This window comes from Paenibacillus sp. FSL K6-1230, from assembly GCF_038002385.1.
In the GTDB taxonomy this organism is placed as follows: domain Bacteria; phylum Bacillota; class Bacilli; order Paenibacillales; family Paenibacillaceae; genus Paenibacillus; species Paenibacillus massiliensis.
Genome location: NZ_JBBOCK010000001.1, coordinates 3,013,919 through 3,071,589, shown reverse-complemented (window position 1 = coordinate 3,071,589; position 57,671 = coordinate 3,013,919). Strand labels below are relative to the sequence as shown.

Genomic DNA, 57,671 nt, shown 5'->3' with positions numbered 1-57,671 from the left:
CCTGCTTGTGCGAGCTTTTTCTTCACCCTTTTCCATAACCTGTCGTGTATTCCTACCTTGCTTTCGATACGTTAACACTTTCAGCTTCCTCTTTGCCTTGGTCAGGGATTGATGGTGTACGCGTTCATATACGCCCTTTCCGTTCTTTCTGAGCGCCAATCCGAGGAACTTGCGAATTCGTTCAGAGCTCGAACAACGGTTGCAGTTGCTGGACGAAGGCTTGTTGGATCAGCTGATATCCACGATGGTCGGGATAGCTAGTTTTCTTGGGGTTGTTGAACTTTTTCCTTAGGTGTTGTTAGCCGCTTGGCATTCCCTCTCACGTACCTCCTCCAAAAGCATAAACAAAGCAGTGGCTCCTTGCCTCTTCAAGGTTATGTTGTCCTTGCGTTCTTCGGTACTATGAGCTCCACGGACTTTGGTACCTTCTTTTCCACCTTGCAGGGGCTTGAGGCCGGAACCAAGAAGAAGCATGATTTCCAAGAATGAAGAGATTGGACCATAGGCAAAATAATGATCGTTAATCAGATAATAATAACCCATTCATAAGGCGGTGAAATGGCATGCAATGGATGAGATTCCTACAGGGAAAAGTAAATAATCGAGGAATTTTAATGTCGGTATTGGCTTTGGGAGTGGGATTTACCGCCCTCGGAATTACACGGCGAGGCAGATTAAGCAACATTGGCTGGCGTCAAATGTTGTCGTCGCCTATTCGAAAAATGTTCTAAGCACATCTCTATAGCGCAAAACAGCCACCGGTATAAAATTATACCGGTGGTCTCATGATGAAGGCATAAACGCTACAAATGAGGAAGGTGAGATTAAATGGCCTACGCTCTTATAAATGGATATCAAATGCAATATAAGGATTGCGGAAAAGGAACAGCAATCATATTCATTCATCCTCCGGTATTGACAAGCTTGAATTTTCAGTATCAGATGACCTTGTCGACGAATTTTCGGATTATCACTTTTGATATTCGGGGCCATGGACAAAGTGAAGCTTCCAGCAAAGAAATTACTTATCCCTTAATCGTCGAGGATATCAGGCAGCTGATGATTCATTTGCAGATTGAAAAAGCATTTTTGTGCGGATACTCAACAGGCGGAGCAGTAGTGCTGGATTTTCTGTTGGCCTGTCCTGAACGAGCACTCGGCGGCATTGTCATTGGCGGAATGTCAGAAGTGAACGATAAAAAGTTAAGAAACAAAATCGCGCGCGGTCGCTTCCTGTCTCGAATCGGCGCGATCGGTGCAATTGCGCTCTCTACTGCCTGGGGTCAAGCGAAATCCAAGCTGTCATTGTTTCGGTCATTGTTTAAAGATGCTAAAAAGGCAAACGCCAAAAACGCCGAACAATATTATCAATACAGTCTGCACTATAACTGTACGGCTCGATTGGGAAATATCCTCCACCCCGTGTTGTTGGTTTACGGGGAGAAGGATACGATGTTCTACCCTTACGCCAAATTGCTAGAAGAACGATTGCCCAAGAGTGAGCTTGTTTTTATCCAAAATACCAGACACCAGATCCCTACTAAAGCTGCGGATGCCTTGAACCAACTGATCAGGCAGTTTATTCATCACTGCGGCTACTAAGATAGCATTTGCAGCAGCCGGTTCTTTCCGCCTATTGCCTTCTTTCGGCTTTTTTCGTCAAAAGATTAAGCAAATAAGCTTTTAAATCGACCATTCGCAAAGATTCCGGCTTTTGATCTGTTCCGCTGATGATCAAGGGAACAAGCGATTCCATTTTACGAATGGAACCGTGGCCACCTCCGCCCTTGTGCGTTGGTGAGCTGCTACTCGCCAATTCATATCCCGGTTTTGCCGTGACAACCAAAAATTCGCCTTGATGTGAACGAAGCGCCCCCGACAACCGTTTCAGAACATCGGGATACTGATCGTAATTCAATGAATGTGTGGCCATGTTTACACTTAAATCCAGTACCTTTTCGTCCTGTTCGACCGTCCATGATTGGTTGTATGGATCGATTAGGTTGCCGCCTGCTTTAAATTTGATCTGTTTGGCTGTTGATCCCTGAATGGCGTAAATCCATTCCTTCTCTTTCCAAGAAATAAAATCGATGCGCGGATCGTTTTTTAATAAGTTCGCTATATCTCTCAAAGAACGATCCTCTTTCAATGAATATACATAGGCCATCGTTTCATTGATGGCGAGAATGATTTCTGTCTCGTTCGATACAGCTTCACCCGGACGTAAAATTCTGGCATCTCCGAGCAAAGAGGGCAGATCAATTACCGGATTTTGTTCAGCAGGGAGAATTTGGGTCATTCCGCTGTCGCCTGCAATGATAAAAACGGCATCATGCAAAGCTTTTTCCGGAGAACCGAATGTTTGCAATACAGATTGAAGCTGCTGATCCAGCTCTTTGACCCCACGAAGTGCCGTAGGGCCTTTCTTATGTAACTCCCGGTCTAAATCCGGTAAATAGACAAACAAAAAATCCGGCAATGTATTGGATCGAATCAAATATTTTACGGTTTCAATAGCGAAATTATTATTACTGCCCATACGATTCGTTAGCCCATCCGGCAAGTTTTTAATACCCTGAAACGGATTAGATAATGAACCCAGGGACAGGAAATCCGGCCCTTTCACATGAATCTCTTTCGGTAAAGAAGTAGGACCTTGAATCCATGCAGGTATCGACAGCTTATGAGCGGACGCCCCCCTGTAGATCAGGCCGTTGATCGATCCAGACTTTAAACCACGCCGGGCTAAGTCCTCATAGATGGTGGGTAAATCCTTGTTCAAATGAATCCCATTCAAATGGATTAGCGCATCAGTCAGTACCGGATTAACTCCATGCTTGAGTACCTCTATCGGTCCGGTTCCGTAAATGATCATTTTCTGATTTTTCGGAGAATACCAAGTCAGACCCGGCACGCGGTGAATGTCCGGATACGCACCGGTAAGCAATGAGCTATCGATCGTAACGGACATTGTGGGAAAAGAACTGACCAGGTTTTTATAATATTGCCCGTGCTCGATCAGGAATTTTAATGTGGGAAGCTCCTGCTTGCTAATTCCTTGATCAATGGCCTGATACATCAAAGAGTCCACCATCAGGAAGATGACTTTCTTCGCATTATCTCCCTTGGCGGAGTTTATCCGCATCAAATTCTGTTCTACGGATTTCGAGCTCTGGCATCCGATGAGCATGATCAATATAAAGAGCAAAGGCAATACCCTAATCCTTTTCTTCTTCATATCCGTTCACCACCTTTATGTAACATTCTGGATTGAAAATCCTAGGGTTATCCAAGGTTTTTTCTTCCATTATGAACACAACCAAGATTTTGATCGGACTTAGAACCGTTAGGTCGATTCTTCCTTGTATGATTCCGAGACGTTAGAAGTAAACTATGCTTCATATGAATGAAATGGTGGGGTGTTAATCTCATGTATTTGTCCCCTCAGCTGTATCACCGGTTTGTACGTCCACAATGGTTCACCAATAAATATATCCATGAGCACATCAAAAGCCGTTTCTCAATAGAAAATAAAAGCGTTCTGGATTTTGGGTGCGGAACCGAAGCGAACTGTTCCATGTGTGATGCGGATCATTATTACGGCGTTGATCCGGATGCCCAAAGAGTACAATTTGCCAAACGATTATATCCGAACCATACCTTTATGGTTTTTGACAAACAGCGTATCCCGATGCCGGATCAAACCGTAGATTTCATCTTCATCGTCGCGGTTCTTCATCATATATCAAACGAAGAAATTTCCGGGTATTTGCACGATTTCAGCAGAGTTATGAAGCCCGAAGGGATAATGATTGTCATCGAGCCATACTTATGTCCGCGGTATAAAATCAGCAACTGGTTCATGAAGCGGTATGATGACGGTGAGTTTATTCGCAGTGAGGATGAATATCTGCAGCTTTTCAAAAGTCAGCAGTACGATTATCGGGTGATCAAAAAGTTCAGGAAGGGTCTTCTCTACAACGAAATCTTTTTTACGGCGGCGCTGAAAGAGAATACTATTCAAGAAAAAACACAAGCCTCCACCTCTGTCGCTTCAGATCAAATCATACAGGCCGCGGAACAATTAGCGGGGAATCAAATGTCTATTGAAGAAGCTCTAAGACCAAGCAAAATTCACTAAATTATCCGAACAGCAGCTTTAACTCTTTCAGCTTCCTCTTTGCCTTGGCCAGGGATTGACGGTGCACGCGTACATATACGCCCTTTCCGTTCTTTCTGAGCGCAAATCCGAGGAAATTGAAGTGCTTCTGCGCCACGACGCTGACCACTTTGCTCTTCTACGTACTCATCTGGAGCTATAGCCGCTTTTCCAAATCATTTTCATTGACTCCACTTTTTAGGTGCTTTTTGATGAGGTCGATGACGCGCTTGTCTTTGACTTGTTTGCGTAAGAGATTCAGGAGCAATTCAGGTTCAGTGTGTCAAAATATTTCGAGAGATCGATTTCTACCGCGTGACCGTATCCCCGTTCCGCATATGCTTTTACTTTTCGGATGGCTTGTTGGATCATAGGATGAGATTCGGGCAGTACTGGACTTTGAGTACTTAGATAAAAAACCGCTGATCTTCTCAGGAAGATCAACGGTTTTTTCTGAGCAATGGGCCTATTGATCGGCTAGGTAACCCAAATGATATTGGTTAAGTTCACTTGAAGCCGTGGGCATCATGAACGTAACATCTGGTAAGCTGCCATCCGCTTTTCTAGGTGCAGATAATTGTGCAGTATCCAGGCTTATAAAATCTTCTGCAGTGATGTTGAGACCACCATCTATGGTCCAGGAATTGTTAGTTACATTCTCTGGTGAGTTATTGTCATTCGTAATTGCCCGTCCCATGAAAGCTAGGTTATGATGTAGCACCTCTCGATAGCCAGGAATATTGGTCGTGTCTATTGGACTTACTCGTTCCAGCATATCAAAGTTGGCTCGGGAATTATTATAGGCTGTATTATTAGTCCAGGTAGCTGATTGCCCCGGCTGGTGATTAGCGTAAAAACCGTTAGCGCCATTATTTACAGCTAAAGAGTATCTAACGGTATGCACAGGCAACGGATCTGGTAGTCCGTCCGTTCTGTAGGCATAGCCACCCACCTTAAAGCCATTCTTATCTCCTATTCCATTCTGATTCCCGCGGTGGTCAAAGGACCAGCAATGGTCATAAATGACGGTGCCCTTCGAGCTGATACTGTCAAAGCCATCGTCACTGTTATTCCATGCACGGGCATTAATAAACGTAACATCCCCGCCATGTGCCCCAAAGCCATCTGTATTCCCAGCCGATACTTGTGTCGGCCCTATATTGTTGTAGGCATCGGAGTTCAGAACGGTTCCTGTACCATTTCCGGTATAATAAAAACCAATGGCTTCATTATCATGTGCAGCCATATTCTCGAAATCGGCTTGTCCGCGAACCCGAAAAGCTTCCGACTGTGCCTGTTCGCCTACCTTGATGCCGATAACATCGAAGCCTTTAAAGGTAATGCCAGTGACCCGGTCTCCGACATGGAACGCCGCCACACGCAAATTAGTCGGAACATACTTGAAATCCAAGACAGGTCGTTCGCCAGGATATGCTTCATAAGTAATTCCGCTCTTCGTCATGTCATGTACGTAATTATAGTTGGAGTCGGTTCTTGAAATGTCAAAATCATCATATACGCCACCGCGAATATATACCCGATCGCCTGAGGAAGCCGCTGATTGTGCTTGCATTATGCTCTTGAAGGGCTCACTGTAGGTTCCAGGATTGCTGTCGCTCCCTGCTGGTGAAACGTAATAAGTGGCTGAAGCCGCCGAAGCCATAACAGGGTCAATCATAAAAAGTGCCACAAAGCTGAAGCAGATTATCCATAAACGTGATACTTTTGTCATCATTCTCTCCTCACATTACTCTTCAAAATTTTTATCCGCTCAGCCTATTTTTCTCCACTGCATCCCTCCTGTTCATGTGTTAATCATCGCGATTTCTGTTTTTATATCGTTGTTCTCGTCAGCTTTTTGAATAAGGGTTTTTATATAAATTGCTGCTGATTTCAGAAGAGGAGAGAAGAGATGCCGCATCAGTTCGGGTACGATCATTGAACAGTGCAAGCAGTATTCGGACGAACTATGCTTGGCCATTGACATAGGCCTCCCCTCTTGTCTGCGTCACATACAGGAGAGTTGAGGCCGCGCTCGCTTTGCTTCGCTTCGTAAACTGGAGTCTGCATTTTGCTGCAAATTATTATGAATACAGCTACAGAATCTCGATATACCCCTCTGTTCCATGCACGCGAATTTGCTGGCCGTCCTTGATTAGCTTGGTAGCATTCTCCACGCCCACGACGGCTGGAAGACCATATTCTCGTGCAATCACCGCACCATGGGTCATCAGTCCACCCACCTCGGTGACCAGACCTTTTATGGATACAAATAGGGGCGTCCACCCCGGGTCCGTAAAGGAGGTAACTAATATATCACCATCCTCCAGCTCAGCATCCTCCATGCGCAGGATCACGCGTGCGCGACCTTCGATCACTCCGGAGGAGACGGCTAGTCCTGCTATGGCATTGGCCGGGAGATGCGCTCGCTCATACTCCCCTACAACGATCTCGCCATCGGATGTGAGCACACGAGGCGGCGTCAGCTTTTCGTATAATGCATAGTCGCCTTTACGCTGATTGATGAGCTGATAGTCAAGTTCATGGGTGCGCACGACTTCATGAAGCTCATCGAAGCTAAGATAGTAGATATCTGCTGCTTCATGGATCACACCAGCTTGAACGAGTCGTTCGGCCTCCTTCAGTAAGGCCTGCTTATATACGAAGTAGCGACTTACGATTCCGTATTTTGGATATTCCCGGTAGCCAATAAAATTCCGAATGAGGTTGATCATCCGTTTGGTTTCTTTGGCCTTCTGTTCACCACCCGGTAATTGCAGCAATCGCTCGAGTAACTCTTGTTCTTTTTCCAAAGCTTCCTGACGTCCTTGCTCAAACCTTCGCTTGCCAGCATTAGGCTCGAAATTCTTGATGTTGCTCAAAATCAAGGGAACAAGTGTAAGTGGCTTCTCACTCCAGCGAGTTCTCGTAATATCGATCTCACCGGCACATCGCATTCCATATTTGCTGAGATAATCATAGATCGCGCTCTGGCTTTCCCTTCCCCCGTCAAGCTTAATCAGCTCATCGAGAAAATTATCTTCTTTTGTATGCTGCAAAAATTCAATCACTTCTGGATAAGGGCGAATCACATCCGCGACATCCAATAGTGCCAGACCCATTTCCGAAGTAATGTTGTTGGGTACAGATTGCGAGAGCAGATCTGCAGCATTTTTTTCACCTAACCACTCGTTCATCTTCTCATTGATCCATGATGTAGCATGGATGGCAGCCATGAATACTGCTGTACTTTGAGGGTCAAACAAGCTCTTCTTTAATTGCTGGATATCCTCCAGAATGAAATCACATACGTCCACTCCCGATTTCCCCTGAATGCGTTGCTGTAGCTCTTCAATTGATGCTTGACTACGCTGAATCAGCTCCGTAACGATTGATGGATTGTTCTCAAAGGGTGCATGCACCTCTGTATGTTTTTCGCTTGGTATGGATTGGTTTGAATCAGCGACCTGATTCGTCGGTGTTGTTGGATCATCGGGTACCAAAGGTATAAAATCTCGCTCTATGAGGGTCGTAAGTGCCCCTTTTATAAGCGGATCAGAACCCAGAGCACTTAATAGCGCCTCTCGACCGGCAGACGTATTCAGTCTAGACGCAATGTCAACAAATAAGCGCCCACCGGCTGTACGCATAGGTGCAGGAGTAATTAACAGAAAAAAGGACAATCCCAATGGCGTCATGGCATCGGTCATCATTTGCTGATGTCCAACCGACACGTATACGTGCTTGTCTTGATCATCCACCTCAGGGATCGGATATAACGTAGTGATTGGCCGGCTCTGCACAATGTAAAAGCTGTTATCTGCTAGGCACCATTCAATATCCTGCGGGCTGCCAAAATAAGCTTCGATCTCTCTGCCTATGCGTGCTAGCTGTACAATCTCTTCATCCGTAAGTGTCTGGGCCTGCTGCTGTACAGGATCGAGCTCACGGGTCTGTGTCCCGCCTTCTGGCCGTGCATAGATGGCGAGCTTCTTGCTCGCGATCCGCTTATCGACGATCCTCTCATCCTGTACCTTATAGCCGTCGGCAGATACGAATCCAGAGACCAAGGCTTCCCCAAGCCCGAAGCTCGCATCAATGGATAGCAGCTTGCGGTTTGAGGTCATCGGATCTGCTGTGAACATGATACCGGAAGCTTGAGGGAGAACCATTCTCTGCACAACCACGGATAAATACACTTGGTCATGGTTAAAGCCGTTTTGCATACGGTAGATCACAGCACGATCGGTAAATAGAGAAGCCCAGCATTGGCTGATATGCTGCAAAATAGCCTCTTTTCCGATAACATTCAAATACGTGTCATGTTGGCCAGCAAAAGAAGCATGCGGCAAGTCCTCAGCCGTTGCGCTAGATCGTACTGCATAAGCGTGCTGATCTCCAAGCTGGGAGAGGTGGTGGGCAACAGCCTCTACCACATCAGAAGGAATTTCTGCTTCCATGATGGTATGACGGATCTTCCGGCTGATGTCGCTAATGCGCTCTTGCTCCGCAACCGTTAGCAGTGCCAATTGCTCCAGTAATGCCTGAAGTGTTGGGTTGCGCTCGATCGCCAATGTATAGCCCAGCGTTGTAACGCAAAAGCCTTCTGGCACTTGTATTCCTTGAATTTTTGACAATTCACCCAAGTGCAGCCCTTTTCCCCCGACGAGCGATAGCTGTGCTGTGTCCATTTCCTTGAATCCAAGAACCATAGCATCCATTCAAAATCTCTCCTAACCCTTAATGTGAGAAAAAAACATTTGACAACCATCCAGCGGCATGGTAAATTAAAAATATAAGATGCGTTAACTTTGACCATGTGACATGTAATATACGTGGATTGATCATAACATTATGCTCGTTTATATGCAATATCAAAGAACCTGAATCGTTACGATTCAGGTTCTTTTTGAGCCTTGAGGATTAGTAGCCTTGTAGGTACATACCTCGCATTGAATTTGCCACCCATTGTGACTGGATGAGGTTTCTTATCGGTGAAATGTTCAATCTCTCCCTCCAGCTTCGCTAATGATATCCCTCTCAATTTGCTTCATTTCATAGAAATATCCTTGTCTGTGCATCAGCTCTGCATACGAACCGGATTCTATTACCCTTCCTTGGTCCAGCACAATAATCTGATCCATGTCCTCCAGTCCAATCAGTCGGTGACAGATCAGAATTATCGTGTCATCCGCAGCCTTCTCATACAGATGCTTCAACACTCGTGCCTCGGTTACATAATCTAGCGAGGACGTAGGCTCATCCAGAAGCCATAGTCTTCCTTTGCGCAGCAGTGCACGTGCCAAAGCCAGTCGCTGCATCTCACCATCCGATAGGTTCTCTCCTTTCTCATACACTAGATCCGTCAGCGCTCTATTCGGTAATTGCACTTTATTTAGCGTATCCAGTAATTCTTCATCCGTATACTCCCCATGATCCAGTAACAGGTTATCCCGAATCGTTCCCCGGAAGAAATGGCTCTTCTGCAGAACAACATTAGACCTCTGCCATATGCCCGCTTCATCCAGTTCCTGAATTGCTGTATTATTCAACCGAATCTTGCCTTCTGTGGGCATGTGAAGCTTGAGCAGAAGCTCCATAATAGTGGATTTACCTGACCCGCTTGGCCCAACGATCGCTGTCTTCGAGCCTGGTGTGATATGAAAGGATACATCTCTAAGTGCTGGTCGCCACTCCCCCTCATGCTGAAATGTAACATGTGATAGTTCGATAGAGACTGCTTGATGTGCAGAAAGGGTACCGCTTGGTTGGGATATCTGCAATTGTGCGGTCTGAACCGTGTCTGTCAGTCTTCTCGCTGCATGCTCACTATCCTGCTTGTAGACAGGCAAGGTAGCCATTGCGGCTGCTTCTTCAAATACCGTGAGAGAAGTCATGACAAGCATGGCAATAAATACGCCAGCCAGCTCTCCCTCCTGAATGAGATAAGCACCTAGTGCGAGCACACTCCATGAGACAAGAAACGTAACCAAAGCGTGCAGGGACTGTCCCATTAGCAAATGACCGGCTGCTCGTTCCTGCTCCGTACCTAATGTAGCGGATGCATGCTGGAGTTTATGCTCACGCTCTGTAAGCTGACCGTATACCTTCAGATCACGGAATCCATATAGCATCTCGGTCACCTCAGTGGATAATGCAGCACGTTGCTGGCGAACACGATCCTGTATGCTTCTCTGCCCCAGCAAGACAATGCCTGGAACGACCACGGCAGTAGTCAGCATACCAAGTACGAACAATCCGGCAATCCAGAACGAAAATGCTGATGTAAAGAGGACAGTGGACAAAAAGACCATGATTACAATGATGGGCGGGTATGCCACACGCAGGAAATAATGCTGCAAGCTTTCCACATCCCCCACAATTCGAGCAAGCAGATCCCCACTCCGTTTTGTATTCAATAGACGGGGAGTTAGTGGAATCAGCCTCGCAAAAAAAGATGTACGCAAGCGGCTAAGTATGGAAAAGGTCGCACGGTGGGAATAGAGGCGTTCACCGTAACGGGTCGCAGCCCGCAGCAAGCCGAGCAATTTGATTACCGATGTCAGTACAATCAACGTATAGAGCGGCGGTGCGAACACCGTCTGGGAAATTAAATAACCGCTTGCCGAGAACAGCGCCACACCTGCGATACCTGCTACAAATCCGCCCAGGATGGACAAGAGGATATCCTTGCGCTCCTGAACCATTGCTTTGGCTAACATAGCTAGATCATTCATGTCCATCCCCTCCTCGTTGTGCACTCACCAGCTCGGCATATGGAGACAGTCGCTCCAGAAGCTCCTCATGACGACCGGAATCCACGATCTTGCCATTATCCATGAACAGAATCTGATCCGCATGTTGAATGGTGTATAGTCGATGCGCAACCGTAATGGTCGTCGCTGATTGAGACAATGTAGCTATAGACTGCTGCAAGATACGTTCCGTGTAGAGGTCTAGTCCTACTGTAGGTTCATCAAACAAGATGATACTAGGCCGCTTCAAAAAAGCCCGTGCCAGGGCCAGCCGCTGCTTCTCACCACCTGACAGTCCTCTGCCCCCTTCACCGACATAGGTATCGTATCCCTGCTGCAAATTATCAACAACAGAAGCAAGGCCAGCCGCTATAGCCGCTGCCTTGATCTCTTCCCTGGACACGCTCGGACCAGCACCGATCGCAATATTATCAGCCAGCGTGCCGGCGAAAATATACGGATGCTGGGTGATGTAGCTTATACCCTTATACCAATCTGACTCGTCGTATTGCTGCAAGGGACTTCCATTGACCAGAATTGCCCCTGCTGTCGGCTTCAGCAATCCTGCAATGAGATGAAGTAGAGTTGTTTTGCCTGAGCCACTCTTTCCAACAATAGCAATATGCTCTCCTGGAGCCAACGACACGGAGCCTGTCGCAAGTTGGAATGAATCCGTACCATAGTCAAATTGAACATGATCCAATTCGATGGAGGGTGACGTGGACAGCTTTGCTTCATCTAACTTCATAATCTGCTTATTGGCCTGTGTCGGTTGCTCTGCGTGGTTGCTCCCCTCTGCCCTGCTGCCTGTTTCCTCCTTAGAATCTACTGCTGCACGTTCATTGCTTGTCTCCACAAGCAGCTCCTCTACTTTACGAATCGCCCCCATGCTGGTCCGCCCACTGTGGAAAGCAGTTCCTGTATTCTTCAGCAGGCTGTAAAATTCGGGAACCAGCAGCAGGATGAAGAAGGCTGTGTGGAAGTTAAGCGCTTTGAACACGAGTAGCTGTATGGCAAGCTCAAGCGCGACAATACCTATACTTAGCATAACAATGGATTCGAGCATGAATGTGTTCGTAAATGCGATTCGCAAGATACCCATTGTCGCGTCACGATAATTCAGGCTACTGCGCTCAATCTCCGCCGTCTGACGATGAGCGCGACCGTATAATTTCAACGTTACCAGCCCTTGAAGGGAATCCAGGAATGTGCCGGAGAATTCGGCCAGCTGCGCGAACTTTTCCTCTGATTTATTTCTCGTCTTCAACCCCACCAGAATCATGAACAGCGGTATAAAAGGAGCCGTGAACAGCATAATGAAGCCGGAATTCGCATGCTGCGTAAAGACAACCACCAAAATCAGAATCGGAATGATGGCAGCCTCCAGCATACGCGGCATGTACTGGCTGAAATAACTATCCCCCTCATCCACTGCATCGAGTGCAAGGCTGACCCTCCCCCCTGTCTGACCATGAAGCGTTGAAGTCATGGAGGCATGCGTGAGACGCTGCAGCACCTTTGCCCGCATATTTGTCTTCGCATGACCAGCCATATATATCCCTACTTTGCCGTTACCGTGTGACAACAGCACACGCAACATCATAACAGTCAGCAATATAGCAAGTAAGATCATAACGGAGGATAATGAAGCACCTTCCACAAAAATCTTCTGGACTGCTTCGGCAAGTAACGCAGATTGAGCAATAATGGCTATGCCAAGCGTGAGGGAAATGATCGCAAGAACAATGAGACGATTCCTTTGCTTCGATAGCTCCTGGGACAAGAGACCGGCTTTCCTGTTCACCCAAGCCCTCCTCCTTTTCACAGATATTTGTAATGAAGCGACCCTATAGCTGTGGCTACGAATAAGTCCGCTTATTTCCTTCCTTTCACATAATCCGCATCAAACAAGAATAGTCTGAATACCAGAATGAGAGATGGAATGAGGAGGCATAGCCCGCCAATAAACACAATAACAAGTGCAATACCCATTGCAGGTGAGGTTGCACCGCTCTGAATGGTAATGTACGGATCGAGAATGTAAGGATACTGCCCAATCCCGTATGCAAAAAAGGCACAGAAAAATTGCAGCATGACACATATAAAAGCTAGTCCATAGCGCCGTCCATTGTACAAGAGCCACATGGCGATCATGAAGAAGGCGACAGAAAGTGCGAGCAGCCACCATAGACCCATCATGTTCTGGAAATGCCGCGCATTGTGCTGACCGATATAAATAAAAGCCGTTAGAGCTACTACAATCGTTGGTGTACTCCAAAAGAGTGCATAGGTCCGGATCAACTGCAGAGCAGCACGATCCTCAGCACGGGAAGCGTAAAAGGCCAGGAATGATGCGCTGATAAACAGCACCGAGACGATTGCCAAGCCAACGATGCTCCATGACAATGGACTGGTAAGAAGAGCCCAATAATCCAGAGCTACGGCCTCGCCTTGCTTGACGATAAAGCCACCTTCCGACAGTGTTAGCGCTACAGACAGCGAAGCCGGGATCAGCAGGCCCGATGCGCCGTATAAAAACAGGTAGACCATATTCTTCTTCGAGCCGTAGTTCTCAAAGGCGTAAAACGAACCCCGGATGGCAAGCAAAATAAGCGCAATACTGCCCGGCACCAGCAGCGCAGAGCCATAATAATAGGCTGTATCAGGAAAGAAGCCTACTATGCCAATATAGAAGAAGACAAAAAACACATTGGTAATCTCCCATACAGGTGATAGATAACGGGAGATGAGGCGATTGATCAGGTGATCCTGCCTCGTTAATCGAGCATAAAAGGCGAAGAAGCCTGCTCCAAAATCAATGGAAGCTACAATTAGATAGCCGTACAAGAATAGCCATAGTACCGTGATACCTATTAATTCGTAGCTCATCATATGGTTTCACCTTTCCCCTCAGATTCCTTGGGCTTCGTTAACGCCCATTTTTCGATCTCCGCTTCGGCCGGGTTATTTCTGAACAAGCGACGAAGTACAACAACACACATCGCACCCAGCAGAATATACAGAAGCAGGAAGAGGAAGAACAGCACTCTCACACTCGGTGATGAAGTAGCTGCTTCATCCACACGCATATATCCGCGAATTATCCATGGCTGACGTCCCAGCTCTGCATAGAACCAGCCCAGCTCCACACCTAGAAATGCGAGCGGTGCTCCCAGCGCAATCAAGCGAAGCAGCCATTTGTTCAATGCATTGCGCTTTTTCCAGATCACAAATAGGAAGTACAGGAGCGAAATAGCCAATAACGCGAACCCGATTCCAGCCATAAGATCAAACAGATAATGTACGAGCAGCGGCGGCCATTCCTCTACCGGGAATTCCTCCAGACCCGTCACCTCGGCATTAAAGTCTCCAAAGGCTAGAAAGCTCAGTATCTTCGGCAGGTGGATGGCCCCTAATATTTCACGCTCTGCATTCAGCCAGCCTAGTAAAATCAAATCTGCCCCACTCTCCGTCTCAAAATGCCACTCGGCTGCTGCAAGCTTCTCTGGCTGGTGCTCTGCCAGAAACTTGGCGGACAGGTCCCCAGCCAAAGTGTTCAGCATACCGAACAGCAGCACCACGGCCATCATGAGGTTCAAGGCTTTCTTATGGTAAGGAGATCCTCCCTTTCGCAGCATCGTAAAGGCCGCAATGCCAGCTAGTAAAGCAGCTCCTGTTAAATAGGCCGAGCTTAGTACGTGGAACACCTTGGAGAACGTTGCTGTATTCAGCATCGCTTGGATCGGATCTACTGCCGTAAATTGTCCAGCTTCCATCGCAAAGCCTGCGGGCTGGTTCATGAAGCCGTTCACTGTCGTGATAAAAACAGCAGACATGCCCGCTCCTATGACGATCGGAATCGTTAGCAGCCAATGAATATAGGGATTTTTGAATCGGTCCCACGTATACAGATAGATTCCGAGGAAGATCGCTTCAAAGAAGAACGCGAACACCTCCAAAAATAACGGAAGTGCAATGACATTCCCCGCCAGCTTCATAAAATTGGGCCAAATTAGTGCGAGCTGCAGCGAGATCGCTGTTCCTGTCACAACGCCCACAGCCACCGAAATGACAAATCCGCGTGACCATCTTTTGGCCATAAGCGTATAATGGTGGTCCTTCTTACGAATGCCAATGAATTCTGCGATGGAGATCATCAGCGGAATCCCGACACCAAGTGTGGCAAAAATAGCATGAAACGCCAGAGTCATCCCTGTATTCAGCTGACTCCACAACACTGTATCCACAGCCATATGTACTACCTCCTTTAACTCTCTTTAATTTTTATAGAATACTTATCTGTCTTGGAAAGATATTTTTTTCACAAGCAAAGCTAACACCTCGACCAGATACATTTGAGTATGTAATCGGCAAAGGTACTAGCAGCAAGACAAAAGATATTTAAAATTATTTTATCTACAATTTTCAGTAATTCAATTCATGACACAACTTCGTACCTAAATGTTCAAGAAAGGACCATTTCTTTCTGACAAGTTGGTGAAAACTGATGAAATCACTCTATGGGGCTATTGCTCTAATCTCCTAATGCATGCTAATGCGTGCTAATAGGCTTCCTGCTGAGTAACGAGAAAAAGAGCAGCTGCATTTGGCAACTGCTCCCTCGGATCTTCATTACTTGTATGACTGTACTAGTAACAATGTACTTGTATCTACATATCTAAGTACGCTAGCCAATGATTGTGCCATTCGCTAAAGGCATATCTGGTTGTAGCAGCACAACATCCCCTTTTTCCGGTACTCCACCTAGCACCAATACTTCAGATTTGAAGCCTGCTATGCGTCGGGGCGGGAAGTTAACCACGCATACCACCTGCTTTCCAATCAGCTCCTCAGCCTTATAGCGTTGGGTAATTTGCGCGCTGGAAGCCTTAACCCCTATCTCCGCTCCAAAATTAATTTGCAGCTTGATCGCAGGTATTTTGGCTTCTGCAAAAAATTCCGCTTGCGTAATCGTCCCGACACGAAGATCAAGCTTTAGGAAATCATCTATTGTGGCCATTGTTCCTTCTCCTATTCAGCTAGATTATATTGCACAACCCTTAGTGGTTGTTCTGTAGCTTATAATTGAGCGATTTGGACCAGAAATACAAGCCCATCCCCAACAAGGTCAGCAAGCCACCTGTCAGCTGCAACCAGGAAATATGCTCCCCTAATAACAAATACGCCAGAATAATGGCTAGAACTGGCTCGCCAATAATACCAACCGAGACTGTAGTCGCCCCGATGGAGTGTAACAATAGATTAAAAAGATACTGTCCGAAAATTGTTGGAATCACAGCAAGCAGTAAGAAATAAGTCCAATCTGGCGCACTGTATGCAATGAGAGAGTAATCATGGATCAGGTTGTAGATGAGCATGACGGTGCCGCCAATCAAGAATACAATAATGCTGTATATATTGGCGTGGATTTTGTGGCTTACCTTCTGCCCAACTAGCAGATACATAGAGACGAACAGTGTACCTATTAACGATAAACCGTCCCCCAGCAATGCTGCTGCCGACACGCCGATGTCCCCCCATGCGATCACGATGGAGCCAAGGAGAGCAACAATCAGGCAAAGAATCGTCAGCCGGCTCACTTGCTCCTTGAACAGAAGGTATGAACCGATCATAACAAACAATGGCTGCAGCGCTAAGATGACCATGGAGCTGGCAACTGAGGTGTGAACCAGGGATTCCATCCAGAATAAAAAGTGCAGCCCCAGAAATAGCCCCGCCAGAGTGACCAGACCCCAGTTCTTCTTGTTCATCTTCAAGGAGCGAAGCGACCTCCTAGGCACAATAGCGAGCATAAGTATGACAGATATGAACAATCTATACATCCCTGCCACAGAAGTAGGCGTATCTGAAAATTTTATCATAATAGAAGAGATCGAGACAGATAGAATACTGATAAACAATAACATATACGGATGAGACGAAAAGCTAGATTTCATGATTTTTGACATACTTCCTCCAAAAGATTGACGATTACCTGTGCACAGATAAGCCGAAGCTGGATATAATAATATCATCATCATCGCCTGTATTGTGCAATTATATCTCTAATTAATATTGAAATATCGTCAACTAAGGAGCGGTACTTTGAAAAAGCCATTACACGAAACCATTCAGTATCCTGATGATACGTTCCCGTACATTATGTACACACATACGTTGCATGAATCGATCCCTCCAGGTAGAGGATTCAACGACCTGCACTGGCACGAGGAATTGCAGATTACATTAGTGACCAGAGGCAAATTAACGATTCAAATCAACGGAATTAATTATGATCTAGAAGCAGGACAAGCAATTTTCATTAATAAAAGTATCCTTCACATCGTTACTCAGCTTACTTCTGATGGCCAGTATGTAAGCTTTAATTTTCCCGAGAGGCTACTCGCTTTCTATTCGGATAGTGCGATGGAGAAAAGCTATGTACTTCCCGTAACGAACTCCTCCCTGTTGTGTCTGGACATCCGAGGTGATGCGAATTGGCAAAGCGAATTTCTACAGATTCTTTGGGATATGAAGAAGGAATTTGAGACGAAGGCAGTCTGGGGATGGCAATATGAAGTTTCTATAAAAACTGTGCAGCTCTGGCTAATTCTCATTTCCAATATAACCTTGGATACTGAGGAGTCCTCCAGACACAACCGATTACAACAGGAAAGGCTACAGCTCATGCTAACCTTCATTCATAAGAACTACGCACATCCTATTACGTTGAAGGAAATTGCTGATGTCGCGCATTTGAGTATTTCGGAGTGCACGCGCAGCTTCAAAAAAAGCATTCACATGACTCCATACGCCTACCTGATTCAGTACCGGATTAAAAGAAGCTGCGAGCTCTTAAATACGACTGAATACACAATTACCGAGATCGCCGAGCGAGTTGGCTTCAATCATGTGAATCATTACATCCAGTCCTTCAAGAAGCATCATCAGACCACACCAAAAGAATATCGTCGTCATAAGCAGTGAACGGCTTTACAAGTTGTTAGTCATTTTAAAGGTTGTTAGCTGCTAAATAAGACTTGCTATCAAAATCAATATATTCAGAGAAGAAGAAAGGACGGTACATGCATGGAGGATATCACTAATGCGGATAAATTGGAGTCAACAAAATCTCTGCAATCGACAATCAACAAGCTAGAGAATGCCTTGTCTCAGATGACACAAAGCGGCGCAAATACAACCCTAGTACAGAAACGACTCCATGCTGTTCAGATCGGCTTGTCTAGTCTAGAACACGCCTGGAATCAAAAACCTCATCATTACACCGATAAAGATTTAGTAGAAGCTCACAGAGTTCTTACTGGATTAACCTCATCTGTTGAAAGTAGCTATGCTAAATCTAAGGCTCGTAGTCCACAAAGAACTCTTTTAGAAAGAAGACTTACAGCGTTGAAGCTAGCTATTCAGGCAATTGAGGATCTCTCCCACCCGTAAGATATGAGTTGAGTCAATACCGTAGCGGAAGTCTGGAACTCGATTCTTCTAGTCCAAGGCTCCCGCTGACTTTGTTATTGGGCTGCTATTGCATTCTTATACCAGTCTATGTTGTGGCATGCTCATAGGCCTCGTCTGATACAGGCTCCAGCCATTCTGGCGTATCTGCGGTAATTGCAATGTGCTCGAACCAGCTATCCTTGGCCGCACCATGCCAATGCTTCACACCATCATGAGTAACGATGACATCACCGGCAATGAGACGCTGAGCAGGCTGTCCTTCCTCCTGATACCAGCCTTCACCACCAGTGACCAGCAGAATCTGAAATCCACCGCGATGTATGTGCCAGTTATTCCGACATCCCGGTTCGAAGGTTACATTGCCAACACCGACATTCACTTTGGGATCAGCAACTAATCCTTTGAGATAGCTTTGACCTACGAAAAATTGCGCAAACGCATCGTTCTTCTCGCCGATCGGGAAAATAACGCCATTCTTCACTTCTTCATGTCGTGCCATGTTCATTCCTCCTCAAAGATTAGTATCTACACTATTAATGATTTAAGCAGACACGGGAAGGTAGTTGATAGTTAGCTACTCCTGAGCGATCATGAATACTACGAGCTAGGTACTAGTCCTGCTTATTTGTTTGTTCTGCTTGTGCTACTGCCTCATTCACACATCGGATCGCATTCAGACTTCTCGGATATCCAATGAAAGGCAAGCATTGTGACACAATCTTGATCAGAAAAGACTTATCATTGCCATTCCTCATATTGGCGGCAGCATGGCTGATCAGCTGGGGCTCACATCCACCTTGTGCCATCAGATAGCAGAAGGTGATCATCTCCCTTTCTTTATAGTCCAGCCCATTCCTGGTATAGTAATCTCCGAAACAGTTGGCTGCGAGCCAATGATTAATGTGCTTGGTCTCGGCCGGGCCGGATCTCCAGAACTCACGCATATGTTCACCGAAAATATCGACTTGGGCTTGAATGCCTGCTTCCAAGCGGTTCTCACAGCTAGTCGTGGATTGGCCTGCTAATGGTAGTGAAATCCCCCTTTGGGTCAACACCTCATTTACCGTGTGTAGAAAAGGAAATACTCTGCCGATGCCTAGGTAGGCTACTGATTGGTATACGATCTCCTTGACCTCTATCGGAGTTACGCCACAGTTGAGTGCTGCAGGCAGCATGGCTCTGAACTCGTCAATGCCCTGGCATCCAAGTAATACGGATAGAATAGCCATCATACGGGTCCGATCATCCAGGTCTTCCTGATTAACGACTTCATCAAATGCAAAATTATCGAAGAATGCTATAAATTCAGGATCGGTCTCCATGAGCTTGGATTCATACCCTGAAAACATTTTTTCGTGATATCTCTTGGCTGCTTCCGTGATCTCCATTGTGGTCACCTCTATATTCACTTGAGTCGTTTAAACAACTCTTGTTCATTATTATAAGTCTTGAAGTTATGTATCCAATGGTTAAAACCTAGCGATGTGTTGAATTATCGACACAATCAAGAAAACTATTAATTAACTGAATGTGACTAGACCAGCAGACGTCGATTGTACGAAATCACAAGCCCCACGAACAGCGATTCAATAAGAAGAAGGCTCCATCAGCATTAGCTGATGAAGCCCTAGAATGATTTGAATTAGTACTCACTTACCTCAAAGGTCAGCACACGGTCATACAGAATGTAATCCTTACGGCTGCTGAACGGTCCTTTGTTATTATCATGCTTATCGATGGCATATGAAGCTTTACCTGATCCGGCCTGCTTTGCTTCGTACCAAGCGATGAAGTTATTAACTTCTTTCATACTCAGGTCGAATTCCTTCTCCAGCCCTGTCGTCATCGTGACTACCATGATAGCACGGTTGCCGGATGGTTGCTCCGTGCCTGGTTCTTCAGTTCCTGGCTGTTCGGTTCCGGGTTGCTCAGTTCCAGGTTGTTCGGTGCCTGGTTGTTCAGTTCCAGGTTGCTCTGTACCTGGTTGTTCGGTGCCTGGTTGTTCGGTGCCTGGTTCACCTGGATTTGTCGGTTCTCCTGTGCCTGGTTCTTCAGGAGAAGCGCCATTTCCCAGAGTGATCTCTGAGATGCTTACCCAATCTCTCATTTCAGTAACATCAATTCTTATAGCATCGTAACTTCCTTTTGTGACTTCAATAGGGTCAAAGATTCTAACTCCTCCCGGAGTAGCTTTAGGACTAATGACAGTCCAATTGCCGTTTTGCAAACCAGAAATAATGTAGGAAACGTTGGAATTATGCCCCTGAGTAGAGATTTGAATAAAATCCATTTCTACTGCTTGTGGGAATGTAAGCTCAAGACTCTCTTGACGTGACGCTGCAGCCCAACGTGTATCTAAATTCTTGTCCAGCACCTTATCTGCTGTATATGTAGTATATGCTTTTGTGGCAGTAGCTATTGTTCCTTCTGGTGGGCTAATCCCCTGCATTCCATCAACATCTGCAGCAAATGTCATTTGCGTGGAAATTAAGAAAAATGCAAATACCATTAAACAAGTCTTAAACAAAGATTTCATTATGTAACTTCCCCCTCGTGATTTATAGATTCAATGTATTTCATATTCCTCGACATGTCTAAACAAATACTTGCTGATTTATAAAACTTTTCTATAATTTTGCATATTTATTTTTTATTGGATTTCATAAAATCGTAAAAATCCCTCACTACATACGTCATGCATGGTGACAATACAACGCCAAAAAATCATCATCAGTGCTTAGAACTCTGGATGCATGCCTCATATAGTTATACATAGTGATTTAATAAGTAAATCATTCAAATGCACCTGTGCGATCAGCCTCCGTATCGTGCTGGGGGCTATTGCAACATACTAATAATTCGTGCTAAATCATCGCAACGACCTTACCCTGCATCTCACCATTTTGCATTTTTTTCAGATACTTGGGTATGGCCTCCATAGTAATGGAAGTAATGGCTGGTGGTTGGATCTGTTGCTCAGAGAGCAATGTTGCGAATGCATCTCCAATATCAGCAAGCGTTGACTGCACGGCATGATCGTTAACGGTATGTGCTGCACCAAGTGCAATTTCATGCAGCGACAAGCCCTTTTCATAGAATCGGAATCGATTGAAATCAGGAAAGCCAGCCGTGACGACGATTTCCCCTCCAAAGCGCAGTGCATCAATATCTTTTGTTGCCGTATCTGAATTAATCGTGCTTATCACATAATCTACACCTTGATCCTGTGTTAGATTTCTAATCTCAGCATATACATCCTGGCTCAAGTAATCGATGGCTTGATCTGCTCCCAGACTTCGTACATAAGGAATGTCGCGTGCTTGGCAAGTTGTGTAAACAGTCAGACCATTAAGCTTAGCAAGTTGTATGGCATAACCTCCTACTCCTCCCGCTCCTCCATGAATCAGGATGGACTTACCGACTTGGGGGCGCAGTTTTTGGACAATGCTTGATACGCAGTAAAACCTGCACCCGGAGCTACGGCAGCCCATGCAAAAGGAATGTTGCTTGGCAGATAGCTTGCAGTATGAGCTGTAGTAACGGCATATTCCGCAAAGCCCCCATGCTCATTCGTAATACTGCGAAGATAATACACGCGGTCACCTACATCAAAATTCGTAACATCTGCACCAACGGAATCCACGATTCCAGCTATATCGAGGCCGAGGACTCGTTTGACATTGCCTGCAAGTCCTCTGTAAGAAGCAGTCTGATAGTCTGATGGATTCAAGCCTGCAGCCACTACTTTCACACGAATCTCATCACGATTGGGTTCTGGCTTCGGCCGATCATGGACAATAGTAAGACTTTCGAAATTACCCTGTTCTTCTAACACTAATGCTTTCAACTGTATCTCTCCCCTTCTGCTATCTATCGATTGACACTTCATGTGCTTGAGCCTACAATACATATGTATTGACGTTACAAATGTAACATCAAATATTTCGCCTGGTCAATCATTCAGGCCACGGACTAAACAGATAAAGGATATATGTCATGTCACAACTATCCAGGACGGAGCTACAACGTTTGGAAGTGCTCCGTTTATCAAACGCGGAATCCAATAAAATCACGAGGATGTGCATAGAATCCGCGCTAATCCTGTTAATGAAAGATTCACATATTAAAGACATCACAATCACGGACATTGTGAAGAAGGCCGGTGTATCCCGTACAGCTTATTATCGTAATTATTCCTCCAAAGAAGATATATTGCGAAGCATGATTGATGATATAGCCAGTAAAGTAATCCTGGCTATGCAGCTACAATTTCCGCTTACGAATACATACGATTATTGGTTCTCCCTATTTACTACCCTGCAGGAGCATTACGATGATCTGCATATTCTTTTGAAAGCGAATTTTGGGGAATCGGTCCGCCATCAAGTCCAACATCTTCTTATACGTACAATTCAGAAAGAAGACGTAACCGAATTGTACAAATTCTATTTTTGGAGCGGCGCGATCTATAGTGTCATTAACCAGTGGATTCTGGCTGGCGGACAGCCCATCCCAGAAGACATGGCGCACATATGCTACGGCATCATAGCTTCGATGAACGAAGGCTGTGTATCGAGCAATGAATCCCTTGAGTAAAAGACCTTGAGCTACTGTCTCCATAGACTGCTTAGCTATGACAACTCATGACTTTCACGCAACCAAGTGCGAGCTTGACCGTATGAATTACAGTGAAACTGTACAGAAGATATTTCCTAGGGGAGTGAGCATGATGAAGAAATACGGATTAAGTCTGCTGTTATTGGTCTTATTGGTTGTACCTGGCTGTGGATTGGTGGAAAAGGTAGGTACAGGCGTCAATTTTGCCGCGGATACAGCTACTTATATGCAGAGCTTGACGGAATTCGCACAGGGCATGGAGACATGGGCTACGGATGCTGCTACAGATCCGCAGGCTAGAGAGGAATTGAAAGACAGGCTTGTTGCGCTCAAGGAACAGACCGTCCAATATGCCGATCTGCAGGTTCCGGAATATGCAGCAGAACTGCATCAGTCAATTATTGGCTACAACAATACGCTACAGCAAGGTCTCGATAAAGCTATTACTAATCTGGAGGAAGGAAAAGCGGCTTTTGAAGCTACCGGAATTCCCGAGACGATCAATCAGATTAACGAGCTGTTGAATCAAATCAACCAACTCATTCCGAACTAATTAGGCATGTAAAAAGCGCTCAAGGTGTTGTAAGACATTCCTTGAGCGCTTTTCTTTTACATATATAGCTACTCCCAAAGTGTGCGCCATCTCTGCAATAATCGGACTTTTAGACTATAATCGCTGGAGACGATAGGTGTACACTTTTTAATTCATTTCATGTATAGCTTAGACTGATGATTCATGTGTCATGAAGTATGAGCTTCTATCATGTCCGGAGCGTTTTACACGGTACATAGCTTCATCGGCCTTCTTCAACAATGTGTTAATATCCTGCCCATCCTTGGGGTATACACTGACTCCAGCCGAGAACGAGATTGGAATTCTTGTTCCTTCGTATAGAAACTGATTATCATACAGCGGGGAGAGCCGATGATCGACCATCTGACGAATATCACTATCATCAGCGCACGAGAAGGCGATTACAAACTCGTCCCCTCCGAATCGTCCAATCAGGTCCTCTGGTCGAGCATGTGCTTTGAACATACTGGCAATATGCTCTAAATAAAGGTCTCCCACAAGATGGCCATACGTATCGTTAATGGGTTTGAAGTGATCCAGGTCAACCAGCACCACTGCAAATGGCCTATCTTCGGCCAGCTTCGCCTGCAACTGCTCCTGAATAGCCGCACGATTATACAGTTCTGTCAAGGAATCATGATGAGCAAAATGCTTGTATCTTCCCTCTGATTCTAATAATCTGCGTTCCGTATCCTTCAAGGAGGTGACATCGGTCAGGTGCATCACGAACAGTTCCTCATTGGCTTCCTGAAGCACATCAAGCCCCATAATCAGATCGAGATCTCTCTGGTTCGGATTGTGTATGCGCACCTCCCATTGAGTAGAGTCCTCCCGCTCCTGTTGAAATGAGCGCAACAATTCAGCAAGGCTCAGCCCGTCTTTGCTATCAAAATGTCTTGGAATCTCCTCCTCGGCTATACCCTCGAACCACTGCTTGGCCCGCGGGTTCATCTCCCTTACTGCTCCCTTTCCATCCAGCAGCAAAATAGCCGTAGGCGCGGATTTGAATAGAATATGAAATAGTTTGCGGTAATCCGGCATAATGTTGTGCTTACCAATAAAATGGCGAAGCGCAACAGCCCAGAGTAAGTAACCAATGAAATAGAGTATCATAGCGTTGCGGGATGTTAACAGCTTGGATTGCAAAAGTGCTGTCACTACGATGAACCAGCCAAAGAGGCCAAACAGGCTAAGCAGCATCGAGCCGAGTATTTTTTTGAGTCGGATCTCCTGTGTACGATAGCAGCTAACCGCCAAAATAACGACGGATAGCAGAATGTACCCTGCAACAAAAATGAGGGTTAACAACAAAAACAACGGGTCCAGAGGACTGCGTCCATCCGTTACAGATGCATCATACAGCACGTGATGGTCCTTCGTCGCCAGAAATACCGCCCATAATGTAAAAGGGGCTGCATATATGAGAGGCAGCCACCGTTTCAGTGAGGATGTGATCGGTTCTCCCATTAGCACACAAAGGTGAACGAGGAAGCAAATCACAAACAGCAGCATGGGGGAATTCCCGTATAACACGATCTGCATTTGATAGTGCGGAAGTAAGGAAGTTTTTACATATTCTCCGATGAAATAAAAAAGAAATGCCAGCATGAGAAAGGCGGCAATCCGGTTCAGTAGACTTTTTGTGTTCCGGTGAATCAAGGTAATAGCCATGTACAGAAAAAAATAAGTCGGCAACAGGATAGTTAAAAAATCCATGAATAGCTCGTTCATAACCATCATCCTGTCACAATTTCATCGTGAAATTCATAGCTATTTCCGCACCAGAACCAGGCATGTGATGTCATCCATTGCGTTGCTCGTGTAGCGATAGTCTGTGCCAAGTCTGATCCTCCTACTGATCTGTACATATCATGATAGAATCCATTTGTCGTGCTGGAGCTGTCCCGAATAGTTTAATAATAGTACTCTTAATGTAACACATCTGTATAGTCTAGCAGTACATCTAATTTTGAGTATCTGGACACAATATTGCCCAGTGCTGTAATTGGAACATTGTTCCCATCTTTAAGCGATCCGATCGAAATGGCCCGGTTTCAGTGGTGTGCTGTTCTATCCACAGGGTTTTAGTCTGGAAGCCTACAAGGCGGTTCTGGAAAATCCGATGGTAGCAACTAGCTACCGCAATACGCTTATATACGTAATAGCAGGTACAGCCATTAACTTGATCATGACGACGCTTGGTGCCTATGCTCTCTTCCGCCGCAACGTTTATTTCAGCAACCCCATCATGCTCATTATCGTGATCGCCATGGTATTTCATGGGGGGCTTATTCCCTCTTTCCTGCTGATCAACAATCTCGGGTTGTTAAATACGCCATGGGCACTTCTCTTGCCTGGGGCACAGATTGGTGCTCTAAAGGAATAATGAATGGTAGCCTGTCATTCTTGTTGATTAACAAAAGAAGAAGCCGCTATTTCAGCGACTTCTAACTTCATTCTAATCCATATCACAATGTACCTCCGGGATCAAAAATCATAAGATTCTAGAGGTGCATATTTCTTTGAAGCAACATCCAAGAAGAGCATCAGCGTGAGTTATACGCCCCGAATACCCTTAATGATCGTATCGAACGGCTCAATGCTATAGCTTAACGTTCCATTCTCTGTAGGAATGGAGGTCTCTTGCGGCTGATCGCTATTATTAATGACTACGAGCATTCCGCTATCTGGATAATATGCACATTCCGTATTTACATTATCGGGGATATAGAGATTGTCCTGATCCTCATTACTTGCATAACGAATAAGATTGAATAGCAATCTTGTATTAACGAAGCTGAATTCGAAGGAAGACAGGTAGATCCCCTTCCCTTTCCCGAAGCTATGAACTGACAGCGCAATCTGTCCGTCTTGCTCCAGCACCACTTGGGCGTCTCCATTGGTCAAATGAACATTGCCTTTTGGAGTAACGTAAGCCCCTTCCGGGATCAAGCCTGCAGCATTTACGGTCTCGTAAGCCCATTTTCCATGACTAACCCGTGAACCTCTGTCTTCATCCACGCCCAGTACATGCGCCATTCGGAAAAAGCTATCGAATCCCTCCACAGCAGAAGGCTGATGAATGCCGATAAATGTACCGCCCTCATGCACCCACTGTGTCAGTAGCTCAACGACTTGCGAATCTTGCCAGTGCTGTCCTCCGCTCCAGGCCGAGCCTGCAAAGCCAGCATTAATGATGACATCGACCTCCTGAAGGACACCTGCACGGATATCATCAAAGTGGATGAAGCGCACTTCTACTGGTAATCCAGCCAGTGCTTCATTAACATGGATCAGATCGTGCATATAAGTCTCATGGAAGTGGCCAGACAACGTCCACGCTCTCAGATTCCCCCAGCTGTGGAGAACGGCAACTTTCGTCTGGATTTGATAAGGCTTGCCATACTCATGAAGCTGCTTGATTTCTCTGAATTCATCGGCAATCTTCTCAATGTAATCGCAGAAATCCGGATACGGTTCAACCAGATGCAGATAACCGCCGAGTCCAATCCGATCTATCGGCTCTCTCAGCAATGCGCGCCGGATGTTGATCCAGTATTGCTTGGCATCCAGTGTCGGGTTCCCGCCCTCGGCAAAGGTCGGTGCTCCACCCAGGCCCACAGGGAACAAGTAGGGGTGCAGCCGGATTTCGTGCGTGTCTACTTTCACCCCAGAGCACAGTCTTGCTTCATAGCCTGAGAATACGCATTTAATCAGTCCATCGAATCCGAATTCCTCAAAGCGCTCGTTATACGGCTCGATTCCTACCCAGCTATCATCATAAAAGACATATGCGAGCTTGCCATGCTTATGGACGATATCGATCAGTTGCTTACCAAAATCAATGACAAAATCATTAATAAAGGCCATCCAGTCCAGCTTGCGTTGGCCCGCAGGAATGTGACTGACACGATAATGTCCACCATTTACAAAGTCTTCAGCTGTCATGCTGTAGCCATACTTGTCCTCGAAGAGCTGAAGTGCACGGACACTTACGGTAAAATCATAGGAGCCCCAGTCCGTGAATAGATGTCGATTTCTCTCGTCACTTCCCCAGATCCATACAAAATTATAGAACATGGAGGTGAACCGGACTACATTGGTCTCCTTGTGAGATAGGCACCAGTTCTCCATCCAATCCAGCAAGTAGGTCTGAGTCTGCTCATACATCGGATCAATCTGCATCAGATGCTCTTTTTGCCAATTGTTCGTTGTATGGTTGTACATCGAGATTTCTTCCCAGATACGGTATGCCAGGAAGCTGACGGTATACTTGTGCCACGGTGTGATGCCCGATATGACCACATTACCGCTCTCCCTGTCATAATGCCACAGCTCGCGCGCCACCTCTGTATTGGTCGTACGGTCATACACCTGCCAGTATTTGAGTGCGTCGTCGGTGTCATTGACCTGGAATTGCTCGGCAAAGAAATCCTCCATAAGGTAGATGGACAGATAGTTCTGTACCGCAACCTTCGGCTGGGTAATCAGAAAGCTCTGCTGTAGCTTGTCGCGATTGCGAGCAGCCCACTCATTATGATCACGAATGATGCAGATGGTGGAATAAATGTCGTAGCCAGCATTAATAATCTCATCCGATAGCTGTGTACCGTCACTATCACGAATGACGTCTGCACCCCATTTCTCAGCAAGCTGGAGCGTCAATGCTTCGTAGCCAGATTCACCCGGCAGGGTAAAGCCGCCTTTGCGTGTCGCTGTCATCCTATTTCTCCCCTTTCGCCTGAATCATATCGCACAGAAATGCCAGTGACAGTCCTTGACCCCAGCCCTGAATCCAATCCTTGGAGATACTGCGGTAGCCTTCTCGATTATTCATTACAGCCGTGCCACCGGAGACACCCAGTACACGTCCATCCTCGCTGATCTGTCCCAATATGCCTTGAAGCGCCTTTTGCACGTATTTGGCATGCAGGGGATTCCCGTTATTGATCATGGCAGCTGCAATACCACTGGAAGCCGAGGTCTCTTCATAAGCCTCCTCATCGTCCAGTACAGTCCGCCATAAGCCATTCTCCGTCTGAAGGGTCTTGAGCGCCGCCAATTGATCCCGGAGCGCACATTCCACATCCATGCATTGCGGGTAGAGGTACCAATCCTTCAGCAGCTTCTTGACCTGGGACATGGTATACGCTCCCCATGCATTAGCTCTTCCCCAGTACATACCTGACATATGGTCCCGGTTGACATGATTGTACCCATGGTACCAAAGGCCCGTTGTGGGGTTCTGAAGGTATTTGATATGCCAATAATATTGATTTAACGCATCCTCAATCATGTCCTTGTCACCCAGCTTGCTTCCTACGCGTAGCAAGAAAAACGCTGCCATGAACAGGGTGTCTGCCCAAGCCTGCTCTGGAAAATCATTGTTCGCAGACACGGTATGCTGTAGCACCCGATCTGCAAAACGCAAGGCATCGTTCTGGATGTAATTAATCTTCTTCATTACGATATCCCAATAGATCTGCTCGCCAGTCTCCTCGTATAGCGTCAGGAGCATATGTCCCATCGCACAGGTATTTACCGTCCAATCGGGCAGACCGTTCTCAATATATTCATCCGCAAATTGCTTCAATCGCTCCAGATATGACTCATTGCCAGTGATTTGATAGGCTCTCGATACCCCATAATAGGCTACTCCACAGGGCCAGTCCCATGTCAGATCCATAGACAACGTCTTATCCACAACCTGATCAATGACCTTCAGAATGTGCCCCTTATCATATTCGATACTCAGTCCCATACCTGATCTCTCCTCACAGCATCATTATAAAGCGCTTTCTTCCATAAGTGTAACTCGTTAAAATAAGCTAATCTAAGCAGATTCGTCTAAAAACTGCGCATTTTCAATCATTTATGATCTATATAGATTTGAATGCTACCTGCCAGCTGCTATATAATCTAAAGCATACATGGCAAGTAAGGAGAAATCGTAATGGGAAGAACAAAAACCGTTATTGAATATCGTCACTACAGCATGCCAATTGATTTTCCCGTATTACTTCTAAGCGGTGAACGCTGGAGAATATCCGATCGCAAAAGCGAGCACCTTCACTTTCACAATCATCTGGAGATCGGTGTATGTCATTCAGATAGTGGATTTATGGATATCGGGGATACCTCTGTGTCCTTCAAGGCAGGCGACGTAACCTGTATGCCACGGTACTTGCCACATACAACCTACAGCTCACCTCATGAGGCCAGCCGTTGGTCATATCTATTCTTCTCACCAGAGGAGCTATTCAAGTCTGTATTTGACAACGCTTCCTCCGCTTCTGTTCCTGCCCTACCTAATGTAAGGCACGACAGCTTGATTTTAAGTAAGGATCGTTACCCGTTAATATATACTTTGGTTACTTCGGCGGTGGAGGTATTGGAGGAGAAAAGTATTCATTATGAGCAGACAGCCTATGGTCTATTGCTGGCTCTCTATACCGAGCTAATCCGATTATATTCGCAGGGGAATAAGCTGGGGAATGAAGCAGACTCTGACCCGGACTTTCAGCATTCCAAGGGGGCAATGGTTCTGTCGCCTGTGCTGGAGTATATTTCGAATTATTATATGACCCCCATTACTATCGAGACATTGGCAAGCCTGTGCCATTTGAGCACTACTCATTTTAGAAGAAAATTCTCTGAAATTATGGGCGCGTCCCCTCTTGATTTTGTCAACAGTACACGTATCGAAGAAGCCTGTAAGCTCCTCAAGAGCACAGAGCGGTCTATCCTCTCGATCTCGGAGCAGGTAGGCTTCCGATCCATATCCAGCTTCAATCGCTGCTTCTATAAGCTATTAGGCGAATCACCCAAGGCCTGGCGTAAAAAAGCTGCGCATTCCGAGCTTCAGTCCGCCAAAGCCTCGATCCTTGAATTTACAGGCTGGGTCTAGGAACAATGGTGTTGTTGGTCATGATCCAGTCCATTTGTTCCTCCTCACCCATGTAGAAGCTGTGGGTTCCCGTCTGGACAAAGCCCAATCGCTGGTAGAACTCAATAGCGTTCAGATTTTTCTCCCACACACCCAGCCAAATCTTGGACTTGTTGTGGGAAGTGGCTATTTCCATAGCCTTATTGAATAAATGTTGTCCAAGCCCCTGCTTCTGAAATTGGGCCCTCACATAGATCCTCTCAATCTCTAGGGAATCTTCACCCATGGGTTCCGATTGGGCATCATTCACGTTTACCTTTAGATACCCGGCAGGCTCTGCTTGGATATAGATAATAAAGAACTCCGAACAGGGATTGGACAATTCCTGTTCCAGCTGCCTGGTGCTAAATGCTCTGTCCAGATAAGCCCTCATCTGCTCAGGTGAATTCTGATCCTCAAATGTCTCACGGAAGGTCTCGATGCTTATTTTTCGCAGTAGCTCTACGTCCTCTATGCTGCACTTCTTCAATTCAATACTCATCTTGAGCTCAAGCTCCTCTATACTATAGTTTTGTGATCGGATTTATACCAGATAAATGGGCTAGATCCATGTGAGCCGAGCCGCTCTGTAAATCATTTCAATAAAGTAAAGCTACTAGCAGACTGGTAATCACTTGGACGGCATAAATTCAAGGATAATGAACGTTACATTACACCGTATAGCCCTCTGTTATATTATCATAATTATTGTTGCATTTACAACAATATTGACTCTATTCAATTCATGATCAAAAATCCCGTTCTGCTCTCGTTAGAGGCAAAAACGGGATTCTCGATAGATTCTCTGTAGTAATCTGACGTCATCCTGCAAAACGGTAGTCGGTTGAGCTCAGACAACGTCTATATTACCTCATGGGTGCGAAATGGCTAATGCTGGATAAAATGTTCTCTGTCTTTGCCAGGATATCAGCAGTCAGCTCCAGCTCGATCGCTTTAATGTTCTCTTCAATCTGCTCAGGGCGACTGGAGCCAATAATGGCTGAGCTTACAACAGACTGGCGCAGTACCCATGCCAAGGCAAATTGTGAAAGTGAGCAGCCGACCTCAGCCGCCAATTGCGAAAGCGCAACGGTGCACTCAAGCACATCTTCTCGCAAATAGCTGTTAATGACCCCATTGGTCTGATTATTCGCGGCCCTGCTGCCTGCAGGAATCTGTCCCCCGGGTGTATACTTACCCGTGAGAATTCCCTGAGCAAGTGGCGAGAATACAATCAGCCCCAGCCCATCCTTCTCACATTGCTCAATAATGCTGTCCTTCTCAATGTATCGTTCGAACATGTTGTAGATTGGCTGATTGGAGATTAGCGGACGCATATTCAGTCGGGTGCTGATGCCCGATGCCTCGGCGATTTGCTCTGCTGTCCATTCGCTAACCCCGGCGTACAATATTTTCCCTTGTGTCTGCAGGTCATCAAGCGCTCGCAGTGTCTCATCCATAGGCGTATCGTTGTCAAATCGGTGGCACTGATACAAGTCAATATAATCGGTCCCTAATCGCTTCAAGCTGGCTTCGCATTGCTCCATAATGTGCTTGCGCGATAGGCCCCGCTCATTCGGCCCCTCACCTTGAGGGAAGAATACCTTGGTAGCCAGTACATAACGACTTCTGGGATACGCTCTTAAGGCATGGCCGACGACCTCCTCTGCCCCAGGATAGGAATTGGACGTATCGAACAGGTTGATACCCAACTCATAGGCTTTCTCAATACAGGCCCGTGCGGCTTGCTCTGAGGTAGCCGATCCATAGGTGAGCCAGCTGCCCAGCCCGATTTCGCTTACTTTTAACCCGCTTCTGCCCAGTCTTCTGTACTTCAACACACTCACTCCTTCATTTGATGATATTTCAGCTATCCATAATTGGAAGCGCTCTATTGATCAAACCTAGAATAATAGTTAAACTTGGGTTTAAGTCAAGTCCAATCATTTATTTTGTGGGAGGAAAATTGCAGTGGAGCTATCCATCAAGGAAGTTGCCGAACGTACCCAATTACCGCCGTCTACCTTGCGCTATTATGACAAGATGGGTCTAATGCCTATGCTGAAGAAGACAGATTATGGTACACGCAAATATTCGGAGACCGATATTTCCTGGCTGGAGCTAGTGTGCTGCCTCAGAGACAGCGGCATGTCACTCGATGATATCAAAGCATTCATGATGCTCTGCATGAGCGATTCCTCCACTAGTGAGCAAAGGCGTGAGCTGCTGACGCAGCATAGAGAGCATATCTTGAAGCAGATGGACCTGCTTCATCGCAGCCTTGCCACGGTCGACTATAAGCTCGCCCATTACAATGAGATTGGGATCTTTCACATAGACAGACCATAATGGGTATAACAATGTTTTTGCTGGCAAACATCTATGAGTGTTATGAGTGACGAGTCCTCGAACACTACCTTCTCTTGCGAAAATATAACGGAGGATGACCCGTCACCATCCTGAACACTCTTCCGAAATGAGTCACACTGCCGAAGCCTACCTTCTTGGCGATCAGATTAACCTTTAGCGTGGTCTGCTCCAGCAGCTTCTTGGCTTCCTTTACCCGAACGCTATTCAAGTATTCCACGAACGTGAAGCCGGTTGCTTCCTTAAAAAAGCGGCTCAGATAATATGGACTGATAAAAAAGGTATCCGACAGTGAATCCAATGACATTCGCTGCCTGTAATGCTCGTTGATATAGCGGACGACTTCGGACATTCGCTCCAGCATAGGGCTCGACGATTCGACTGGCTCCATGCTGACCTGATTGCTATTACGGCAGCACATAATCAGGAGCTGCAGAGCCAGCGTCTGTGCGTACATCTCAAAGCCGGGGTTTTGATCATGGATTTCTTGTGCTACTCCAAATGCCAGCGCTTCCATAGATGTGCGTAGGTGTGGAGGATTTTTCACAATGATGTATTCCCGCTCAAACAAGGGCTGCAGCACAGCTTGAGGATCATCCATCATTCGGATGAGGCGTTCATGTATGTTTACGACAAGCCGCTCATGATTGGGCATGATGGCCGCGTTGGTGGTCCGATGCAATGTGTTCGGAGGGATAATGACGATATCCCCTTCATGGATGACCCATGTGCGATCCTTAATGAAGAATTCCCGCTTGCCTGATAATAAAAAGAAGATCTCGTATGTACTGTGAAAATGATTGGCTGGCATATGATGGCTCATCATCTTCCGGTAGGATACGGAGAAGGTCCCCTCCGCATTGTCATAATATAACTCGTTCATGTTGCGTCCTCCTCTCCCTTTTTATTGTACTCAACAGCTTCATTACTGCAAGATATAAGAAGAAATTGCTTATTATCGCATAAACTGTACATATTATTGTGCTACGTTAGGATCAGAACATAATTAGGAGGAATGAATGCGGTGAACACATCCGAATCCAACCAGACCACAAATGTACAATCAACCTTTACCCCGATCCAATGGGCCGAGAAGGCCTGTGAGGCACTCATGGCCAAATTTGAGCCGGAATTACTTCCGCCAGATCGGTTCCATTATCATCAAGGCGTTTTTTTATCTGGCATGGAAAAATGCTGGAAGATCAACGGCAAGGATGAGTACTACACCTATATCAAACGGTGGGTAGACAGTCAGGTACAAGAGGATGGAAGCATCAAGCTGTACAAGTCTACCGAATTGGATGATATACAGCCAGGGGTATTGCTGTTCAACCTGTATGAGCAGACCGGTGATGAGCGCTATAAGAAAGCCCTGTTCGAGCTTGTCCCTCTTCTGAAATCGTGGAAAACCAATCCATCTGGAGGCTTCTGGCACAAGGAGCATTACCCGAATCAAATGTGGCTGGATGGTCTATATATGGCTGGACCGATCGCTGTCCAATTCGGCGAAACCTTCGGGGCTAGTGAATATTTTGATCTCATGACCTACCAAGCCCTTCTGATGGCTGAGCATACCAAAGATCCGAATACGGGCTTGCTGTATCACGGCTGGGATGAGACCAAGGCCGCCAAATGGGCTGATCCCGTGACTGGTCTCGCTCCGGAGTTCTGGGGACGCGCGATCGGGTGGTATCCTGTTGCCTTGCTTGAAATGTTCGAGCATCTGCCTGAGGATCACAAGGATAAAGCCAAGCTTACAGCCATCCTGCAGGATCTACTTATTAGCCTGACACGATATCAGGATGCTGATTCAGGTCTATGGTATCAGGTCATCGACAAGGGAGACAGACCGGATAATTGGCTCGAAAGCTCCTGTACAGCCCTGTTCGTTCATGCTATCGCCAAAGCAGTTCGTCTGGGCTATCTGGATGCCGAGTACCTGAAGTATGCCTGGAAAGGCTACCAAGGCGTGATTAATACCCTTAACTTCGATGACCAGGGTCATGTCGTGATCGGTCATATCTGCATCGGTACAGGGATTGGCGACTACGCTCACTATATTGCCCGGCCTACGAGCGAGAATGATCTGCATGGAGCAGGCGCCTTCATTCTCATGTGTGCTGAGATGAGCCTTGCAGAACAGCTTTCGGAGCAGCCTGTATCTTGATTAACGAAGTACGTATTTTTCGTAGCGTGTTATGTTACCTATTGGATTAGCCCCTCCTTAAGCTCTGTGTCCCAAGGCAGTTGATCGTTCTGATCGACTGCCTTCATTTCATTTGCCAGTCAGCCAGATTGATCCCTGCCTGTGTACCGCATTTGTTATAACCGGTCTGAGTGTAATGAAACTCATCGTGCATGAGTCCTTCGCTTGCCATTTGATCGAATGCAGTAGCAATTAGTGTAATCTCTGATGCTGTCTCACAGAACTCTGTCTGTGCTTGAATGATGCTCGTATATCGCATGTGATCATCACGGTGATTCCCGATTCGGATCAGGAAAGTATGCTGGATTCCAATGGCCTGCACCTCACTGAGCAGTGAGGCCAGCCTTGCTTTATAATCCGCCTTGCTTGTGTGCCGGTCCCCATCTGTCTCTCCCTGGCACCAGATCATCCAGCGATTTCCAATGCTGTAGCCATTGTCGGTTAACCAGGCTTCGGCTGTCCTGAAGCGCTCCATGGCGTCGGGTAATAATATGCCATCCTTTTGCCACTCACTGATCTCCGTTCCCCCCTTGGAAGCGGACACACCAACTATGATTCGCCCTGTCCGCTCATGATAAGCCTTAACCAGCGCACTGACCAATGAGCCTGTCTTCATCCCTTCCTCGTTGATTCCACCCGGCTTGTTCTCGTTCACGCCAAACGGCTCGGCAATGGGATGCAGCACGGTAGGATCACTAATGGCCCGAAACTCATAGCCTCCTCCCTCTTCCACTGCTGGGGCATCCTTACTAGAGCCCCGCCCTGCCATATTACTTTGTCCAGCAAAGAGCACCAGATCCATATCTGTCTGCATTCAAGTCCACTCCTTCAAAGTGACAATTCAAATTTTGTATAGACACACCTATGTACTAGTAGCAGATCCTATGAAGCTATGCGTACACACGCTATCCAGCAAAGCATACTAGATTTACATGACATTTCCTATGCCCATTGTCCGTTTTTTACAATCAAGTTCATAAATGCTGGGTATCTTCAAGATCCAGATGGACAATTGTTGGATGTCGTCTGGAGTTCAGAATGGGAAATGGAGTGACGCAGGATGCTGGATTTCCCTTATTGGTCTGAGTTTAACTTGCTGTTAAAGAGATTCGATGTGAAATACAAAAGACATGTCCAGGATCATCTCCAGACATGTCTTGTATAGCAGTGCTTATGAGAACTAGTGGACTTGCATTACTTTAGGATGGTTGCTTTTGTACCACTTCAGGATGCTTGCTCAAATTGGCTATTGTACAGATCGGCATAAAATCCGCCCTTCGCCAGCAGCTCCACATGATTCCCCATCTCAATGATGTCCCCGTCCTTCATAACGAGAATCACATCGGCATTCTTGATCGTAGACAGCCGGTGAGCAATGACAAAGGAAGTCTTGCCTACAGTGAGCTGGTCCATCGCTTGCTGAATCAACAATTCGGTACGCGTATCGACCGAGCTAGTTGCTTCATCCAGAATGAGCATCGGTGCATCCTCGATCATGGCTCTGGCGATGGTAATCAGCTGCTTCTGTCCAGCTGACAGAGTGGCTTTATCATCCAGTACCGTATCGTAGCCTCGTGGTAAAGTCTTAATGAAGCTATGCAGCCCTACTGCTCTAGAAGCGGCTTCGACCTGTTCATTGCTGACGTTCATTTTGGAAAAGATAATGTTATCTCGAATAGTCCCTTCAAATAGCCACGTATCCTGCAGCACCATGCAGAATAATTGATGGATATTGTCGCGTGTTAATTGGCTGATTGGTGTTCCGTCAATGTAGATCTCCCCACCATTCAGCTCATAGAAACGCATGAGTAAGTTCACAAGGGTCGTCTTGCCGGCGCCTGTTGGGCCGACGATGGCAATTTTTTGACCAGCCTCAGCCTTCATGGAGAAGTCCTTGATAATCATTCGGTCTGCATTATAGCCAAAACGCACATGCTTGAATTCGACGTCTCCTTTGGCGGTATCCAGTCTCAATGTCTTGTCACGCTCATCAGCCAGCTCTTCTTCTCCAAGGAATTCAAAGACCCGTTCACTCGCAGCAGCAGCTGATTGCAGGTTGGTAGCTGCTTGTGCTAGCTGTGACAAAGGCTGAGTGAAAAGACGAATATATACCATGAAGGCTACAATAGTCCCTAGCGTGATTACTTGCTGATTAACCAGCACAGCTCCCACGACACAGACAGCGACATAGCCAAAGTTACCAATGAACATCATGACAGGCATCATGAGCCCGGACATGAATTGGGACTTCCATGCATTCGTATATAAACGACTGTTAATGTCGTGAAAAGCTTCCTTTGCAGCTGGCTCTCCATTGTATACCTTGACTACATTGTGGCCAGTATACGTCTCCTCGATGTGACCATTAATCTGACCCAACTCTGCCTGCTGTGCTACAAAGTATTTCTGTGAATGCTTCATAATTAGGCTCATCAGAGCAAAGCCGAGCAATGTCGCTAAAATGCCAGTCACAGTCATAATCCAGTTCGTGTACAGCATCATTACGAGCGCACCCACGAAGGTTGCGAGCGCGCTGACCAGCGTACCCAGACTGTTATTCAGCGTCTGGCCGATCGTATCGACATCGTTCGTTACGCGGCTTAGTACATTACCATGGCTCGTTCCATCGAAATACTTCAAGGGAATGCGATTGATTTTCCGGGACAGCTCTGCTCGCATTTTCTTGCTAATCCGTTGTGCGATGGTAGCGGTAATGAAGCCTTGCACATAGTTAAATATCAGAGCAAGTCCATACAACATAACCAAGACAAGCATAATTTGCTGAACAGCATCGATGTCAACACGGGTAGCTATCCCTTCTTGTATGAGGTTAGTGACATCGCTAAGCTTATCCGGACCAATGACATTAAAGGCTGAGCCGACTAGAGCCAGGACCATAGCAAGTATAATCATAGGAACATAGGCTCTGCTGTAGGCTATGAGCTGACCGATGGCTTTTTTGAAATTATTTACTTTAGCTCCGTTTCCGTTCCCCATGGCAGGCGCTTTTCCTGTGGAGCCATTTTGCTTCATTTTCGTAGGCTGGCTGTCGACGGCATGTTCGTTCTTATCCATGTATGAGTTCCTCCTTCGAAAGCTGCGAATACGCAATCTCCTGATAAGTGCTGCAGCTTGACATCAGCTCTTCGTGAGTACCGCTCCCTACAACCTCTCCCTGCTCCAATACAATGATGCGATCAGCATCCTTGATCGTACCTATGCGCTGCGCCACAATAAGCGTCGTCGCCCGGCTCGTTTGTTTCTTGAGTGCGGAGCGCAGAATACGGTCCGTCTTGTAATCCAGTGCCGAGAAGGAATCATCAAAGATATATATTTCCGGCTGACGATAGATCGCGCGTGCAATGGACAGGCGCTGTTTTTGTCCACCAGACACATTGGTTCCACCTTGCGATATGTTCCCCTCGTAGCTACCCTCCATTTTCTCCACGAACTCCGTGCCTTGAGCAATAGCAACAGCTGCTTTCACGAGCTCCTCGGAGTCTCCAGCTTCGCCGTTAACTCCATACGATACGTTGGATGCCACGGTACCACTGAATAGTACGGCTTTTTGCGGAACGTATCCGATCTTATCATGTAGCGCCTGCTGATCGTAGCTCTTGACATTCACACCATCCACGAGCACTTCTCCTTCAGAGACATCATAAAAGCGGGGAATCAGATTGATGACACTCGTCTTACCACTGCCCGTCGCACCGATAAAGGCAACCGTCTCACCACGTCTTGCTGTAAAGCTAATATTACGCAAGACAGGTTCCTCCGCATTTGGATATTTGAAGCTAACATTGCGAAATTCCACTTGACCGGTAACATCCGGTGCTCCTGAGGTCTCCTGTCCGTTCACAATGCTGGACTCTGTATCGAGCACCTCCATGATCCGCTTGGCAGATATTGACGCGCGAGGCATCAGGATGAAGATCATGCTCACCATCATAAAGGCCATGACGACCTGCATGGCATAGGATGAGAACACGACCATATTGGAGAACAGTGTAATACGATCAGGCACAGCCGCAGCATTAATCAAAAAAGCACCAATCCAGTATATAGAGACACTCAGACCGGACATGATAAAGGTCATACCCGGGCTGATCATAGCCATTAATCGGCTTGCAAAGAGATTGGTATTCGTTAATTCGACATTGGCCTGCTGGAACTTGTCTTCCTGATACTGATCTGCATTATAAGCACGTACCACTCGCAGTCCGGTCAGATGCTCCCGGGTGACCCTGTTCAGATTATCAGTCAGGCGCTGAATTCTCTGAAAGCTTGGGATCGCAAATATAACAATGACACTCAGCATAACAATCAGGACAGCTACAGCCGCTCCTGTAGAAGCGGTCCATTGCCAGTTTTTATCTGCAATCTTTACAATGGCCCACACAGCCAGAATCGGAGCCTTGATGATGACCTGAAGTCCCAAAGCAACGACCGTCTGAATCTGGGTAACATCGTTCGTCGAGCGAGTAATCAGGCTTGCTGTCGAGAAGTTGTTCATCTCTTCCATGGAGAAGGATAAGGTCTTGTCGAAGACCATTGCACGCAGGCGCATAGCCAATCCTGCCGCAACTCGGGCCGCGAAATAGCCTACGATGATCGAGGCAATCATACTACCCACAGCACAGAACAGCATATAGCTTCCGGGAATGAGTAGCTCGGATACTGGCGTTCCTGCGGTCTGCAGCTTCGTTGTAATCTCGGCCATGTAATCCGGCAGCTTGAGATCCAGCCAGACCTGCACAACGATGAAGACCAGACTGCACAGCACAAGCAGCCATTCGTGTTTCTTTAGATGTTTGAATATCTTCAGCATTCGGTTGCTCTCCTTTGATCTAGTAATCTGTAATGTCTTATGAAGTACAGCAGAACGCTGCAATACGCACGGGTCTAGCTAGCCTTTGGCGACAATGAGCTTGATGAGTCGAATGAATTCCTTGGCATCCTGTTCGTCCAGCTTTCGAAGGACATTCTCGGTCCACGCAACACCTTCATTGTATTTATCAAGCATAAATTGCTTACCTGCATCTGTAATGAACACGATAACCTTGCGTTTGTCACTATCATCTGTACGCCTTACAATCATTTCTTTTTTTTCAAGGCTTTTCAGCGCCGTAGCTATACGGCCTGTACTGACAGACAAAAATTCACTCAAATAGCCTGAAGTAACGCCATCCTGCTGGCTAAGGGCAATCAAAATCCCCATCTCGCCACGAGAAAAATGGCCCCCTTCTTCCAGTGCTGGTTTTCGTGATTGGACGATACATTCAAATAATTCCACAGCAGCTGCTCTATAATCCATGGATCAATCAACACCTTCTCTACTAATATCTCATACTGTAAGGTAATAAATCTTATACTATAAGATAATAGAGTTGTGAGTGTGGAAAGTCAAATTCGAAAATATGGAACTACTGACACAACATATTTCTGTTGTTCAGTTCTCTGAGCTTAAGGAGTAAAATGGAAGAGAAACTCTATTTACACCTTCTAGGAGAGCCTAATGATAGCACTCGATAACGCCTATTATATTGCACTGAGCTTCCATATTCCCAAGCCAGACACTAGAGCCTATTCAGTCTATCTACAGGAGCAAGCTATTCCGTTCTATAGACTTCATAACGAAAAAAAAGATGCTGCAGGACTACAGCATCTACACACACAAGATCACAGCCATAAGATCACAGCAGAAAAACACGGCGACTTCCCGTTATGGAATAGCTTGCATCTGATTCAACTTGACCAGCGCAAATCTGCTACTGATTTGATAGATGTACTGGTACAAGAGGGATTTGGGTCGAGGTCTGACTGGCACTGGACTGAGCTTTGACAGTAATATGGCTGAGCTAAGACAAATCAGGACCATGCGTTACAAGACAATCAGTTCGCTATTGAAATAGTATCGGTTCGTTGAATTAACAAGTGCATCCTTATTCATATATGAAAACATTACGTCCCTGCAGACTTTGCGTATTGCGATTATTATCACTGTAGTACTGACTAAATTCATTGATTTGTCTCTGCGAGATCTCGACTGGGTCCGTTAGGACATACCACTCTACATGCTCGGTTAACGGAGGTGTAGTGAGCGAGCCCAGGTAGTGATAATAGCTTAATTTACTCGGCAGCAGCAGGCTTAAATCCAGTTGCTTTACTGGGATGCTGGTGGCTCCCTTCGTAGCTTCTTTTGCAGCATCAAGAATTTGTTGGAAGCTTTGATTCTCCCTTCCTTCAACAAGCATCACACCTATGACCGCCGTACTACCGTCCTGTGCTGTGTGAACAAAATGTCCTTCGACCGGAAAATGCTGACCGTTGATTGTATGCTCGCTCTGTGCGTGGAAATGAACCTGCTTCAGCTCATACGTTCGATCATCAATTTCAGCGGTGCCCTGCAATTCTACCTGGATGCTATGCCCATTATTAACGACGGAGTGACCTATATTTTCATAGTTGCACTGGATTTCTGAGCCTTGATATGGAATCACATTCTGAGTGAGAATATCAATAGGGGATTGAAGGTTACCGGATACAATCTGCCATTCCTCTTGATCCGTATATGAGAAATGATGACTATCCGCTGCTTTGACATTAGTATTAGTATGCCCTGCTTCAGCATGTAATACAGCCTCATGATTCGGTAATGGCGTCACTTTTGATACATTTTCATTCCCAGCAATGGAGCATCCGCTTAATGATAATAAGGCAGCTGCTCCACAGCCAAGCATTGCAGACATAAGCTTATTCATCTGTTCAGCACCCTTTCCATAATAAAATAAGTAATGGATTGAATTGACCATCCATGTCATGCAGAACATGAAATTTTTAGTTATCCATCCATTATTGAACATTATTTTCGCATGATACCGTGGATGGCTTCTGTACTGTCGATCACGTTTTTGCGGTTCATATACACGTAGATGTAGGTGATAACGAACTATAAGGAGAGAAGCAGATATGAGCACACCCATACAGGAGTTCCCTTTGACAAGCCCTTGTTCTTTGAGGATATTAGTAAGGGATCTTCACTGAATGAGTTAATGCCTGCCATTATTATTTTTTTGAGGGTTAACCGAAAGGACGTGTACTTATGAGTATGGCTGAATATAAAGGTAAGGTTAAGAACATTGAGGATACTCCATTTGGATATACGATTTCATTGATTGGTGGCAAGTGGAAGATGGTTATTATGTATCTGCTGGCCGAGAACGAAACTGTTCGTTTCAATGACCTCAAGCGGCAAATTGGAGCCATTACCTACAGAACACTGAGCGCACAGCTGAAAGAACTCGAAGCAGACGGACTGGTGAATCGTAAGGAATATCCCCAGGTCCCACCGAAGGTAGAGTACAGTCTCACAGATAAAGCGAAGACGCTACTGCCAATATTGGAGAACCTGTGCGAGTGGGGAGTAAAAAATCAACCTCAATAGATTTTGTTGAATGAAAATAGAGTATTAGACTTAAAAATAAAGTTGTAGACTGGTGTAATAACCCGCCGAGCAAAATGTGTACGTTTGTCCGGCGGATCACGAACCGAAATTCCGAACCACAGACTGAAGGAGATCGTATATGGTTATTCGAGAAATGACAAAAGAAGACAATGCAAAAGTAAAAGGAATTATACAAGATTCATTAAAATCACTTGGATTAGCTATTCCTGGAACAGCTTATTTTGACCCTCAACTTAATGACCTACACCAATATTATAATAATTTAAAACATGCGAACTATTGGGTAGTAGAAATGGAAGGAGAAGTTGTTGGTGGAATTGGTATAGCGCCGTTTAACGAACATGATAAAGTATGCGAATTACAAAAGCTATACTTAAGTCCAACAGTTCAAGGTTTAGGGCTTTCCAATAAACTCATGGAAACAGCTTTGTCATTTGCCTCTAAACATTATGAAAAGTGCTATTTAGAAACAATCCATGAATTAAAAACTGCATGTAAATTATATGAAAAATTTGGATTTACACTACTACATGAACCTCTATCAGGTTCTGAACACTCTGCTATGGATGCGTGGTATATAAAAGCTTTTCAAAGTTAGTGTGTTAGCGAACAGCCACTCACTCTAATTAGAGCGTCTCAACCAATTTCTGAATCTTTGAGCGGGAAATTAAATATACAGGACCCATTATTTCTATTTTGCCGTCCTTTACACGTATAGCGCTCTCCTGTTCTGCAGCATAAACATCAATCTCCTCAGACAAGGGGAACAGGTAGCCTTGAACAAACGTAGCATAGTCGCGTTTAGAATGAGATTCATAGGCAAAATGATCAAAGCCAATACCATCATAAATAGTACTTGTTTCAACTTCATTGCCAGTGTTTATCAAGCTTAACCATTTGGCAGCCATGTTTAACGCGCCGGCGCTGGCACCCATTATAACGGCATTGCTGTTCTTAACCGCATCCGATAATTCATATTCCGCCAAAAAATCATTCTGCAAAACAGGATATCCACCGCATAAAAAAATGACAGAAGCGTTTTGAATGAATCGCTGGGCATCTTCCTTCTGCATGCGGTAATCAATGAAATGATATTCATCAAAAATAATGTTAGCCTGATTCAACCATGTCCATTCAGAAATATCATCAATGTTAATTTGCTCACCTGTATAACTAGACGGATTAGCGCTAATCATAACAAGCGATTTTCTGTCTGTTATATCCTCATGCAACAATTTGACCAGCTTCTCTGGAAAAAAATCATTAAACCAACTGAAATAGTAGTGAGTCTTCAAACTTAATTACCTCCATATGTACTATTTACATTCATCCATTCTTAACGTTTATATTACCATAACATGGAATTGAAACCTATTAAAAAAACGTACGTGGGTAGCTCTCACAGCTTCGCACGCTAGCTAGCCCAAAAAGCATCTCCCACACTCATCGGTATAAGCCACTGCTGCTCCGATGCTTGTGCTGGGGGATGCTGTTATTTTGTACAGTACATTCATAATACTTCCACCTGCTATCACCTTGTGTTAACAGCTATAGTGTAGGAGCTTACAGGCGTGGTATCACTTTAAACAAGATCTGCTGCTGAAAACATCTGCTATTGAAAAAATGGAGCAGGCTTGAAGAGCAGTGTATCTCCAAATTCAAGAGTAATTGTATGAGTGCTGTTCCCTTCAGCCTCACCGTGATCATACACAAAAGCTTCCTGACTACCAGCCTTTCTACAATACAATGCGCATCCCTTCCCCCAGTCCGGTAGCTGGAGCTTCGTTCTAAGATTGCGTGTGGCGACTAACTCACCCCGAAGCTCTCCTGATGTCCGATCCCAAGCGATAGAAAGACTTCCTCCGGGTATGCGCCAGCTGCTCATGGAGCCTCGACTCCATCGCGCCGGAAGGGCGGGCAACAGCTTGATCCATCGGGATGACACATAGAGCAGCATTTCCTGCACTGCATTAACCCAGCCCAGATTGGCATCCAACTGCACAGGTGCGGCGGGCATGGACATGCATATTCCCATATTGCGCCAATCGTTATGCAAGGTGTAGCCGTTAGGCAGCAGACAGGAGCGGGCAAGAACATCCAGACACTCCACTGCCTTCTCTCCATCACCAAGTCGTGCATAGATTGATGACATATGAGCAAGCGACCAGCCACTCTGGGCGCCTAGCTGACGCAGATGTACCGCTGCTTCAAAGGCCTGGAAGAGCTCGGGCTGCTCCTCGCGGCAGATCTCCTGACCCGGAAACACTGGATATAGATGCGATAAATGGCGATGATGCTGTCGATCATCAAAATCAGGATGCAGCCATTCCTTTACCGCTCCCTCCTGATTCAGCGTATATGGTGGCAAGCGCTCAAGCATGACCTCCCACTTCGGAATCTCTTCCAAATGAACGCATGCGATGCGACAGGCTTCAATGACATGCTGCAGTAATTCCTTAATAATCGCCACATCCATGGTGGCATTGATCGCCGTGGGCATAGGATGTGCTAGCGGCCTCCCATCCTTGGGCATAAAGTTCTCAGGAGTGTTCTCGGGAGAGACGGATGGATAGATAACATATTGTCCATCGGCATCCAGCACCAGGAAATCTTCATAGAACTGCAGAGCCTCCTTCATAAAAGGTAACGCCTGCTTCAGCAGAAAACTCATATCTCCGCTATATTGAAAATGCTCATAATAATGTCTGGCCAACCATCCAGCTGCCCCTGTCCAGTTCATGATGACTGGGACAATCTGATTCGGAGCACCCTGCCCCGGCGTTGTTCCAGCCGGTACATAAATTCCTTTACAGCCATAGAGCTTGCGGGCATTGTCCCGAAAGTCCTCCAACAGTCCATTGTAATAGCGAAATAAGGACTGATTCAGCCGAGTGAGTCCCCCAACATGCGTGTGCCAATACATCATCTGTACATTCTCATTAGCCATATGATGACCCCAGATCAGCCGATAGTCTCCACCCCATAAGCCGTACAGTCCGAAGGGCAGGCTTCCATGCTCTGAGACACCGCTAATGAATAAATACCGACCATAGGCCCACTGCTTGCGGACAAGACCTTCAGGAGCCTCGCCTTCGTAAGCTTCGAGCAGCAGTTCTTCATTCCAGCGTTGATCATCTGCTGCATCATCCAGATCAAGCTCGGCTGAATGAAATAGTGCCTGATGCAGCTCTGTATGCCGATCCAGCAGAAGCTCGTAGTCGGTATCGAGTGCTTCCAGCTCCTGTTTTAGTCGCAGCCATTCGCGCTCCCGCTCACCTGCGACGAACATCTTGATCAGAACGAGCAGCTTGCCGCTCGTCTGATAATGTAGTCGTCCTTGGAGATGTGGCTCAAGCCCATCAGCTCGTCGGGTATGAGCCAGCTTGCTCTGGCTCTCTTCCAAGGTGTGCTTAGCAGAACAATCACGGTTACTCCCTACAGTGCCGTCCTCTTCAATACGAATCAGACGCAAAACGGCCCCAAAGTCCCGCCCATCGTCGTTACAGGCGCCATACAGCAGGTAATCCCCGTCCTCGCGGACTGTCACAGATGCCTGTAGTACTTCGAATTCCTCGTCCTCTCGTGCACGATCTCCCTGGGGAAAGCCTAATCCTATAGAGCCAGTAAGCCATGCTTGCCCTGAAGATTTCCCTGCAGCTTGCCCTTGTGCCTGCTTCGGTGCTTCTGCTTCTACTGTCTGAGCAGTATGCTTCTTCTCCAACTCTCGATGATCCAGCTTAAGAACGACACAATCGTCTGCCCTTGAGACGAACAGCGTTCTTGAATAGCTACGCTTCCCATCCTGCCAGCGAACCTCAACCTCACCCGTCTCCATATCCAGCTCACGGCGGTATTTGCGAAAGGCGCTCTCGCAGGCCATGGATACGCTTAGTAGAGCAAGCGGGCAGCGAGAGGCCAGCTTGGAGGCATAGCCATTCTTCTGCAAGGCTCGGGTCAGATGCCAGCTAGCCTCATCATATCGCCCCTCGTCCATCAGCTTACGGGTCTCATTCAATGTATGACTGACATCAGGAAGCTTCTCCTTACGGCCCCATTGCCATAGCTCGCTGTGCTGCAGCAGCACCGTCTCCTCCTGTATACCGCCCTGTACGGAGGCGCCAAGCATGCCGTTGCCGGAGGGTAGCGCCTCACGCCACATTCCCTTCCACCAGGAAGCGGGATACCTCAACCGTAGTCGATTTTTATAGGGTCTGATACCATTCTGCCTGTTCCCCTTGCCCCGTTCAGCATGCTGGAACCGCTTATTCTGCTCGATATTCTCGTTCTGCTCGTGCTGCAAGCTCATGCTCCCTCTGCTCCGAGCTTCTCCATCTCGATGCTGGCCAGCAGGAACGGAGCCACACCCATCTGGGCATCACTGACAATCTCTTCACTTATATAATAGGCATAAGAGCCGTCGCGGTACTTCCTGCCTCCAAGTCCAGCACCATGACAAATACGATGCAGGTGCACTCCTTTGTCATCCTCCGTAACAAGGTGCCTCAGAATACCTGCGTATGCTCGTTCAACGACATTGGAATCCAGCTCAGCCAGATAATGCAGTCGTAGCCCCTTAGCCAGTGCATAGGTCAGCATACATGATGCAGATGCCTCCAGATAGTTACCCTCCCTGCCGTTCTGGTCCATAACCTGATACCACAGCCCGCTTTCCTGATCCTGGGCATGAGCGATGGCGTAGGACATCCGTTCGAAAATTCCCATGATCTGCCCACGCTGTGGATGATCAATGGGGAAATGCTCCAGTGCATCGACCACAGCCATCGCATACCAGCCCATGGCGCGGCCCCAGACATGAAAGGATTGCCCCGTATGCGTATCGCACCAGCGCTGTTCTCTGCTCTCATCCCAGGCGTGATGCAGCAAGCCAGTTCTTGGATTGCGAGTCTTCTGCTCAATGAGCAGAATCTGCCGTGCCACCTCATGGAAGCTATCCTCACGCCCAAAGACACTTGCATATTCCGCAAGAAATGGTGAAGACATATACACTCCGTCCAGCCACATTTGGAACGGGTAAATTTTTTTGTGCCAGAACCCACCTTCGCTGGTTCGCGGCTGCCCCTTGAGCTGGGTAACGAGATGCTGGATAGCTATGCGGTACTTCTCTTCGCCAGTACGCTGCCACTCAGCGAATAGATTTTTACCCTCATTAATCATATCCAGATTGTAATCCTCCAGCCGATAGGTGCGGATGGTCCCGTCGCTCTCAATCAGATCATCCATATGACGCTGAACCAACTCAGCATATCTCGGCTCCCTGTTCCATACAGCAGCACGTTGGAGTGCCATCAGTGTCATCCCGGCTACATAACCCCACTTGCCAGCAAGCTTCGGATGATCCCCTTCCTTACACTCGGAGAGCAGAGTATCGGCAATTTTAACAGACATTCTTCCCTTCTGCCCTTGTGTCTTGGGTATAGTCTCGGTCATTTTGGAACCTCCCCTATGTGATAACTTCCCTTTAGATTGGAATGATGCAGCACGGTTACATGTGAGCAGCAGCAACGTCGCTCCATGCAGATCAGAGCAAGGGGCTCAGTCCCTCCCACTCGATAGACCAGCTTCCATCCTGTGGGAACCCTGGATGGCTGCGCCCTTCGGTTCCTGCCCAGCCCGCAGCCATCATAGCGATGGCCGTTAGTAGCCCACCATTTCCAGGCAAATACGCCCACAAACCTGGACGCTGGTAGTTGTGACCATTAGGCAGGTAGGTATTCTTCGTCGCATCCATCATCAGAAAGTCCAATGCAAGTTCTGGCTCGCCCAACCGGGCTGCGGTCATCGCACACATCGGAAAATCCCAGCCCCAGGCCGATTCCCAGTCCCAGCATGCTTTGACCTTGAGTAGCGTATTTCTCATGATTTGCGTATCAATTAACGTCCCCGGCAGCAGTCCAAGCGCCCCAACCATCGAAGGATGGTCATGATTTTTCTCCGTAAATGTATTCGGGCAGTGCTCATGTGCCAGATAGACGCCATTCGCTTGTGGTGGTCTCGCCATTTGTGAGGCTACAATTGACCAAGCGGGATTGGGCTGCTCCCCTAATCGCTCTGCCCACCGAACCGCGATCTCCAGCCCATATTTCCAGTATTCCAGCTCATATGGCGGATTGAGACTCTCATCCATGGCATGATTCTCCTGAGCCGGTATTAGCGGTGGACCGAGCACATAAGCTTCCCGCTCTTGGTCCCAATGCGCGTAGGATACCATGAAATCAGCCGCTTCAAAAACAAGCTCCCTATATTGCTCCAGCATGGAACGTTCTGGCTGAGCCTGGTAACACATCTCGGCCAAAGCCATGGGATGAGGCTGCTGCCAGATCAGTCCAGGGGCTACTGGTGAAGGGGTCTGACGCCCATCATACGCGACCATCTTGGGCCAACGTGCTCCTGTATATCCTTGGGAGTGAGCCAGCTCACGTGCATTAGGAAGAATACTCAGATACCAATCCATACTGCGTCGCAGCAAGTCGGCACGACCCCATAACGGAAAATGTGCTGCATGCCACCAGTGCATCTCCAGGTGCATCTTCCCGAACCAGCTATTGTACATGTAGCCCGTCTCTTGTGGAGGCATAGAACCGCCACTGTGCACGGCACACAGGAACTGGGACAACACCACCCTGCGCTCCAACTCAGCAGCTCGTGAATCCGTACTCCCCGATAAGTCGATGGCTGCTCCATTAATCCAGAAGGCTTGCCAGTAGGCCGCGCTTGCATGAAGTATAGCTTCAGCCGGCTTCGCTTCTGCCTCACGCGGGGCAAAGGCCACGGAGCAGCACCAGCTCTCAGAGTCCTTGGCTGCCTCAGGATGCAAGGTGAATTCATGAGGATTGGTCTGTTCCAGACGACCAGCATCCCAGATCCATTGCACGGTGTAGCTATCCTCATCCAGCGTACGCGCAATCACTGCAGAATTGTCTCTGCTGGTCGACAGCTCAGTTCTGTGCCTGTGATGCTGGTCCCATTCTGGGAACACAGATCGGGACCAGCTTCGGTGCGTCATATCTGGCGATGGGAACACGAGGAACACTTGTAGACGTCCTTGATGGATTAAGTCGGACTGCACACGAATAGCGATACAGTCGTTCTTCGGATCACAGGCTGTCTCCACCAGCACCTTGATTCCCTGCAGAGTGAACTCACTATGCAGAATCCCGGTCCATAGCTCCAACTCCTGGCGAATAGGAGTCACATCGTTGATCTGAGCCACTTGCCCATCATCCCGTAGCAGGCGAAAGGATAACCGTCCAAGCTGAAGTCGATGCGGATTCTGCCGCAGCCAATGATAAGCATCGTCCTTGCCTGCTGGCTTCATGGGATAAGGCACCTTGCGCCCATACGTCTCATAGGACTGATACTCAATGTCTTCCTCTCCAAATACCTGATGGCCACCCGTACAGTGCCAGCCCCAGTTGGATTGTGTGCCAAGCGGAGCTTCATAGCCCTCGGGATAGCTCTGAAGACCCGTAAAATCCGCGCTGAAAGCGAACTCCCCATTACCAACAGACAGAGGCGATCGCGGCTCGATCTGAGTCAGAATTGGATGATTCCTCGTCACAACTGTATTGCGATCGATTGGTTTGCGATCGTTGGATTTGTGCTTCATGGATTGGCTTCCCTCCTTGATCACGCCGAGCCGAAGTCAAGCAGGACCTCCTGCTTCCGGCAGTGCATCACTGCGGCTGCGCATCATTTCCCTGTATTTGCCCGGCGTAATGTCCTTGTATTTGCGATACACACGAATAAAGCTGTTCTCATGCTGATAGCCGACCATAGAGGCGATCTCGGAAATTCGATAATCCGTATGCAGCAAGAGCTCGCCTGCCCGCTCCATCCGCAGCTTGGTGAAATATCCATGAATCGTATCGTTCATTTCCTGCCTGAACAGTTGACTGGCCAGACTCGTGCTGATGCCAGCATGCTCGGCAATCTCCTGAATGCCGATCGGGTCCTCCAAATGTTCGCTCATGAAAGCAACCATCTGCTGGCACACGATGAAGTCCTTACGCAGCAGCAAGCTCGCGAAATCCTCGGCGATCGCTTCTACCTGCTGACGCAGTAACGCCCCAGCCGCATCCAAATGCATCGTCCGAAGCCCGGAAATATCCATGCTACAGCCTTCTACCCCGCGATTCATCCCCATTCGTTCCAGCTTTGTTGCCATGGTCTCAAGACAGATTAGTGCTGAAGCAGGAGACCATTGCTCGCTTCGCATGCGACTGATCATTCTGTCCAGCACTTTCAATGCCTCTTCCACACTCCCGGCCTGAATGGCCTCCGTAAGCTTACTCATATTCTCATGCTCCTGGGTGGTCAGTTCAGGTTGTTGCGCGCCGTTCAGCTGCTCATAAGAAATGGCGCTTGCATATCCGCGGTACAGTCGATATCCAAGCGCGCTCTCTGCTTCCTGCATAGCTTGCTGGAGCTGCATGAAGCCTGCGTGGTATTGGCTGACACCAGCCGAGATCTGGAATTTGAGCAGCCGCGGTATCATTGAGAGGGCTTCTCCAATAGCTGTGGCTGCATCCGCTCCCTTGCTGTGAACTATCGGCTGTAGCATGACCAACATTCGATCCCGTCCCAGATCGGCGGATAGCGCACGCCACTGGCCTGACAGCAGCTCGGCCACAATATTGCCAATGGCGAACTTCAGCAGCGAGTGGTCTGATTTCCTGAATTGCTCGCACCAGGTCTGATAGTCATCAATGGATAACATGGCAATCGCCAAGGGACGATCACACCAGTCCCCGAAGTAGCGCTCCCATTTCTCGCCGATCTCCCGACTCCCCGCCATATTGCCTGCATAGATATCTGTCAGAAATTTGGCCGATGCCTCCGGCAATGTCTGCCGAAGATTAATCGCTTGCTGAGCATGGTCCGTGAGAAGCTGACTCGTTATTTTCTCCAGATCAATCAGCTCTGGACTGATTCGCTCCTGGTCATAGCCGCTAAGTAGCTGCCTCATTCTTCGCACGGGCCTGAAGGCAGAGGCATTATAGAAGGCAATCGCCCCTGCTCCTGCCGCCAGAGCCAGCAAGGATACCACGAGCACGGTATCACGAATCTTCCGGGTATTCGCCAGCAGGCTATCCTGTGAGACCAATGATAGATAGCGCCAGCCCGTGTAGGGTGACAGAGTCTGTGAGGCCAGCAGAATTCGACCTGCATGCTTGAATTCGCCGAGCTGTTCGCCCTCCAGCTGTGCAAGAATCTGGGCTACCGCCGCCTCCCCGACATCATAGCTGCCGATATGATATAGCGGCTGGCCATTGGTATCCAGAATGAAGCGATGACTCTCCAGATGGGATATGGAAGAGAGCAGCATATGCCCGAACAGCTGGTCCGTCTTGAAGTTCACAGCGATCAGGCCCTTCATCTGACCTGCCAGCATAATTTTCCGATAGAGTGTAACCTGTGTTACAGATTCACCCGAAGTAACGGCAATCTCGCGCTGCTTGACCAGCATAGGTCGGTCCTGAAGCTCTGCAGCCACTCCCACCCATTCCGAATCCGGAAAATTGGACCTGCTAGAGCTATAGCCTTGGGGAAAAGCAACCATGCTCTCCCGTTCCACATCATAAATGTAAGCGCTCTTAATATAAGATGTGCTACTCACTACAGCTTCCAAAAACTGCAGTAGCTCTGTGATATTACGATAAGAGCCTTGCGCTTCGCTCGTGAGAAATTCGTACACATTGCTGTTCAGTGCAATTTTCACCGCAATCTGATCACTTTCCCGAATCACCTCATCAATATCATTCATGCTGATACGCAGCATTTGGTGCTGAGGCTCACTGAGCTCCTGCTGTAATACGGCCTTCGAGGAATAATACGTCGACATGCCCACTGCAATGATGATCATAAAGACGGCAATGGTCAGAATCAGCAGCAGCCGGGTCTGGGTATTGGTGAAATTGAATTTCAGCCACTTCAAAAAGGAAAGGGTCACCGTTATCTCCCACCTTTGTGTGCATTATACCGTCATTATACAGTGCGAGAATGTCCAGTACGACCCACCCTTACTGCCTAATTTGCTTCCCTATGTGGTCCCATTCGCTAATGAGCCCCTCATTTCAGCCGTTTGCTCAGCTTTGCGCAAGTCCTAGCCACTGCTGTGTAAGCCTAATACGAATAACTTCTCACTTCACTTTCTCATACCATTCCTGCACCCTCTGAGTTACTACATCCCCTCCTGACGCTTTCCATTTGCTCACGTAATCATCGTAGGCCTCCAGCGGCAGTTCCCCAATCACTATCTTGGTAAGCACCTCCTGGAACAGCTTATGGGACTGGATGTCCGGGTATCCTTCGTATACGGAAGCCGGAAGACCATCGCCAGCAATCTGCCTGGCATCAGCAGTGCTGACGACGAACATGTCTTTGACCATTTGCTGCTGGTCCTCGGGATAGGTCTCCTCAATCCGTCTGTCCATCTCTTCAGCTGTCGTCAGGTTTCTCATACCCAGCACAAGCGATTTGTTATCTGCAGGTGGAAGAATGACCTTCTTTCCGTCCTTGACGATATGCTGCTCCCCTTCCAGCCCGAAGCGTGTGAATTCATCATTTGCGGGATTGTAGAAAAAGTCCAGCAGCTTCAGAGCGTTCGGAGCATTATCCTGCTTGGCGGCCGGGATCATCCATTCAGGCTCACCCATGCTCTTCTGAGTGACGAATGCTTCAAAGCCTGGCGCTGAGGGCAGTGGCATTGCCGAAATATACGCATCCGGGGCCTGCGTCAGCATGGCATTGTAGCGATCGCGCACATTGGCCGGAAGATGGTACCAGCTGCCTACGAGGTTGTTGTTGATTTTGGCCTGCCAGACTTCGCCCTTGTTCAGGAACGTCTCGTTGTCCAGTAGCTTCTCTTCATACAGCATCCGAATGAACTTGATGGCCTCTCGCATATTGTCGGTTGTCCCTGCATACTGGATTTTCCCATCATAGATATCCCACTCGGGATATCCCTCCCACATAGCCACGCCGTACATCGCGAATAGATGGTCCATCCATCGCCCGAATTCCCGCCCGCTTGTAGGCAATTCATCAGCCTTGCCGTTGCCATTCGGGTCCTGATCACGGAAGGCTTTGAGTAGCTCGACATATTCATCCGTCGTCTTCGGCATCTCCATGCCCACCTTATCCAGCCAATCCTTGCGAATCAGGGGTGCACGCTCCGGGATCAGGAACACTTTGGGAACATAATAGATCTTGCCATCCGGGGAAGCCGAGCGGACAATGTCCCACGCTTCCTGGGGAATGCTCTCCCAGACATGCGGGGCGTATTCGGGCAGCAGCTCATCCAGAGGCAGCGCTCCGCCCTGCTGAATCAGCGTCTGCTCGACACCTCCAATCGGGCGCAATATATCGGGCAGATCATCCGATGCAATCATCAGATTCAAGTATTCCGATGGCTCAGAGCCTGGCGGAGTGGTGACCAGCTCATATTGAACCCCAGTCTGTTCCGCTACGTACTTCACGTGCGGATTATCTGCCTTCGGGATGCTACCGATACCCATGTGACTCTTGAATACTCTCACTTTGACAGCGCCGGAATTCCCGGCCCCGTCGGCCCCCTCTTGTGTTCCGGCATCCGAATTCCCCGCTCCGCAGCCAGCTACCAGCAGTACGGAGATACTGAGCATGAAAGGCAGCAATCTTCGAGTCAGTGGTCTTCTCATACAATCATCCTCCTCTGAGCTTGTGTTATTCCTTCAGCGAGCCGAGCAGCGAGCCCTTCACAAAATACTTCTGTAAATAAGGATACACCAAAATAATGGGAACGCTTGCAAAAAGAATCGTGGCTGCCTTTAACGTTGTGGTGTTGAAGTCGTAATCACCCAAGAACATGTTCACCTGCGCAAGCTCCTCCGGACTGGTCAGATAGCCGCGGAGCTTCATTTGCAGTGGCCACAGGCCGGGATCACGGAGAAAGAGTACGGCCCGCTGGAAGGTATTCCAGTACCCTACAGCATAGAACAGGCTGACCGTAGCCAGTACTGGCTTGGAGAGTGGCAGATAGATCTGGAACAGAATCCGGAAATCATGACAGCCGTCGATTCGCGCTGTATCGTCAAGCTCCTTCGGCAGACTCATGAAGAAGGTTCTCAGAATGATCATGTTGAAGGTACCAATCACTCCGGGTATAATCAACGCCCATATGGAGTTCATCATTCCGAGCTCTCTTACCGTCAGGAAGAATGGAATCATCGGTGCATTGAAGATCATGGTAATCACTATAGCCAGCATCACCTGCTTACGGGGGAGGAATTCCCGACGGGACAGCGGAAAAGCCGTCAGCACGGAGAACAGCATGCTAAGTAAAGTTCCCACTACCGTAATGAAGACAGTAATGCCAAAGGATTGCCACAGGCTGCTACTCTGCGCGATATGCTTCCAGGAGGCTAGTGTAAAGTCGACCGGCCACAGGAATACCTCCTTGGAATCAGCTGCAATTGGAGAGCTGAGTGATACAGCCAGTAGATGAACCAGGGGCAGGAGCATCGTCAGGGCTGCGGCTGTCAGAAAGATATAGTTGGCGATCTGGAAGCATCTTTCACCGATACTCTGCTTCATTACCACAACCCCTCTCCGGTTTTTTTGGCCAGACGATTGAAGATCCAGAGCAGTATAAAGCCTATAACGGACTGGAAGAGTCCGATCGCTGTGGTTACGCTATACTGCCCTTGCAGGACACCCGAGCGATATACATACGTCTCGATAATATCCCCCACAGAGTAGGTCATCGGTGTAAGCAGATTGTAGATCTGATCGAAGCCGAGCTCCAGGAAATTACCGATATTTAGCAGGAACAGGATCAGGATGGTCGGGAACAATGCAGGCAAAGTGATATAGATGGTCTGCTTCCAGCGATTCGCCCCGTCCATCACGGCTGCTTCATACTGTGTGGGATCAATGCCACTAATGGCCGCGAGATAGATGATGGTACCCCACCCTACTTCTTTCCATATGGAGGATAAGACGACAATTGTGCGGAAATACTGCTCCTGCTGCATATACAATATCGGCTCAAAGCCGAACCAGCCGCGAACAGCGTTGACGAATCCGCCTGATGCGAGTACTTCAAAGACAATTCCCCCTACAACGACCCAGGAGAGGAAATGTGGCAGATAGAATATGCTCTGCAGCGCTCGCTTGGCCAGCATTTTCCTCACCTCATTGAACAGCAGTGCCAGCAGGATCGGTGCAGGGAATCCGAGCACCAGCTTATATAGAGCAATAAGCGCCGTATTGCGAAGAACCAGATAGAAATCCTGATACGTGAAAATGAACTTGAAATTATCCAGCCCCACCCATGGGCTGCTCCAGATCCCCCTCATAATCTGAAAGTTCTGAAATGCGATTATGCTTCCTCCCAGTGGAATGTACTTGAAAATAATATAGAACAAAATACCGGGCAGGATCATGACATAGAGCATCCAGTGCTTTCTCATATTACGTAGATAGCTTGGTTTGACAGATGAGTGTACAGTGGCTCCGGGGTGCGGTACGGATGTATCTGACAGCTCAGCCATAATGATCTTCGACCCCCTTTGGCAGATGATGGTGTGACTGACGAGCGAGCTCCTCAGCTCACATGTTAGGGGTCTACGGCTCGGGCTGCAATCATGCAATCGACCACGGAATGAGCCAATTCGCTTCACACACGGAGGTCTGTAGGATCGGTTCATTCGCTGGCGAAACGGTTGGTGCTAGGCATAGCGGGGGTTGGAGCATGAACGCAAAATAAAGCAAGCTCCGTAGGTTCGTTATCCAACCATAGAGCTTGCTTATTTTTTAAAATGGCTTACCTGGTTCCATACATCATTAGCATCTGACCATTATGCTTGGCAAGAGCGATGTAGAATACTCCGCCCATATAGCCGGGGGGAAGGGTTCCTTCAATAATCCATGCTTCAGCTACAGGGTTATAGCTAATCGCAAAAGGGGACTCCTCCAGAATATAGGGATAATGCTGCGCTACATATGGAAATAAGGCCTTCGCAACCGCATGCTCGTCAATCAGCTCACCGAATGCTACAACAGCCCCCATCCGATCCTGCTTAATCAACATGTCGTTATCCGCAAAATAGAGCTCGAACCTTCCAATGAGCTGCTCATCCTCCATATCACGCTTAACCAACGCATACTCAACCTTCTTGTCCTTCTGGTACACCTTCGTCTTGCTTTTCTTCTTGTCCTCGACCTGTATGATGAGGTGATTCACTCGAAGTCGATCTCGCTCCCGGGCCTGCTCTGCCATGAGTTGCTCCCATGAATCCATAAATGTCATCTTGAATCATCCTTAGTTGATGAATTGGTGAACTGTCCCTAATATCTTCTCATGTGGACCCTCACCTGTTCAAGGACAAATCTTTGATGCTTAGCGATCTGCACCAAACACAAGATCAGCAGATGACTTGGCGAGCTCGACGACCTGCATTACCTTCTGGCTATGCTCCAGCATCTCTTGAGCCTTGGCAAGATCTGCTTCCCGAATAATGCGTTCGAATTCAACGAATTCGTCATACATTCTGTGGGCATGGTCCTTCACATCGACTCGAACCGGAGTCTGCTTGTTGGCAACGTATTCGAAGCTGTCTATCACATTAGCTGTGCTGGCCATGCGGATATAGCCTTGATTCCCTTGAATGTTCATCGCGTTCGGAGCGGAGCTGTCTTTGGAGCCAATGCATACACATTTGAAATGACCATAATCCAGCAGAAGAATACCGGAGGTGTCTATTCCTCTCTCCATATTGGCAAGATACTCGACTTTAAGCGGACTGCCGAAGAAGCCTACCACAAGATGAATATTATATAGATTAATATCCATCAGGGCTCCACCGGACATCTCGGGATTAAATGCCGGCAGGACTTCTCCTGCCTTGAAGGCATCATAACGTGAGGAATACTGGGAATAGTTGCATTCCACGATCTTGATGTCACCAAGCTTGGGGAGATACCCCCTCATCGCTGCATAATTCTTCAGATACTGATTGCTGATCGCCTCCAGCAGCAATAGTCCTTTTTGCTGAGCAAGCTCCTTGAGCTCCATAAATTCACGAAGATTAGAGGTGAACGGCTTCTCACAGATGACATGCTT

50 protein-coding genes (1 of these 50 cut by a window edge) are annotated in these 57,671 nt (G+C 47.3%); 13 read left to right on the top strand and 37 right to left on the bottom strand.

Translation table 11 applies throughout. The features are described from left to right. Window positions 1-288 precede the first annotated feature (288 nt). Window positions 289-543, bottom strand: coding sequence for a hypothetical protein (locus MKX74_RS13305; protein ID WP_341178714.1), 255 nt, complete (start codon window positions 541-543; stop codon window positions 289-291). Between the two features lie 285 nt (window positions 544-828). Here MKX74_RS13305 and MKX74_RS13300 point away from each other — a divergent pair, with 285 nt between their 5' ends. After that, a complete protein-coding gene (locus MKX74_RS13300) occupies window positions 829-1,602 on the top strand; it encodes an alpha/beta fold hydrolase (protein WP_341178713.1) in 774 nt (257 codons plus the stop codon). 31 nt (window positions 1,603-1,633) lie between these two features. Here MKX74_RS13300 and MKX74_RS13295 read toward each other — a convergent pair whose 3' ends face one another. Further along, window positions 1,634-3,238, bottom strand: coding sequence for an alkaline phosphatase family protein (locus MKX74_RS13295; protein ID WP_341178712.1), 1,605 nt, complete (start codon window positions 3,236-3,238; stop codon window positions 1,634-1,636). Window positions 3,239-3,406: 168 nt separating this feature from the next. Here MKX74_RS13295 and MKX74_RS13290 point away from each other — a divergent pair, with 168 nt between their 5' ends. Next, window positions 3,407-4,141 carry a class I SAM-dependent methyltransferase gene (locus tag MKX74_RS13290; RefSeq protein WP_341178711.1) on the top strand — a complete coding sequence of 245 codons (735 nt, stop codon included), beginning with the start codon at window positions 3,407-3,409 and terminating at the stop codon, window positions 4,139-4,141. A 484-nt stretch (window positions 4,142-4,625) separates the two neighbouring features. Here the strand turns inward: MKX74_RS13290 and MKX74_RS13285 are convergent, their stop codons facing one another. The 9 genes from MKX74_RS13285 to MKX74_RS13245 form a co-directional block, all read right to left on the bottom strand. Continuing rightward, a complete protein-coding gene (locus tag MKX74_RS13285) occupies window positions 4,626-5,891 on the bottom strand; it encodes a right-handed parallel beta-helix repeat-containing protein (RefSeq protein ID WP_341178710.1) in 1,266 nt (421 codons plus the stop codon). Between the two features lie 72 nt (window positions 5,892-5,963). Continuing rightward, the gene (locus tag MKX74_RS13280; RefSeq protein WP_341178709.1) at window positions 5,964-6,140 is read right to left on the bottom strand and encodes a hypothetical protein; all 177 of its coding nucleotides are present in this window, start codon (window positions 6,138-6,140) and stop codon (window positions 5,964-5,966) included. A gap of 115 nt (window positions 6,141-6,255) precedes the next feature. Continuing rightward, window positions 6,256-8,880, bottom strand: coding sequence for a phosphoenolpyruvate synthase (ppsA, locus tag MKX74_RS13275; protein ID WP_341178708.1), 2,625 nt, complete (start codon window positions 8,878-8,880; stop codon window positions 6,256-6,258). A gap of 282 nt (window positions 8,881-9,162) precedes the next feature. Beyond that, the gene (gene cydC / locus MKX74_RS13270; protein ID WP_341178707.1) at window positions 9,163-10,896 is read right to left on the bottom strand and encodes a thiol reductant ABC exporter subunit CydC; all 1,734 of its coding nucleotides are present in this window, start codon (window positions 10,894-10,896) and stop codon (window positions 9,163-9,165) included. Next, the gene (gene cydD / locus MKX74_RS13265) at window positions 10,889-12,718 is read right to left on the bottom strand and encodes a thiol reductant ABC exporter subunit CydD (protein WP_341178706.1); all 1,830 of its coding nucleotides are present in this window, start codon (window positions 12,716-12,718) and stop codon (window positions 10,889-10,891) included. The genes cydC and cydD overlap by 8 nt, the downstream gene beginning before the upstream one ends. A 71-nt stretch (window positions 12,719-12,789) precedes the next feature. Then, window positions 12,790-13,806, bottom strand: coding sequence for a cytochrome d ubiquinol oxidase subunit II (locus tag MKX74_RS13260; protein ID WP_341178705.1), 1,017 nt, complete (start codon window positions 13,804-13,806; stop codon window positions 12,790-12,792). Then, entirely contained in the window at window positions 13,803-15,167 is a 1,365-nt protein-coding gene (locus tag MKX74_RS13255) for a cytochrome ubiquinol oxidase subunit I (RefSeq protein ID WP_341178704.1), read from the bottom strand. Before MKX74_RS13255 ends, MKX74_RS13260 begins: the two co-directional genes overlap by 4 nt. 434 nt (window positions 15,168-15,601) lie before the next feature. Beyond that, window positions 15,602-15,934 carry a chaperone CsaA gene (csaA, locus tag MKX74_RS13250; protein ID WP_341178703.1) on the bottom strand — a complete coding sequence of 111 codons (333 nt, stop codon included), beginning with the start codon at window positions 15,932-15,934 and terminating at the stop codon, window positions 15,602-15,604. Window positions 15,935-15,974: 40 nt separating this feature from the next. Beyond that, window positions 15,975-16,841 (bottom strand): DMT family transporter, encoded by an 867-nt coding sequence (locus tag MKX74_RS13245; protein WP_341178702.1) that lies wholly within the window; start codon window positions 16,839-16,841, stop codon window positions 15,975-15,977. Window positions 16,842-17,019: 178 nt separating this feature from the next. Between MKX74_RS13245 and MKX74_RS13240 the strand changes: the two genes are divergently transcribed. After that, on the top strand, window positions 17,020-17,901 hold the full coding sequence (locus MKX74_RS13240; protein ID WP_341178701.1) for an AraC family transcriptional regulator: 882 nt from the start codon (window positions 17,020-17,022) through the stop codon (window positions 17,899-17,901). A 102-nt stretch (window positions 17,902-18,003) separates the two neighbouring features. Continuing rightward, complete coding sequence (locus MKX74_RS13235; RefSeq protein ID WP_341178700.1) at window positions 18,004-18,369, top strand: hypothetical protein; 366 nt, start codon at window positions 18,004-18,006, stop codon at window positions 18,367-18,369. Window positions 18,370-18,475: 106 nt separating this feature from the next. Here MKX74_RS13235 and MKX74_RS13230 read toward each other — a convergent pair whose 3' ends face one another. From MKX74_RS13230 to MKX74_RS13210, 5 genes are all read right to left on the bottom strand, one after another. Further along, window positions 18,476-18,889, bottom strand: a complete 414-nt coding sequence (locus MKX74_RS13230) for a cupin domain-containing protein (RefSeq protein WP_341178699.1) — start codon at window positions 18,887-18,889, stop codon at window positions 18,476-18,478. A 112-nt stretch (window positions 18,890-19,001) separates the two neighbouring features. Continuing rightward, window positions 19,002-19,778, bottom strand: a complete 777-nt coding sequence (locus MKX74_RS13225; protein ID WP_341178698.1) for a carboxymuconolactone decarboxylase family protein — start codon at window positions 19,776-19,778, stop codon at window positions 19,002-19,004. A gap of 254 nt (window positions 19,779-20,032) precedes the next feature. Beyond that, window positions 20,033-20,926: a hypothetical protein gene (locus tag MKX74_RS13220; protein ID WP_341178697.1), complete on the bottom strand. Its 894-nt coding sequence runs from the start codon at window positions 20,924-20,926 to the stop codon at window positions 20,033-20,035. A gap of 328 nt (window positions 20,927-21,254) precedes the next feature. Further along, window positions 21,255-21,881, bottom strand: a complete 627-nt coding sequence (locus MKX74_RS13215) for a zinc-binding dehydrogenase (RefSeq protein WP_341178696.1) — start codon at window positions 21,879-21,881, stop codon at window positions 21,255-21,257. After that, window positions 21,794-22,237: a quinone oxidoreductase family protein gene (locus tag MKX74_RS13210; RefSeq protein WP_341178695.1), complete on the bottom strand. Its 444-nt coding sequence runs from the start codon at window positions 22,235-22,237 to the stop codon at window positions 21,794-21,796. Before MKX74_RS13210 ends, MKX74_RS13215 begins: the two co-directional genes overlap by 88 nt. A 260-nt stretch (window positions 22,238-22,497) precedes the next feature. On the opposite strand from MKX74_RS13210, the gene MKX74_RS13205 reads away from it, so the two are divergent. Next, window positions 22,498-22,986: a TetR/AcrR family transcriptional regulator gene (locus MKX74_RS13205; RefSeq protein WP_341178694.1), complete on the top strand. Its 489-nt coding sequence runs from the start codon at window positions 22,498-22,500 to the stop codon at window positions 22,984-22,986. 130 nt (window positions 22,987-23,116) lie between these two features. Then, the gene (locus tag MKX74_RS13200; protein ID WP_341178693.1) at window positions 23,117-23,560 is read left to right on the top strand and encodes a DUF6376 family protein; all 444 of its coding nucleotides are present in this window, start codon (window positions 23,117-23,119) and stop codon (window positions 23,558-23,560) included. A gap of 168 nt (window positions 23,561-23,728) precedes the next feature. On the opposite strand, the gene MKX74_RS13195 is transcribed toward MKX74_RS13200, so the two are convergent. Then, a complete protein-coding gene (locus MKX74_RS13195) occupies window positions 23,729-25,297 on the bottom strand; it encodes a diguanylate cyclase (RefSeq protein ID WP_341178692.1) in 1,569 nt (522 codons plus the stop codon). Between the two features lie 346 nt (window positions 25,298-25,643). Between MKX74_RS13195 and MKX74_RS13190 the strand changes: the two genes are divergently transcribed. After that, a complete protein-coding gene (locus MKX74_RS13190) occupies window positions 25,644-25,967 on the top strand; it encodes a hypothetical protein (protein ID WP_341178691.1) in 324 nt (107 codons plus the stop codon). A 170-nt stretch (window positions 25,968-26,137) separates the two neighbouring features. On the opposite strand, the gene gnpA is transcribed toward MKX74_RS13190, so the two are convergent. Further along, a complete protein-coding gene (gene gnpA / locus MKX74_RS13185; protein WP_341178690.1) occupies window positions 26,138-28,303 on the bottom strand; it encodes a 1,3-beta-galactosyl-N-acetylhexosamine phosphorylase in 2,166 nt (721 codons plus the stop codon). A 1-nt stretch (window position 28,304) separates the two neighbouring features. Beyond that, on the bottom strand, window positions 28,305-29,342 hold the full coding sequence (locus MKX74_RS13180) for a glycoside hydrolase family 88/105 protein (protein ID WP_341178689.1): 1,038 nt from the start codon (window positions 29,340-29,342) through the stop codon (window positions 28,305-28,307). Between the two features lie 192 nt (window positions 29,343-29,534). Between MKX74_RS13180 and MKX74_RS13175 the strand changes: the two genes are divergently transcribed. Continuing rightward, the gene (locus MKX74_RS13175; protein WP_341178688.1) at window positions 29,535-30,488 is read left to right on the top strand and encodes an AraC family transcriptional regulator; all 954 of its coding nucleotides are present in this window, start codon (window positions 29,535-29,537) and stop codon (window positions 30,486-30,488) included. Here the strand turns inward: MKX74_RS13175 and MKX74_RS13170 are convergent. Together MKX74_RS13170 and MKX74_RS13165 are read right to left on the bottom strand one after the other, a co-directional pair. Continuing rightward, complete coding sequence (locus tag MKX74_RS13170; RefSeq protein WP_341178687.1) at window positions 30,472-31,008, bottom strand: GNAT family N-acetyltransferase; 537 nt, start codon at window positions 31,006-31,008, stop codon at window positions 30,472-30,474. The two genes, MKX74_RS13175 and MKX74_RS13170, sit on opposite strands and share 17 nt — an antisense overlap. Window positions 31,009-31,372: 364 nt before the next feature. Then, window positions 31,373-32,344 carry an aldo/keto reductase family protein gene (locus MKX74_RS13165; RefSeq protein ID WP_025678018.1) on the bottom strand — a complete coding sequence of 324 codons (972 nt, stop codon included), beginning with the start codon at window positions 32,342-32,344 and terminating at the stop codon, window positions 31,373-31,375. Between the two features lie 133 nt (window positions 32,345-32,477). Here MKX74_RS13165 and MKX74_RS13160 point away from each other — a divergent pair, with 133 nt between their 5' ends. Continuing rightward, on the top strand, window positions 32,478-32,855 hold the full coding sequence (locus MKX74_RS13160) for a MerR family transcriptional regulator (protein ID WP_341178686.1): 378 nt from the start codon (window positions 32,478-32,480) through the stop codon (window positions 32,853-32,855). A 64-nt stretch (window positions 32,856-32,919) separates the two neighbouring features. On the opposite strand, the gene MKX74_RS13155 is transcribed toward MKX74_RS13160, so the two are convergent. Beyond that, on the bottom strand, window positions 32,920-33,756 hold the full coding sequence (locus tag MKX74_RS13155) for an AraC family transcriptional regulator (protein ID WP_341178685.1): 837 nt from the start codon (window positions 33,754-33,756) through the stop codon (window positions 32,920-32,922). A 132-nt stretch (window positions 33,757-33,888) separates the two neighbouring features. Here MKX74_RS13155 and MKX74_RS13150 point away from each other — a divergent pair, with 132 nt between their 5' ends. Then, entirely contained in the window at window positions 33,889-35,040 is a 1,152-nt protein-coding gene (locus MKX74_RS13150; RefSeq protein ID WP_018884516.1) for a glycoside hydrolase family 88/105 protein, read from the top strand. A 103-nt stretch (window positions 35,041-35,143) separates the two neighbouring features. On the opposite strand, the gene MKX74_RS13145 is transcribed toward MKX74_RS13150, so the two are convergent. The 4 genes from MKX74_RS13145 to MKX74_RS13130 all read right to left on the bottom strand — a co-directional run bounded on the left by MKX74_RS13145 (window position 35,144) and on the right by MKX74_RS13130 (window position 40,396). Beyond that, window positions 35,144-35,893, bottom strand: a complete 750-nt coding sequence (locus MKX74_RS13145) for a sialate O-acetylesterase (protein ID WP_341178684.1) — start codon at window positions 35,891-35,893, stop codon at window positions 35,144-35,146. A gap of 410 nt (window positions 35,894-36,303) precedes the next feature. Next, on the bottom strand, window positions 36,304-38,154 hold the full coding sequence (locus tag MKX74_RS13140) for an ABC transporter ATP-binding protein (protein WP_341178683.1): 1,851 nt from the start codon (window positions 38,152-38,154) through the stop codon (window positions 36,304-36,306). Further along, on the bottom strand, window positions 38,147-39,910 hold the full coding sequence (locus tag MKX74_RS13135; protein ID WP_028591172.1) for an ABC transporter ATP-binding protein: 1,764 nt from the start codon (window positions 39,908-39,910) through the stop codon (window positions 38,147-38,149). Before MKX74_RS13135 ends, MKX74_RS13140 begins: the two co-directional genes overlap by 8 nt. A gap of 78 nt (window positions 39,911-39,988) precedes the next feature. Further along, entirely contained in the window at window positions 39,989-40,396 is a 408-nt protein-coding gene (locus tag MKX74_RS13130; RefSeq protein WP_028591171.1) for a MarR family winged helix-turn-helix transcriptional regulator, read from the bottom strand. Window positions 40,397-40,597: 201 nt separating this feature from the next. Here MKX74_RS13130 and MKX74_RS13125 point away from each other — a divergent pair, with 201 nt between their 5' ends. After that, window positions 40,598-40,924, top strand: coding sequence for a hypothetical protein (locus MKX74_RS13125; RefSeq protein ID WP_341178682.1), 327 nt, complete (start codon window positions 40,598-40,600; stop codon window positions 40,922-40,924). A 100-nt stretch (window positions 40,925-41,024) separates the two neighbouring features. On the opposite strand, the gene MKX74_RS13120 is transcribed toward MKX74_RS13125, so the two are convergent. Then, window positions 41,025-41,843 carry a carbonic anhydrase gene (locus tag MKX74_RS13120; protein ID WP_341178681.1) on the bottom strand — a complete coding sequence of 273 codons (819 nt, stop codon included), beginning with the start codon at window positions 41,841-41,843 and terminating at the stop codon, window positions 41,025-41,027. A gap of 341 nt (window positions 41,844-42,184) precedes the next feature. Here MKX74_RS13120 and MKX74_RS13115 point away from each other — a divergent pair, with 341 nt between their 5' ends. Both MKX74_RS13115 and MKX74_RS13110 read left to right on the top strand, forming a co-directional pair. Continuing rightward, the gene (locus MKX74_RS13115; RefSeq protein ID WP_341178680.1) at window positions 42,185-42,526 is read left to right on the top strand and encodes a winged helix-turn-helix transcriptional regulator; all 342 of its coding nucleotides are present in this window, start codon (window positions 42,185-42,187) and stop codon (window positions 42,524-42,526) included. Between the two features lie 139 nt (window positions 42,527-42,665). Beyond that, complete coding sequence (locus MKX74_RS13110; RefSeq protein ID WP_341178679.1) at window positions 42,666-43,145, top strand: GNAT family N-acetyltransferase; 480 nt, start codon at window positions 42,666-42,668, stop codon at window positions 43,143-43,145. 28 nt (window positions 43,146-43,173) lie between these two features. Here MKX74_RS13110 and MKX74_RS13105 read toward each other — a convergent pair whose 3' ends face one another. The 10 genes from MKX74_RS13105 to MKX74_RS13060 all read right to left on the bottom strand — a co-directional run. Next, window positions 43,174-43,842 (bottom strand): cyanophycinase, encoded by a 669-nt coding sequence (locus MKX74_RS13105; RefSeq protein WP_341178678.1) that lies wholly within the window; start codon window positions 43,840-43,842, stop codon window positions 43,174-43,176. A gap of 317 nt (window positions 43,843-44,159) precedes the next feature. Continuing rightward, window positions 44,160-46,853, bottom strand: a complete 2,694-nt coding sequence (locus MKX74_RS13100) for a glycosyl hydrolase family 95 catalytic domain-containing protein (protein WP_341178677.1) — start codon at window positions 46,851-46,853, stop codon at window positions 44,160-44,162. Further along, a complete protein-coding gene (locus MKX74_RS13095) occupies window positions 46,850-47,995 on the bottom strand; it encodes a glycoside hydrolase family 88/105 protein (RefSeq protein ID WP_341178676.1) in 1,146 nt (381 codons plus the stop codon). The genes MKX74_RS13100 and MKX74_RS13095 overlap by 4 nt, the downstream gene beginning before the upstream one ends. Window positions 47,996-48,086: 91 nt before the next feature. Next, window positions 48,087-50,174 carry a glycoside hydrolase family 65 gene (locus MKX74_RS13090; protein ID WP_341178675.1) on the bottom strand — a complete coding sequence of 696 codons (2,088 nt, stop codon included), beginning with the start codon at window positions 50,172-50,174 and terminating at the stop codon, window positions 48,087-48,089. A 36-nt stretch (window positions 50,175-50,210) separates the two neighbouring features. Next, window positions 50,211-52,517 (bottom strand): AraC family transcriptional regulator, encoded by a 2,307-nt coding sequence (locus MKX74_RS13085; protein ID WP_341178674.1) that lies wholly within the window; start codon window positions 52,515-52,517, stop codon window positions 50,211-50,213. 190 nt (window positions 52,518-52,707) lie between these two features. Next, entirely contained in the window at window positions 52,708-54,246 is a 1,539-nt protein-coding gene (locus MKX74_RS13080; RefSeq protein WP_341178673.1) for an extracellular solute-binding protein, read from the bottom strand. A gap of 25 nt (window positions 54,247-54,271) precedes the next feature. Further along, entirely contained in the window at window positions 54,272-55,141 is an 870-nt protein-coding gene (locus MKX74_RS13075; RefSeq protein WP_341178672.1) for a carbohydrate ABC transporter permease, read from the bottom strand. Further along, window positions 55,141-56,100, bottom strand: coding sequence for an ABC transporter permease (locus MKX74_RS13070; protein ID WP_028591160.1), 960 nt, complete (start codon window positions 56,098-56,100; stop codon window positions 55,141-55,143). Before MKX74_RS13070 ends, MKX74_RS13075 begins: the two co-directional genes overlap by 1 nt. Window positions 56,101-56,372: 272 nt before the next feature. Beyond that, complete coding sequence (locus tag MKX74_RS13065) at window positions 56,373-56,858, bottom strand: NTF2 fold immunity protein (protein ID WP_341178671.1); 486 nt, start codon at window positions 56,856-56,858, stop codon at window positions 56,373-56,375. A 90-nt stretch (window positions 56,859-56,948) separates the two neighbouring features. Continuing rightward, a protein-coding gene (locus tag MKX74_RS13060; protein WP_341180573.1) for a Gfo/Idh/MocA family protein crosses the window boundary here: on the bottom strand, window positions 56,949-57,671 show its 3' portion. The gene runs 264 nt beyond the window's last position; 723 of the gene's 987 nt are visible here — the last part of the coding sequence; its start codon lies beyond the right edge, outside the window; it ends in the stop codon at window positions 56,949-56,951.

Bases quoted from the DNA above. Each gene is read 5' to 3' on its own strand.
- MKX74_RS13245 (WP_341178702.1), bottom strand. From the start codon at position 16,841: ATGTTATTGTTTATCAGTATTCTATCTGTCTCGATCTCTTCTATTATG.
- MKX74_RS13155 (WP_341178685.1), bottom strand. From the start codon at position 33,756: ATGAACGAGTTATATTATGACAATGCGGAGGGGACCTTCTCCGTATCC.
- MKX74_RS13290 (WP_341178711.1), top strand. From the start codon at position 3,407: ATGAAATGGTGGGGTGTTAATCTCATGTATTTGTCCCCTCAGCTGTAT.
- MKX74_RS13300 (WP_341178713.1), top strand. From the start codon at position 829: ATGGCCTACGCTCTTATAAATGGATATCAAATGCAATATAAGGATTGC.
- MKX74_RS13130 (WP_028591171.1), bottom strand. From the start codon at position 40,396: ATGGATTATAGAGCAGCTGCTGTGGAATTATTTGAATGTATCGTCCAA.
- MKX74_RS13235 (WP_341178700.1), top strand. From the start codon at position 18,004: ATGGAGGATATCACTAATGCGGATAAATTGGAGTCAACAAAATCTCTG.
- MKX74_RS13135 (WP_028591172.1), bottom strand. From the start codon at position 39,910: ATGCTGAAGATATTCAAACATCTAAAGAAACACGAATGGCTGCTTGTG.
- MKX74_RS13230 (WP_341178699.1), bottom strand. From the start codon at position 18,889: ATGGCACGACATGAAGAAGTGAAGAATGGCGTTATTTTCCCGATCGGC.
- MKX74_RS13205 (WP_341178694.1), top strand. From the start codon at position 22,498: ATGAAAGATTCACATATTAAAGACATCACAATCACGGACATTGTGAAG.
- MKX74_RS13255 (WP_341178704.1), bottom strand. From the start codon at position 15,167: ATGGCTGTGGATACAGTGTTGTGGAGTCAGCTGAATACAGGGATGACT.
- MKX74_RS13180 (WP_341178689.1), bottom strand. From the start codon at position 29,342: ATGGGACTGAGTATCGAATATGATAAGGGGCACATTCTGAAGGTCATT.
- MKX74_RS13125 (WP_341178682.1), top strand. From the start codon at position 40,598: ATGATAGCACTCGATAACGCCTATTATATTGCACTGAGCTTCCATATT.
- MKX74_RS13090 (WP_341178675.1), bottom strand. From the start codon at position 50,174: ATGAAGCACAAATCCAACGATCGCAAACCAATCGATCGCAATACAGTT.
- MKX74_RS13215 (WP_341178696.1), bottom strand. From the start codon at position 21,881: ATGGGCTGCCGTAGCTCCGGGTGCAGGTTTTACTGCGTATCAAGCATT.
- cydC (WP_341178707.1), bottom strand. From the start codon at position 10,896: ATGAATGATCTAGCTATGTTAGCCAAAGCAATGGTTCAGGAGCGCAAG.
- MKX74_RS13115 (WP_341178680.1), top strand. From the start codon at position 42,185: ATGAGTATGGCTGAATATAAAGGTAAGGTTAAGAACATTGAGGATACT.
- MKX74_RS13070 (WP_028591160.1), bottom strand. From the start codon at position 56,100: ATGGCTGAGCTGTCAGATACATCCGTACCGCACCCCGGAGCCACTGTA.
- MKX74_RS13150 (WP_018884516.1), top strand. From the start codon at position 33,889: ATGAATGCGGTGAACACATCCGAATCCAACCAGACCACAAATGTACAA.
- MKX74_RS13075 (WP_341178672.1), bottom strand. From the start codon at position 55,141: ATGAAGCAGAGTATCGGTGAAAGATGCTTCCAGATCGCCAACTATATC.
- MKX74_RS13285 (WP_341178710.1), bottom strand. From the start codon at position 5,891: ATGACAAAAGTATCACGTTTATGGATAATCTGCTTCAGCTTTGTGGCA.
- MKX74_RS13225 (WP_341178698.1), bottom strand. From the start codon at position 19,778: ATGGAGATCACGGAAGCAGCCAAGAGATATCACGAAAAAATGTTTTCA.
- MKX74_RS13260 (WP_341178705.1), bottom strand. From the start codon at position 13,806: ATGATGAGCTACGAATTAATAGGTATCACGGTACTATGGCTATTCTTG.
- MKX74_RS13110 (WP_341178679.1), top strand. From the start codon at position 42,666: ATGGTTATTCGAGAAATGACAAAAGAAGACAATGCAAAAGTAAAAGGA.
- MKX74_RS13305 (WP_341178714.1), bottom strand. From the start codon at position 543: ATGGGTTATTATTATCTGATTAACGATCATTATTTTGCCTATGGTCCA.
- MKX74_RS13220 (WP_341178697.1), bottom strand. From the start codon at position 20,926: ATGAAATCTTTGTTTAAGACTTGTTTAATGGTATTTGCATTTTTCTTA.
- MKX74_RS13065 (WP_341178671.1), bottom strand. From the start codon at position 56,858: ATGACATTTATGGATTCATGGGAGCAACTCATGGCAGAGCAGGCCCGG.
- MKX74_RS13175 (WP_341178688.1), top strand. From the start codon at position 29,535: ATGGGAAGAACAAAAACCGTTATTGAATATCGTCACTACAGCATGCCA.
- MKX74_RS13120 (WP_341178681.1), bottom strand. From the start codon at position 41,843: ATGAATAAGCTTATGTCTGCAATGCTTGGCTGTGGAGCAGCTGCCTTA.
- gnpA (WP_341178690.1), bottom strand. From the start codon at position 28,303: ATGACAGCGACACGCAAAGGCGGCTTTACCCTGCCGGGTGAATCTGGC.
- MKX74_RS13280 (WP_341178709.1), bottom strand. From the start codon at position 6,140: ATGGCCAAGCATAGTTCGTCCGAATACTGCTTGCACTGTTCAATGATC.
- MKX74_RS13200 (WP_341178693.1), top strand. From the start codon at position 23,117: ATGATGAAGAAATACGGATTAAGTCTGCTGTTATTGGTCTTATTGGTT.
- MKX74_RS13095 (WP_341178676.1), bottom strand. From the start codon at position 47,995: ATGACCGAGACTATACCCAAGACACAAGGGCAGAAGGGAAGAATGTCT.
- MKX74_RS13295 (WP_341178712.1), bottom strand. From the start codon at position 3,238: ATGAAGAAGAAAAGGATTAGGGTATTGCCTTTGCTCTTTATATTGATC.
- ppsA (WP_341178708.1), bottom strand. From the start codon at position 8,880: ATGGATGCTATGGTTCTTGGATTCAAGGAAATGGACACAGCACAGCTA.
- csaA (WP_341178703.1), bottom strand. From the start codon at position 15,934: ATGGCCACAATAGATGATTTCCTAAAGCTTGATCTTCGTGTCGGGACG.
- MKX74_RS13145 (WP_341178684.1), bottom strand. From the start codon at position 35,893: ATGCAGACAGATATGGATCTGGTGCTCTTTGCTGGACAAAGTAATATG.
- MKX74_RS13195 (WP_341178692.1), bottom strand. From the start codon at position 25,297: ATGGATTTTTTAACTATCCTGTTGCCGACTTATTTTTTTCTGTACATG.
- MKX74_RS13170 (WP_341178687.1), bottom strand. From the start codon at position 31,008: ATGAGTATTGAATTGAAGAAGTGCAGCATAGAGGACGTAGAGCTACTG.
- MKX74_RS13140 (WP_341178683.1), bottom strand. From the start codon at position 38,154: ATGGATAAGAACGAACATGCCGTCGACAGCCAGCCTACGAAAATGAAG.
- MKX74_RS13080 (WP_341178673.1), bottom strand. From the start codon at position 54,246: ATGAGAAGACCACTGACTCGAAGATTGCTGCCTTTCATGCTCAGTATC.
- MKX74_RS13100 (WP_341178677.1), bottom strand. From the start codon at position 46,853: ATGAGCTTGCAGCACGAGCAGAACGAGAATATCGAGCAGAATAAGCGG.